Source organism: Streptomyces sp. NPDC056883, from assembly GCF_042788835.1.
Classification (GTDB): Bacteria; Actinomycetota; Actinomycetes; order Streptomycetales; family Streptomycetaceae; genus Streptomyces; species Streptomyces stoeckheimensis.
Genome location: NZ_JBHUBS010000017.1, coordinates 56,741 through 114,411 on the forward strand (window position 1 = coordinate 56,741; position 57,671 = coordinate 114,411).

Consider the following 57,671-nt stretch of genomic DNA (forward strand, 5'->3'; position numbering starts at 1 on the left):
CCTCGCGTATGCGGCTGTTCGGCTTGTGGCCGGTGCGGCTTTCCGGGCGCCATAGTGGCGCAGCCGGTGAGCCGTACACGCGGGTTTCGGGGCAAGTGGACGCCAACGGGGGGCGGAGCCCGCCGGATAGGGTGTTGCGGATCGAACTCCAGCTCGTACGGGCTGAGTTGAGTTCGATTTTCGTCAGTCGGACGGGTGGGTTGACGCGGCGGAGGCGGCGGCGCGGAAACCCGGTGGCGGTCGTACGGCCGGGCGGGTGACACCGGCCGGCCGTCGGCGCCGCGGGGCCGGTTCCTTCAGCTGTCGGTCGTCAGGCGGGCGATCCGGTCCGCGTCGCAGGTGCGGGGGCAGGTGACGCAGGTGTCGTCGGGGCGGATCGTGTAGAAGAAGCAGCAGCTCGCCCGGTCGCGGGTGGGCAGTTCCCGGCCGTCCGGGGCCTCGAGCGTGCGGAAGCCCGCGCTGCCGGTGTATGGGGCGGTCGAGCCGGGGAAGAGCCGGTCGAGCTCGCGCACGGCCCGCTGCTCCTGGGCTTCGCCTAGCAGGTCGGCCACGTACCAGAGGCTCTCGACCACGTCGTCCGTGACCATGCCCCACAGGGCTCGCCGTCCGCGCCGGGTCCGCGGGCCGAAGCCCTCCATGACCGGTTCGAGGTGCTGGGCCACCGCAGCCCGTACCTCTGCGCGCAGCGCGTCCTCGTCGGGCACGACCCGGGCCCCGGGGAGCGCTGCCGCCGGGTCGTCCGGCAGACAGGCGAAGGAGCGGACGCGGACGGCCATCCGGCCCTGCGTCCGGTGGAAGGACACGGCTTCCGGGGGCAGGAGGGGTACGCGCCGGTCCAGGAACCACGGGATCGTGATCAGCAGGCAGGCCGTCCACGCGTACCGGTGCAGTCCGAACCCCGCCACCACGTCGGGCCGACCCGGGCGCCCGTAGTCGCGGAGGATCTGTGCTTCGTCCCATGCGAGGAACGTCTCCAGGGCGTCGCCGCCCGCCGCGAGCTCGTCCGCACCGACCCACCCCACACCGCGAGGGGAGGGTTCGTGCGGGGCGAGCTCGGTGACGCGCAGTCCGGCGTAGGCCTCGGTCAGCCGGGCGTAGGCATCCGCCACCGGGGAGCCGGCCGGGGCGGGGATGCGTACGGGGCGGACGAAGCTGACGCGGCCCTGGGCGGGCGCTACGGCCGTGACGGTCATGGCGTACCACCGAATCGCGTGATCGTTGACAGGTAAGCCTTACCTTACCTGATCTCTGGTGGGTGTGGGAAGGCGGGCTATTCTTCGGGCAGGTCGAAACCCGTGGGAGGACCGAGTGCGCGATACGGACCGAGCCCGGGTACCGGCACAGCAGGACCGCAAGGTGGTGCGCCACTCCGTGCGCGGGCAGGTCCTCGACGCCCTGCGCGCGGCGCTGCTCGCGGGCGAGCTGGCACCGGGGGAGATCTACTCGGGCCCGGCCCTGGGGGAGCGGTTCGGGGTCTCCGCGACGCCCGTGCGCGAGGCGATGCAGCAGCTGGCGCTGGAGGGGGTCGTCGAATGCCTCCCGAACCGGGGCTTCCGGGTCCTGACCCGGACCCCGGGGGAGCTGGCGGAGCTGGCCGAGGTCAGGGCGCTGCTCGAAGTCCCGGTGATGCTGCGGCTGGCCCGTACGGTGCCGGCCGGGGCGTGGGCCGCGGTGGTGCCTGCGGCGGCGGAGGGGGAGGCGGCGGCGGCCGCGGGTGATCCGGCGCGGTATGCCGACGCGGACCGGGCGTTTCACCGGGCGGTGCTCGCGATGGCGGGCAACGCGCAGCTCCTCCTGGTGGCGGAGGACCTCCACCGCCGCTCCCAGTGGCCCCTGCCGGGCCCCCGGCGCATCCGCCGGGCGGACCTCGTCGCGGACGCGGCGGAGCACATGGCCGTCCTGGCGGCCCTCTCCACGGGCAACCTCCCGGAGGCGGAATCCCTGATCCGCACCCACTTCACGTCCCCGTGACGGATGCCTGGGGGGTTTGCGTGCTGCGGGTGGTGGGTCGGGGCCGGGGCCGGGGTGGGGTGTTGGCCTGGACTGCATGATTTAGGCGCCCTGCCCCGAGCTTCGACAGGGCGCGGCGTGGTCTCGCGCCACAAATCACGCTCTACGTCCAGGCCAACACCCCACCCCGTCCCCGTCCCCGACCCTGGCGCACCCCTCCGACCTCGGCCGGGTGATGTTCCGCCCCTGGCCGGGTGACGTTCCGACCCTGGCCGGGTGATGTTCCGCCCCTGGCCGGGTGACGTTCCGACCCTGGCCGGGTGACGTTCCGACCCTGGCCCGTGGACGTTCCGGCGCCGCCTAGCGGTGAGCCTTTCAGCCGCCCGGGGGCATCGCCGCCGGCAGGGGGATCTCAGCCGTCCGGCGTCGAGGCGGCCCGGGTCCATTCAGCCGTCCGGCGTTTGAGGACCGGGGTCTGGGGCGGAGCCCCAGGGGGTCCGGGCGCAGCCCGGGACCCCTCCCAGCTCGGTGGCATCCCCAGCCCCGCCGGCGTTTGAGGCGCGGGTCAGGGCTGGCCCTGGGAACGGTGGAAGGGCGGGTAGGGGACCCAGCCCCGCAGGGCCGCCCCACCCGCACCGCCCATCGGGCCCCGCCGGGACGGCGGTGGCGGGGACCCCGGCCGGGCCACCGCCGGTCGGAGGCCGGCGCAGCGGCGCGAAGCCGGGGAGGCCCGCCAGGGCCGCACCGTGCGAGGGGCGCGTCAGGAAGGAGTAGGCGCCGGTACGGGGTGGAGTTGGTCGGCCAGCCAGGTGGGGATGCCGCCCAGGAGGTGGAAGAGGCGGCGGGCCTCCGCGCGGAGGCGGGTGGCCTCCGGTTCCGGTTCGGCTTCGGCCAGGGCCGCGAGCGCGGGCGCCGTGCCGATCAGGAAGCCGAGGTCCTCCCGGATGCGGAGGGATTCCGCGAAGCCCTTGCGGGCCTCGGCGACCTCCCCGTCCCGCAGGGCCAGCGCCGCGAGGTGCCGCCAGGTGAAGGAGAGCAGCAGGACGTCGCCGTGGGCCAGGGCGCCCGCATGGGCCCGCCGGTACGCCGGCAGGGCGGAGGACGGGGCGTCCGCCAGGTGCTCGGCGACCAGGCCCCGGCGGAAGTCCAGGAGCGGCCGGGTGCGCGACCCGGGGGACAGCAGCGCCGCCGCCCGGCCGAGCGCGGAGCGGGCCTCGTCGGCCCGGTCGCGGACGCCCAGTACGGTCGCCGCGTACGCCAGGTGACCGCGCTCGCACGCGGCCGCGCCCCGGTCGTCGTCGTCCTGGGAGACCGCTTCGGCCACCCGCAGCGCATCCTCGGCTTCGGCCCAGCCCTGCCCCGTGAACAGGCAGCGTTCGACCAGCAGCCCGGTCCGCTGCACGGCGGCTCCGGCATCGTGCAGGTGCGGCGTCAGCAGGGCCGCCGCGTCGGTCCAACAGCCGCGCGAGCGCAGCCGCCATATCGCCCGCTGGAGGGGGTCGTCTCCCCCGGTAGTTCCGGCACTGGACATGGCGGTATCCGCCACATTGCCCTCCCCAAAGCAACCAAGCAGCACGTCGTTGAGCCCTGGGGCGAAATGAGAGCACGGATCGGCAGCTTCGGCCAAGGGGTCGGGTGAACTCTTTCACAAAGTCCGGACGGATCATCAGCCGCCCCCGCCCGGCCTCCGCTGGGTCCCGACCGGCCCCCCGGCCGGTCAGGCGGTGGATCTTCTCAGCTCATCCGCAGTGCCAGGAAGAAGTCGAGCTTGTCCTCCAGGCGGGAAAGGTCCCGCGCCGTCAACTGCTCGATTCGCCCGACCCGGTACCTCAGCGTGTTGACGTGGAGGTGCAGCCGCGTCGCGCAGCGGGTCCACGAGCCGTCGCAGTCCAGGAAGGCTTCGAGCGTGGGGATGAGCTCCGCGCGGTGGCGGCGGTCGTAGTCCCGCAGCGGGTCGAGCAGCCGGGCCGTGAAGGCGCGGCGGACGTCGTCCGGGACGAACGGGAGCAGCAGGACGTGCGAGGCGAGCTCGTGGTGGCCGGCCGCGCAGACCCGGCCCGGGCGGGCCGCCGCGACCCGGCGGGCGTGCCGGGCCTCTTCCAGGGCTCCGCGGAGCCCCTCGGCGGAGGACACGGCCGCGCTGACGCCCAGGGTGAGCCGGCCGTCGTCGGCGAGACCGGCCGCCAGGGGGTCCCGTACGGCCGCCAGCAGCGTTTCCGCGTGCAGGGCGGTGTCGGGGCCCTTCTCCTCGCCGGGCTCCCCGGCGGGCGCGGGCAGGGGTACGAGGGCGATCGCCTCGTCCCCGGCGTGCGCGACGGCGATCCGGTCGGACGGTTCCGGTCCGGAGACCGAGGGGTCGACCAGGATTTCTTCCAGGAGCGACTGGGCCACGGGGCCGCCGGTGATGTCGCCGCCGTCCCAGTCGACCCGGGCCACGACGACCTGCCAGTGCGGGGCGGCGCCCAGGCCGGGCAGGAGCACCGGCGCGGCCACCCGCAGGCGGGCGGCGATCTCGGCGGGCGGAGCGCCCGTCTGGACCAGCTCCAGGACCTCCTGGGCCAGCCGGCGGCGCACCGTACGGGCCGCGTCGCGGCGGTCCCGCTCGACCGCGATGAGCTGGGTGACGCCCTGGAGCAGGTCGAGCCGCTCGGCCGGCCAGTCGCCGGCGTCCGCCTCGACGGCCAGCAGCCAGTCGGAGAGCACGCTCTCGCGGACGTCCCGGGCCGCCGGACCTGCGGCGCCACGGCCGTGTCCCCTGATCGGGAAGAGGGAGTAGGTAATACCCTGGAGGGAGATCCGGTGCGGTCCCCTGCGGCCCGTCCGGACCGCCGCGAGGTGCTCGCTCGCCAGTGCCGCGCAGATGCCCGGCGCCAGCGGCTCGCCCGCCCCGGCGATCTGCCGGCCGGTGGGCGAGAGCACCCAGGCCCGGAGATCGAGGTCCGTGGTGAGCAGATCCAGCACCACGTCCGGCCCACCACCGGCCGGACCGGAGGTCATGAGCCGTCGGTGGCGGTCCACAACAGCCGCTAGGTCCCCGGCACGCTCTCCCGACACCTGTCGCACCACGTACTCGGTGATCGTGGCGAATGCAACGTCTTCGTTTACAGCGAACAACGGCAGACGGTTGCGCAGACACGCCGAGACGAGGTCGTCGGGAATGTCACCCAGCTCCGCCTCGCCGGCCGCGAGCCCGGCCACGCCGGCGCTCGCGAGGATTCGTACGAACGGCTCGGAGTCGGCTGAATTTCGTCTCCATGCCAGGCCAGTGAGGACCAGTTCCCCTCCGGATAGGTATCGGCTGGGATCCCTCAGGTCGGTCGTCATGACCCCGCGGACCGTCCGGTCGAGTTCTTCCTCGCCGCCCAGCAGCCGCAGCCCCAGCGCCTCGGTTTCCAGCAGTGCGCGCAGCCGCATGATGTCGCCGCCGATCTGTCTCGAATGTTGCCGTTGGAAATCGGGCAGGTCGTCGCATCCTGCCTTTCATACGAATCTACAAGACGAGGGAGGTCCCCAGCCAACTCCTTCATGGTTTCGGTGACTGCACCCGAGGGACGGAGGGCCGGTGTACTGAGTCCACACCGCGTTAACAGCACGTGAACGACCAGTCGAGGGCCCAACGGCCTCCTGGCTTGAAGTGAACGACCCGATTAAGAAGAAGAGAGCCGCACATGGACTTCCTTCGCCCCGCCAGCTGGGAGGAGGCGCTCGCCGCTAAGGCCGAGTTCCCCACAGCTGTGCCGATTGCGGGTGGCACCGATGTGATGGTCGAGATCAACTTCGACCACCGTCGGCCGGAGTACCTCCTGGACCTGAACCGCATCGGTCTCCTGCGGGAGTGGGAGGTCGGCGAGGACGTGGTACGTCTGGGCGCCTCCGTCCCGTACACGCAGATCATGGAGAACCTCCGCACGGAGCTTCCGGGACTCGCGCTCGCCTCGCACACGGTCGCGTCCCCGCAGATCCGTAACCGCGGCGGTGTCGGCGGCAACCTCGGTTGCGCCTCGCCGGCCGGCGACTCCCACCCCGCGCTGCTCGCGGCGGGTGCCGAGGTCGAGGTGGAGTCCGTACGCGGATCCCGCCTGATCCCGATCGACGAGTTCTACACCGGCGTCAAGCGCAACGCGCTGGCCGCCGACGAGCTCATCAAGACCGTCCACGTCAAGAAGGCGGACGGCCCCCAGCAGTACTCCAAGGTCGGCTCCCGCAACGCGATGGTCATCGCCGTCTGCGCGTTCGGCCTGGCGCTGCACCCCGAGACCCGCACGGTCCGTACCGGTATCGGTTCGGCCGCGCCGACCCCGATCCGGGCGAAGGCCGCCGAGGAGTTCCTCAACGCCGCGCTCGAAGAGGGTGGCTTCTGGGAGTCCGGCAAGGTCATCACCCCGTCGATCGCCAAGCAGTTCGGTGACCTCGCCTCCGGCGCGGCCAACCCGATCGACGACGTCCGCGGCACGGCGAAGTACCGCCGCCACGCGGTCGGCATCATGGCTCGCCGCCAGCTCGTCTGGACGTGGGAGCAGTACCGCGGTTCGAACAACGGCCGCTCGCTTGAAGGGGCTGCGTAATCATGCGCGTCAATTTCACTGTCAACGGCCGTCAGCAGGAAGCCGACGACGTCTGGGAGGGCGAGTCCCTTCTCTACGTCCTGCGCGAGCGCCTGGGCCTCCCCGGTTCGAAGAACGCCTGTGAGCAGGGCGAGTGCGGTTCCTGCACCGTCCGTCTCGACGGCGTGCCGGTCTGTTCCTGTCTGGTCGCGGCCGGTCAGGTCGAGGGCCGCGACGTCGTGACCGTCGAGGGCCTGGCGGAGTTCGCCAAGCAGCGCGACGAGCACGGCCACGGCGGTGCCTGCGGCACCGGCGGCGGCTGCGGCAGCAAGGGCGGCGTCACCCTGGACGCCGCCAAGCAGTGGCAGGCCAAGCCGGGCGACTCGCAGACCGGCGAGGGCGTCGAGCTCTCCAACATCCAGCAGGCGTTCATCGACGCCGGCGCCGTCCAGTGCGGTTTCTGCACCCCGGGCCTCCTGGTCCAGGCCGACGCGCTGCTGGAGGAGAACCCCTCCCCGTCCGACCAGGACATTCGTGAGTCCCTGTCCGGCAACCTCTGCCGCTGCACGGGCTACGAGAAGATCCTCGACGCGGTCCGCCTGGCGGCCGCCCGTCAGTCTGAGGCGGTCTGACCATGGCCCAGAACACGCGTACGGTCCCGGCGGGCACGCCGACCAACGTCACGCAGAACCACACCAAGGGCGGAATCGGCGAATCGATTCTGCGCCCGGACGGCACCCTCAAGGTGACCGGTGAGTTCGCGTACTCCTCGGACATGTGGCACGAGGACATGCTGTGGGGCCAGACGCTCCGCAGCACCGTCGCCCACGCCGAGATCGTCTCGATCGACATCTCCGAGGCCCTGGCGATGCCGGGTGTCTACTCGGTGCTGACGTACGACGACCTGCCGGCCGAGATGAAGAACTACGGCCTCGAGATCCAGGACACCCCGGTTCTCGCCAACGGCCGGGTCCGTCACCACGGTGAGCCGGTCGCCCTCGTGGCCGCCGACCACCCGGAGACCGCCCGCCGCGCGGCTGCCAAGATCAAGATCGACTACCGTGAGCTGCCGCTCGTCACGGACGAGGCTTCCGCCCTCGCCGCCGACGCGCCGCTGATCCACGAGGGCCGCGACGACCACCACATCGGTCACGTCCCGCACCCGAACATCGTGCACCGCCAGCCGATCATCCGCGGCAACGTGGAAGAGGCCCGCAAGCGCGCCGACGTCATCGTCGAGGGCGAGTACACCTTCGGCATGCAGGACCAGGCCTTCCTCGGCCCGGAGTCCGGTCTGGCCGTACCGTCCGAGGACGGCGGTGTCGAGCTGTACGTCGCCACCCAGTGGCTGCACTCGGACCTCCAGCAGATCGCCCCGGTCCTGGGCCTGCCCCCGGAGAAGGTCCGCATGACGCTCTCGGGCGTCGGCGGTGCCTTCGGTGGCCGCGAAGACATCTCGATGCAGATCCACGCCTGCCTCCTGGCCCTGGCCACGAACAAGCCGGTCAAGATCGTCTACAACCGCTTCGAGTCCTTCTTCGGCCACGTGCACCGTCACCCGGCGAAGCTGTACTACGAGCACGGCGCCACCAAGGACGGCAAGCTCACGCACATGAAGTGCAAGATCGTCCTGGACGGCGGCGCGTACGCGTCCGCTTCCCCGGCGGTCGTGGGCAACGCCTCCTCCCTCTCGGTCGGTCCGTACGTCCTGGAGGACGTGGACATCGAGGCGATCGCGCTCTACACGAACAACCCGCCGTGTGGCGCGATGCGCGGCTTCGGCGCCGTCCAGGCCTGCTTCGCCTACGAGGCCCAGATGGACAAGCTCGCGGCGAAGCTGGGCATGGACCCGGTCGAGTTCCGCCAGCTCAACGCCATGGAGCAGGGCACGATCATGCCCACCGGTCAGGTCGTGGACGCTCCGGCGCCCGTCGCCGAGCTGCTGCGCCGGGTCAAGGCCCGCCCGCTGCCGCCGGAGCGCCAGTGGGAGTCGGCCGGCGAGGGCGCGGATGTCCGCGCGCTGCCCGGTGGCCTCTCCAACACCACCCACGGTGAAGGCGTCGTCCGCGGCGTCGGCTACGCGGTCGGCATCAAGAACGTCGGCTTCTCCGAGGGCTTCGACGACTACTCCACCGCCCGCGTGACCCTCGAGGTCATCAACGGCGAGGCCGTCGCGATGGTCCACACGGCCATGGCGGAGGTCGGTCAGGGCGGTATCACCGTCCACACCCAGATCGCCCGTACGGAGCTGGGTGTCTCGCAGGTCACCATCCACCCGGCCGACACCCAGGTCGGCTCCGCCGGTTCCACGTCCGCCTCGCGGCAGACGTACATGACCGGTGGCGCGGTGAAGAACACCTGTGAGGCCGTCCGCGAGGCGGTCCTGGAGATCGGCCGGCGCAAGAACGGCTCGTACCACCCCGCGTGGGCGACCGCCGAGCTGCTCCTCGAAGGCGGCAAGGTCGTCACCGATGGCGGAGAGGTCCTCGCGGACATCGCCGACATCCTCGAGGGTGAGGACGCGATCGACATCGAGCTCGAGTTCCGTCACGCCCCGACCGAGCCCTTCGACCTGGTCACCGGCCAGGGCAACGGCCACGTCCAGTACACCTTCGCCGCGCACCGCGCGGTCGTCGAGGTGGACACCGAGCTCGGCCTCGTCAAGGTCGTCGAGCTGGCGACCGCCCAGGACGTCGGCAAGGCGCTGAACATGCTCTCCGTGGTCGGCCAGATCCAGGGTGGTACCACCCAGGGCCTGGGCGTCGCGATCATGGAAGAGATCATCGTGGACCCGAAGACCGCGAAGGTGCGCAACCCCTCCTTCACGGACTACCTGATCCCCACCATCCTCGACACCCCGACCATCCCGGTCGACGTCCTGGAGCTCGCCGACCCGAAGGCCCCGTACGGCCTGCGCGGTATGGGCGAGGCCCCGACCCTCTCGTCCACCCCGGCCGTCATCGCGGCGATCCGGGCGGCGACCGGTCTCGAGATCAACAAGACGCCGATCCGTCCGGAACTGCTCACCGGCACCCTCTAGGACGGCGTGGTCCGGGGGCCGCGAGGCCCCGGACCCCCCCAGATTTCCGGGCGGTGTGACACGGGAACGTCACACTTCCAGTCGCACCGCCCGGAGCACAGAAGTCCGGAGTCATCAGCACCGCACCGCTCGCGGTCAAGTTTCACCGGCAGTACCCCCCCCGTAGTACCCCCCGGTGCACCGCCTACCCCAGGTGACACCAGGAGTACCAGCCGTACCGCAGAACCCTCGCAGTACCCGCAGTACACGCAGTGCACAATTTGCGTCGCCTCGGGCCGTCACCCCGGGTCGTGCAGCCAAACGCGTTTTCCCAAATCCCGTGTCTCCAATCTTTATGCGGGTGCCCCTTTGAACCTTGGGAGTTAGGCACCATGACCCAGTCCTCTGTGGAGTCCAAGCCCAGTGCGGAGGGAGCCGGAGACGGCTCTCAGACCCCTGCTGGCCAGTCTTGGCTCGACCGGTACTTTCACATCAGCAAGCGCGGATCGAACGTCGGCAACGAAGTGCGTGGCGGTATCACGACCTTCATGGCGATGGCCTACATCCTCCTGCTGAACCCCCTGCTCCTTTCGGGCAAGGACGTCGCGGGCAGCACGATGGCCGCCTCGGCGATCATCACCGCCACGGCGTTCGCTGCAGCCGTCACGACGCTCCTCATGGGCTTCGTCGGCAAGGTCCCGCTCGCGCTCGCCGCCGGTCTCTCCGTGTCCGGCGTGCTGGCCTCGCAGGTGGCCCCCCAAATGACCTGGCCGCAGGCCATGGGCATGTGTGTGGTCTACGGCGTCGTGATCTGTCTCCTGGTCGTCACCGGCCTCCGAGAGATGATCATGAACGCGATCCCGCTCGCGCTCAAGCACGCCATCACCATGGGCATCGGCCTCTTCGTCGCCCTGATCGGCTTCGTAAAGGCGGGCTTCGTCGGCAACGGCGGGGAGTTCATGCCCCCCGTCCAGCTCGGCGCGACCGGTGAGCTCTCCGGCTGGCCCGTGCTGCTCTTCGCCGTCACCCTGATCGCCATCTTCATGCTCCAGGCCCGCAAGGTGCCCGGCGCGATCCTGATCGGCATCGTCGGCGGCACCATCCTCGCCGCGATCCTCAACGCCATCGTGGACATCGACCCGAAGGCCTGGAAGAACGGCCCGCCGGAGCTCACCGGCTCCGCGGTCTCGGCGCCTGACTTCTCGCTCTTCGGTGACGTCTCCTTCGGCGGCTGGGGCGACGTCGGCTACATGACGGTCGGCATGATCGTCTTCACCCTGGTGCTCGCCGGCTTCTTCGACGCGATGGCCACCATCATCGGCGTCGGCACCGAGGCCAAACTGGCCGACGAGCAGGGCCGCATGCCGGGCCTGTCCAAGGCGCTGTTCATCGACGGTGCCGGTGGCGCCATCGGTGGCATCGCGGGTGGCTCCGGCCAGACCGTGTTCGTCGAGTCCGCCACCGGCGTCGGTGAGGGAGCCCGCACAGGCCTCGCCTCCGTCGTCACCGGCCTCTTCTTCGCCGCTTGCCTCTTCTTCACCCCGATCACGCAGATCGTCCCGGGTGAGGTCGCCTCCGCGGCCCTGGTGGTCATCGGCGCGATGATGATGCAGAACGCCCGCCACGTGGACTGGGCCGACAGCTCGACCTCGATTCCGGTCTTCCTGACCGTCGTGGTCATGCCCTTCACGTACTCGATCACCGCCGGTGTCGCCGCGGGTGTCATCTCCTACGTCGCCATCAAGGTCGCTCAGGGCAAGGCCCGTGAGATCGGCGGCTTCATGTGGGCGCTGACCGGAATCTTCCTGGTCTTCTTCGCGCTCCACCCGATCGAGAGCTGGCTCGGCGTCGGCTGAGCCGACCTGACCAGGTCCGACCGACCTGATCCGTAGCGCAAGACCGCACCCTCCACGTATCCGATACTGGAAACTGAACCCCTCCGAGGAGGCCCCCATGCTGGACATCGCCGAAGAACTGAACCGGTGGGTCGAGCAGGGACGTGACTTCGCCGTCGCCACGGTCGTGGCGGTCGGCGGGAGCGCGCCCAGGCAGCCCGGAGCGGCCCTCGCCGTCGACAGTGACGGCACGGCCATCGGTTCGGTCTCCGGTGGATGCGTGGAGGGTGCGGTGTACGAGCTGTGCCAGCAGGCGCTGGAGGACGGCGAGACCGTCCAGGAGCGCTTCGGGTACAGCGATGACGATGCCTTCGCCGTCGGTCTGACCTGCGGCGGAATCATCGACATCCTGGTGACCCCGGTCCCCGTGGGCTCTCCCGCACGGGAGGTGTTCGCGGCCTCGCTGGCCGCCGCCGCCCGCGGGGAGGCGGCGGCGGTCGCCCGGATCGCCGAAGGGCCGGCCGAGCTCATGGGCCGCGCCGTACTCGTCCGGGGCGAAGGCTCCCACGAGGGCGGTTTCGGCGGTCACCCCGAGCTGGACCGCGCCATCGCCGACGAGGCCCGGGCCATGCTCGAGGCCGGCAAGACCGGTGTGCTGGAGATCGGCGCCGACGGCCGCCTCTGCGGAGAGCCGCTCAAGGTGCTGGTCGAGTCCAGCGTCCCGCCGCCCCGGATGGTCGTCTTCGGGGCCATCGACTTCGCCTCCGCCCTGGTGCGGATCGGCAAGTTCCTCGGCTACCGGGTGACGCTGTGCGACGCCCGGCCCGTGTTCGCCACGAAGAAGCGTTTCCCCGAAGCGGACGAGATCGTGGTCGACTGGCCGCACCGCTACCTGGAGGAGCAGTCCTCCGCAGGCGAGCTCGACGGCCGGACGGTCCTGTGCGTCCTCACGCACGACGCCAAGTTCGATGTCCCGCTCCTCGAACTGGCCCTCAAACTTCCCGTCGCCTACGTCGGCGCCATGGGCTCCCGCCGCACCCACGAGGACCGCAACAAGCGGCTCCGCGAGGTCGGCGTGACCGAGCTCGAACTGGCCCGGCTGCGCTCCCCGATCGGCCTGGACCTCGGGGCCCGATCCCCGGAGGAGACCGCGCTGTCCATCGCCGCCGAAATCGTCGCCAACCGGCGCGGCGGCACCGGCGCGGCCCTGACCGGCGCCCACATCCCGATCCACCCGGACGTGGCGAACACGGTGATCAGCAGGATCGGGTCCGTCGCTTGAAGAGGTGACGGGCTGTAGCACGGTGTGGAAAGGGCGCAACCCCGTGGGGGTTGCGCCCTTTCGCCGTTCCGCTTATCTTACCGGCCGGTAACAGCGTCTCCCCGTAACGGAGTTGACCGGATGTCTGCCAGCCGATCGAGCAACCGTCGCACCCTGCCGACCCTGGCGGCCGTGGCCGCGCTGGCGCTGGCCGCCCTCGCGGCGGGCCCCGTGTCCGCCGCCGGTGCCGTGTCCGCGGGCGCCGGGCTGTCCACGGCCGCGGGGGCAGCCGGTCCGGGCCCGCGCGAGGTCCTGTTCGTGGGCAACAACTGGGAGGGCACCGCCGACGTCCTCGCCTCCACCGGGAACCTGGCCAAGGTGGGCCGGATCAACATGGTTCCGGACAAGGAGGAGCGGCTCCGGGAGATCTACCTCAACCCGGTGAAACTCGCCTACTTCCTGGGCGTCCGGGCCACCGCGGGCGAGGGGCACGACCAGTTCGTCGACGACATGTACACCACCCCGGACGGGTCCGCCGTGGTCGCCTCCCGCCCCAGCTTCGCCGACGTCGTCTCCATCGACGTCCGCACCGGCCGGATCAACTGGCGCTTTCCCGTCGCCGGTTACCGGGCCGACCACATGGCCGTCTCCCCGGACGGCACCCGCGTGGCGGTCTCGGCCTCCACCGCCAACACCGTGCACGTCCTCGACATCGCGAGCGGCCGGCAGGCCGGCTCCTTCGCCACCGGAGACAAGCCGCACGAGAACACCTTCACCCGGGACGGCCGCTTCCTGTGGAACAGCTCCATCGGTGACGTGACCTCCGCCCTCGACGCGCCCTGGCTGGACTGGACGAAGGGCGACCGCAGGATCACGGTCGCCGACGCCCAGACCCTCCGCCCGGTCCGGGTGATCGACATGCGGGCCCGCCTCGACGCCTTCGGGCGCTCCGACCTGTCCGATGCCGTGCGGCCCATGTCCTTCACCCCGGACGAGTCGAAGCTGTACTTCCAGGTGTCCTTCTTCAACGGCTTCGTCGAGTACGACGTGGCCGCCGACCGGATCACCCGGATCAAGACCCTCCCCGTGAACCCCGCCACCAGCACCGACCGCACGACCTGGGTCAACGACTCCCGGCACCACGGCATGTCCATGAGCCCGGACGGATCCAAGCTGTGCATCGCGGGGACCATGGACGACTACGCGACCGTCGTGGACCGGGCCACCCTGGAGCAAGGGCCCCTCGTCCCCGCCGCCAAGCCCTACTGGGCCACGGTCGACGGCGACGGCTCCGGCTGCGTCATCTCCGAGAGCGGCGCCGACCAGGTCACCGCCATCGACTTCGCCACCGGCGCCAAGCGGGTGTCCGTACCCGTCGGGGACCACCCCCAGCGGGTCCGCCTCGGGCACGTTCCGGCGGACTGGACGGGGCCCGCGGCGCGCTGACCCGCCACCGGGCGTGGCAAGAATCCGCCCTTATCGAGTGACTGGTCCGCCATGACCGATTAGTCTCCGGATCATGGTGGAGATCCGCGAAGTGCCCGAGGCCGACATCGACCGCGCTCTGGAGCTCGCGTACCTGGTCTTCCACGACCGCCCGGAGGAGGAGGGGCGCGAGCGGCACCACGAGCTGCTCCGCTCCTGCCTGCGGATCGGGGCCTACGAAGGCGACGCGATCGTCGGTTTCATGGCCGCGCACGCGTTCCGGCTCTCGGTGCCCGGCGCGGACCTGCCCTGCCCCGGGCTCACCTTCGTCTCCGTCGCCCCCACCCACCGCCGGCGCGGCGTACTGACCGCCCTGATGGGGGAGATGCTGCGGCGGGCGGGGGCGCAGGGAAGTCCCGTCGCCGCCCTGTGGGCCTCCGAGGCCGCCATCTACGGGCGCTTCGGCTACGGCAGCGCCACCCAGGGCGCCACCATCGAGATCGACTCCACCCGGCCGCTGGCCCTGCGCATCGAGGCGGACCGGCGGCCGCTGCGGCTGGTCGCCACCACGGATCCCAAGGACGCCGTCGCCGTCGTGGGCCCGTACCACGAGGCGGCCCGCGCGGTCCGGGCCGGACGGCCCACGCGCAGCGAGCGGCGCTGGACCGAGGAGTGGCTCATCGAGCAGGACGAGGAGGACGAGGAGCTCAGCCCGCCCCGGATCATCGTCCTGGGGGAGCCCGGCGCACCGATCGCGGGCTACGTCCTCTACCGCACGAAGCCCGAGGGGAGCGCCGGGGGCGTGCGGACCCCGGGGCTGGTCCGGGTCGACGAGCTGGAGGCCGACACCCCGCAGGCCGCCGCCGCGCTGTGGGAGTGCGTGGCCTCCCTCGACCTCACGGGCCGGGTCACCGCGTGGGGCCGCCCGGCCGACGACCCGCTGCTGCACTTCGCCGCCGACCGGGACCAGGTCCGGGTCACCGCCGCGTTCCCGGCGCTCTGGCTGCGGCTGGTCGACGTGGCGGCGGCACTGACCCGCCGCTCGTGGGCCGCGCCCGTGGAACTCGTCCTGGAACTGACCGACGTACGGCTGCCCGCGAACGCGGGACGGTTCCTCCTGAAGGCCGGGCCGGACGGGGCGACGTACGAGCCCGCCGCCGCGGGCCGGGCCCCGGACCTGACCCTGGACGTACGGGAGCTCGCGGCCTGCTACCTCGGCGGGACCCGGGCCGTCGAACTGGCCGCGGCCGCCCTGGTGGTGGAGCACACCCCCGGCGCGGCGGCGGCCCTGGACGCGGGACTGCGCACCGCGCTGCTGCCGCACACCGCGGACGAGTTCTAGGGGGTGTCCGCCTAGGGATCCGCTAGAGGGCTCCGCCGTACTGGGATTCCGCGAGTGCGGCGGCGCGCTGCTCGCGGAAGTTCGCCGCGTAGGCGTCGTGCACCGTCGGGCTGTTGTACTTCAGCAGTGCCTCGTCGTTGGCGGTCAGTGCCATGCCGGTGTAGGTGTGGCTGCCGGTGAAGACGAGCTTCTGGTCCTTGGCGCCCTTGTACGAGCCCTCGATGAGCAGGTACTTGGTGTGGCTGAAGGTTCCGGAGACCGCGGGGTCGGCCGGGTTCTTCAGGTCGTCGTTGGCCAGACGGTGGAGGGAGATCTTGCCCTTCGCGGTCGACCTCGTGAGCCAGTAGGCCGTCTCGCGGTGCACGCCCTCGGCTTCGTAGTCGGAGAGCTTGCCGTGGACGACGTCGACGAAGCAGCCGGCGTCGGCCAGCTTCCAGAGCTTCTCCGCCACGACCGGCCGGGAGATGTGGCCGTTGGCGATGCGGATCACGGTGCGGCCGTCGGCCGTGCCGTGGCCGGGGGTGTTCCCGTGGCAGAGCGGGGCGGTGGTCCCGTCGGGGTTCGTGACGGGGGTCTCGACCATGCTCAGGATGTTCTCGACGACGTCCGTCGCGTTGCGCGGGAAGAAGTAGCCCTTGGCCGGGCCCGCCTCCACGTCGATCGCCAGGTTGTCGACCCGCCCCGAACCGTCCGGCAGCGCCTGCGAAGCGGCCATCAGGTCGAAGTAGCGGGTGTAGCCGGCGTGCAGGTCCGCGTTGTCGGCGACGGTCATGGCGTCGTTCCAGGCGGACTCGCGGTCCCAGGTGGTGAGGTTGCCCGAGGACTGCACCACGACGTTGTCGACGGGCTTGCCCTTGTCGGGAAGGCCGCTGCCGGTGGTCCGGGAGAAGAGGAAGAACTTGTTGTGGTTGACGCCGCCCGTGCCCTTGGCCAGGCAGGGCCGGTTCGCGGCGCACACCCTGAACCAGGAGGTGCCGTACGTCGTGCCCGCGGGCGGGGTCGCCGTGAAGGCCGTGGTCAGCTTGTCCCTCACCGTGGCACCGGAGCCGGACATCCAGCCGTCGGTGATGCTGTCGTCGTCGACGAGGACCTGCACGTTGACGTTCCTGCGGTGCGCCGCCGCGAGCTGGTCCGCGAGCCAGCTCGATCCGAACAGGTACAGCGATATCCGGATGGTCGATCCGCTCTGGGCGCCGTTGACGAGACGGCCGAGCTGGCTCAGGATCGCGCCCTGCTCGGCCGTCGTGCCCCTGGGCTTGTTGAAGACCGGGCCGGTGGTCACGTACGTCGTCGTGTCCTCGGCAGAGGCGGACGGAGCGCCCACCATCAGGAGGGACCCGATGAGCAGGGCCGTGAGGATTCTCTTCTTGATCACGCCGGTACTTTACGGCGGTCCTACACAGGGTGATCCCCAGGGCTTGGCCGGGCTCAGCCCCGGCTCGGCGGGGCTCGGCCGGGATCAGCCGGGCAGGCTGATCCGGGCCGCCGCCATGCCGAAGGAGGTGCCCAGGACACCGGTGGAGATTCCGTCACCCAGCCGGTGCAGATCCTCCTCGCGGTAACGCTTCGCCTTCTGGTGCCAGTTGAGGATTCCGGCGAGCCAGTCCTGCAACTCGCCCACGTAGCCGTCAAGTCCGGCCCGGGCCTCCGCGTCCAGCTTCCAGTCCTCGTAGAGCAGCGGCAGCTGGGTGGCGACGATGTGCTCGAACTCCTCGGTGCGCTGCGTCATCAGGGAGTGGCAGATGTGCAGGGCCTCCGGGTAGCCGATGTCGAAGAAGTTGCGGGTGACGAGCACGTAGTTGTGCACCTCGCCCTCGACCTCCACTTCCTTCTGGTACGAGAAGATGTCGTTGATCAGGCAGGCGGCGTCGGCGGCGGCGTTCTCCAGGGAGCGGAGGGTGCCGCAGGAGTAGATCTCCTCGGGGATGCCCCGGCCCTCCAGGCCGAGCCGGCACAGGTACATGGTGAGGTAGGTGCCGAAGGTGCGGCGGCGCATCTCGGCGTAGTCCACCGGATCCGGGATGCGGTTCAGGATCTGGTTGTCCACCTCCCACAGCCAGCTCTCCAGCATGTCCACGAGGGTGGCCCGGAACTCCGTGCGCACCGACGGGCCCATGTCCCGGCTGGTGCGCACCCACAGGTCGCCGAGGGCGCGCTCCATCGCGGTGGCCGGTACGGCCTGTTCGGCGTGGTCCACCGGGATCATGGCGAGGAGCCGGGCGTGCGTGGCTTTGGCGGCCGCCGCGTTCTTGGGCTGGGCGAAGACCACCGGGTAGTAGTCGTCCCCGTACGTGCCCCAGGTCAGCCAGCAGGCGTTGAGGGTCAGGGCCTCGGGGGTGGCGTCCGGGTCGAGGCCCGCGGAGCAGAGCGCGAAGTCGTAGCCGCGCACCTTCTCCTCGTTCCAGATCGCGGAGCCGGGGTCGCCGATCTGCGGGTCGAGCAGGCCCATCTCCCGCGCCCAGGCCACGGATTCCTCGCGCGCGCGGGCGTGGTGCGGGCTGATCGTGAGCGGGAACGGCATGTAGACGTCCGGGATGACGGACGGGCCGGTGTGCTCGAAGGGGACGTGGGTGAAGGAGCGCCGGCGCAGCTCCAGGGCGCGGGGGGCGAGGAGGGAGCGGAGGTCGAGGGCGGTGGTGCCGAGGCCCGTCGGCATGAACGGCAGGGTGAGCGGGGCGGTGGCCCTGGCTTCCTCGTTCATGTAGCGGCTGGAGACCATGTGCCATTCGTGGCCGCCGGACTGCCAGTCCTGGAGGCCCTTGGCGTAGGCGAGGACGGCGGCGATCTCGGCCGGGTCCATGGCGTGGTCGGCGAAGAGCTGGGGGAGTTCGGCGAGGGCGGTCTGCTCGAACTGCTGGAGCCGGGAGGTGAGGAGGTCGTTGGAGGCGTCGGCGGCCTCCTGGGTGGTGCAGCCGAGGAAGGTCTCCAGCACCAGGATGGCGTTGGAGAGTTCGCCCTCCTCGGAGACCTCGCGCTGGTAGGAGAAGATGTCGTTCCTGATGTGCACGGCGTCCGAGAAGGAATCGCGCAGCACGCCGAGCGGGCGGGAGTGCGCGACGCGGGCCGGAACCTCCGCGGAGACGTACTCGATGAGGCCGGCCGACCAGGGGGCGCCGCCGACCTTGCGGCGCATCTCGATGTATTCGAGGGGGTTGGAGACCCGGCCGATGTTGATGTTGGCGAGTTCCCACATCGACTCGTCGAGCAGGTTCTTGGTGGACAGGGAGAACCGTTCCCGCCAGTCCATCGACATCGCCGGGACCGTACGGGCCCACAGGTCGGCGAGTCCGGCCTCGACGGGGTTGGTGGCCTCGGGGAACCCGTCCGCCAGGTCCATCGGCATGAAGGCGCCGAGCCGGTCGAGATAGGCCTTGGCGCCCTCGCGGTCCTGGGAGCGTTTGAACATCTCCAGGAAGTGGTCGTCGAAGAAGAACACCCACACGTACCAGTCGGTGACCAGGGACAGCGCCTCGCCGTCGCAGTCGGGGTGGGTGTACGAGCAGAGCAGGGCGTAGTCGTGCGAGTCGAGGTCGCGCTCCTCCCAGACGCCGGAACCTTCCAGCATCCCGAAGTCGCGGGCCCACTGCTTGGTGTGGACCCTGGCGTCCTCCAGGTGGGGGTTCAGTCGCGCCGGATAAGGCACATAGAAATCCGGCAGTTGAAACGGCTGCGTCACGGCAGGGTGGGCCTTTCGTCTGACTGACTCGTGTCTCGTGTCTCGTTGGGGGTACCTCACGAGATCAGCAGGGCCCTACCCCGGGTGCCGGTGGGATAAGGGGGAGTTCACTTCATCAGGTGACGTGGGCGGCGTTCCGTGACGGATGGGGCCGGTGACCGCTAGAGGGACGGGGGAGGTGCGGCCGGGGGAGGGGGCGGGGCGCGGCCGGGGAGGTGGCCGGGGAGGTGGTGACCCTCCCCGGCGCGGGGGCTCAGGCCCCGGGGGCCTTCCGCTCGTCGAACGCCGGGTAGAACTTGCGCAGCAGACCGAAGGTCTCGGGGAAGTCGAGCTGGCCCGGGGCGGAGCTGGCACCGAAGAAGGAGTACGTGATCCGGGACCCGAGGGCGGGGAAGAAGACGCGGGACACCGCCCCGGTCTCGCCCATGGCGATGACGATCAGCCGGGTGTCCTCGGCTCCGGCGCGCAGCAGGAGCGAGGCCAGCCGCCGTACGTCGTCCTCGGAGCGCACCATCGTGGACACCTTGACCACATCGGCGCCGGCGCTCTTCGCGTCGTCGATGACGGCCTGGAGTTCCTCGGTGGCCGGGGTGAATTCGAAATTGTGATAGGAGACGAGCGCCACCGTGTCGTGCCGGTGGGCGGCCTCGATCACCTCGGACAGGATTTCCCCGGAGGAAAGCTCGATGTCCACGGCGTCGACCTGAGGGGCGAGCGCGCGGAACAGTTCGAGCCGCTGTGCCTCGGTGCCCTTCCACTCGCCGCCTTCGCGGGCGGACCGGATCGTGGCCAGGACCGGCAGCGTCTTGAACTCGTCTACCTGGGCCAGGACATGGTCCACTCCGGTCGCCGCGTACCGGTCCACGCGCAGTTCGGCCACGTCGACGCCGGCGCTCTTCGCGGCGTGGGCGCGCGGTTCGGTGTCGCTGTCGTCGAAGCTGACGGCCACCAGCGGAATCCCGCCGTCGAGAAGCGCCCGCAGTGAATTCATTTCTTGGTCACAGCCTTTTCGATTCCGATATCCGACGCGAAGCACAGGGGGAACGGGGCGGATTATACGTGGAATCCACCGGGGTGAGGGGGGTGCGCCCGCCCCTTGGTCGGGCGGGCACGCGGCGCGCCGGAAGGTGCTGGTGTCGCACCCCCGGATGCTTGTCCGATTGTTCTAGGTTTGTGCCATCAGTTCATACTTTGTGATTCTGGAGGGACACTCATGGCGATCGACCTCGACAAGGTGCTGGACAAGGCGTGGGCCGACAAGCCGCTCGCGGAGGTGCTCGCGGCGCCGGTGGCCGCGCTCAAGGGCGTCACCGACAAGGACGGCGAGCTGCTGCTGGAGGCCTTCGGCGTCAAGACCGTCGCCGACTTCGGCCAGCTGAAGTACGCCCGCTGGGCGCAGGCGCTGGTCGCGCTGAACCAGACCACGAAGTAGCGGGGCCACCCGGGCGCACCGGCTACCCGGCGGGCCTCAGGTCCCCGTCGGGATGGGCCGCGCGCCAGGCCTCGATGGACAGGTCCCAGTCGTCGCCCGTCAGGGCGGTGAGGGAAGCGGGGAAGAGGCCGTCCTCCTCCTTCGCGATGTGGTGGTGGAGCTCCTCCACCGCCCGGCGCAGGGCCTCGGCGTCCGCCGGGTCCGCCACGTCGGCGCCGGCGAGGAACGCCGCCAGCTCGCGGTGTTCCCCGACCAGCGCCGCGATGTACGGGGCGTACTCGGGGTCCTGCTCCATGACCGCGAAAAGGCCGTCCTCCTCGCCCTTCCAGTGGGCGAGGAGGACGGCCGTCATCTCCGCGACGAGGGCGCGCGCCCTCGGGAGGTCCCCCGTGTCCAGGGCGCGCAGCGCGTCGCCCCCGGCGTTCGTCACCGCCTCGTGCTCGGCGATGAACTCCTTGATCAGGGGGATCTCGCGGCAGCCGCAGTAATGGCACATGCGGCTCAGTCTGATCCAGCCGGTGCCCGGTTAGTCGCTTTCGCCTTCGAGGTTGCCCTCCGTGTCCAGGTACACCTGGCGCAGCGCCTCCAGGACCTGCGGGTCCGGCTTCTCCCACATGCCGCGGGACTCGGCCTCCAGCAGCCGCTCCGCGATCCCGTGCAGGGCCCAGGGGTTGGCCTCCTCCAGGAAGGCGCGGTTCTCCGGGTCCAGGACGTACGTCTCGGTCAGCTTGTCGTACATCCAGTCGGCGACCACGCCGGTCGTGGCGTCGTAGCCGAAGAGGTAGTCGACCGTGGCCGCCAGCTCGAACGCACCCTTGTAACCGTGGCGGCGCATCGCCTCGATCCACTTCGGGTTCACGACGCGGGCGCGGAAGACGCGGGAGGTCTCCTCGACCAGCGTGCGCGTCTTGACCGTCTCGGGCCGGGTCGAGTCACCGATGTACGCCTCGGGGGCCGTGCCGCGCAGGGCGCGGACGGTGGCCACCATGCCGCCGTGGTACTGGAAGTAGTCGTCGGAGTCGGCGATGTCGTGCTCACGGGTGTCGGTGTTCTTCGCCGCGACCGTGATCCGCTTGTAGGCGGTCTCCATCTCCTCGCGCGCCGCGCGCCCTTCCAGGCCCCGGCCGTACGCGTACCCGCCCCACACCGTGTAGACCTCCGCGAGGTCGGCGTCGGTGCGCCAGTCGCGGGAGTCGATCAGCTGCAGGATGCCCGCGCCGTACGTGCCCGGGCGCGAGCCGAAGATGCGGGTGGTGGCCCGCCGCTCGTCCCCGTGCACGGCCAGGTCGGCCTGCGCGTGGGCCCGTACGAAGTTGTCCTCGGCCGGCTCGTCCAGCGAGGCCGCCAGCCGTACCGCATCGTCCAGCAGGCCGATGACGTGCGGGAACGCGTCGCGGAAGAAGCCCGAGATGCGCAGGGTCACATCGATGCGCGGACGGCCGAGCTCGGCGAGCGGGATCGGCTCCAGGCCGGTGACGCGGCGCGAGGCCTCGTCCCAGACCGGGCGGACGCCGAGCAGCGCCATGGCCTCGGCCACGTCGTCGCCCGAGGTGCGCATCGCGCTCGTGCCCCACAGGGACAGGCCGACGGACGCGGGCCATTCGCCGTTGTCCGTGCGGTAGCGGGTCAGCAGGGAATCGGCCAGGGCCTGGCCGGTCTCCCACGCGAGGCGCGAGGGGACGGCCTTCGGGTCCACCGAGTAGAAGTTGCGGCCGGTCGGCAGCACGTTCACCAGACCGCGCAGCGGCGAGCCGGACGGGCCCGCCGGGACGAAGGAACCGTCCAGCGCGCTGACCACGTGGGCGATCTCGTCGGTGGTGCCGGCCAGGCGCGGGACGACCTCGCGGGCCGCGAAGTCCAGTACGGCCGCCACGTCCGCGTTGTGGCCCGCGGCGACGGAAGCCACCGCCTCCGGGGCCCAGTTCGCGTCCTCCATCGCCTGGACCAGCGCGCGGGCCGTCTCCTCCGCCTCGTCGGCGGTGGTGCGGGTGGCCGCGGACTCGTCGAGCCCGAGCGCCTCGCGCAGACCGGGCAGGGCCGTCGTACCGCCCCAGATCTGGCGGGCGCGCAGGATGGCGAGGACCAGGTTGACCCGGGCGTCGCCGGTCGGGGCGCCGCCCAGGACGTGCAGACCGTCGCGGATCTGGGCGTCCTTGATCTCGCACAGCCAGCCGTCGACGTGCAGGAGGAAGTCGTCGAAGCCGTCGTCGTCCGGGCGCTGCTCCAGACCCAGGTCGTGGTCCAGCTTCGCGGCCTGGATCAGGGTCCAGATCTGCGCGCGGATGGCCGGCAGCTTCGCCGGGTCCATCGCCGAGATCTGGGCGTACTCGTCGAGGTGCTGCTCCAGGCGCGCGATGTCGCCGTACGACTCCGCGCGCGCCATCGGCGGCACCAGGTGGTCGACCAGGGTGGCGTGCACCCGGCGCTTGGCCTGGGTGCCCTCGCCCGGGTCGTTGACCAGGAACGGGTAGATGAGGGGCAGGTCGCCGAGCGCGGCGTCGGGGGCGCAGGACGCCGACAGGCCGGCGTTCTTGCCCGGCAGCCACTCCAGGTTGCCGTGCTTGCCCAGGTGGATCATCGCGTCGGCGCCGAAACCGCCGTCCTCGGCGCGGGCCTGGATCCAGCGGTACGCGGCCAGGTAGTGGTGCGAGGGCGGCAGGTCCGGGTCGTGGTAGATCGCGATCGGGTTCTCACCGAAGCCGCGCGGCGGCTGGATGAGGATGAGGAGGTTGCCGCGGCGCAGGGCGGCCAGCACGATGTCGCCCTCGGGGTTCGCGGAGCGGTCCACGAACATGTTGCCGGGCGCCTCGCCCCAGTGCTCGTTGACGCTGTCGCGCAGATCGGCCGGGAGCTCGGCGAACCAGCGCTTGTAGTCCGCCGCCGGGATCCGGACCGGGTTGCGGGCGAGCTGCTCCTCGGTGAGCCAGTCCTGGTCGTGGCCGCCGGCCTCGATCAGGGCGCGGATCAGCTCGTCGCCGTCGCCGGAGACCAGGCCCGGGACGTCCTCGACGGGACCGAAGTCGTACCCGCCCGCGATGAGCGTGCGCAGCAGCTCCACGGCGCTGGCCGGGGTGTCCAGGCCGACCGCGTTGCCGATGCGGGAGTGCTTGGTGGGGTACGCGGAGAGGACCAGGGCGATCTTCTTGTCGCGGCGCTCGATGTGGCGCAGGCGCGCGTGGCGCACGGCGATGCCGGCCACGCGGGCGGCCCGCTCGGCGTCGGCGACGTAGGCGGGCAGCCCGTCCTCGTCCAGCTCCTTGAAGGAGAACGGGACGGTGATCAGGCGGCCGTCGAACTCCGGCACGGCGACCTGGGTGGCGGCGTCGAGCGGGGACAGGCCCTCGTCGTTGTCCTCCCAGGCGGACCGGGAGCCGGTCAGGCACAGGGCCTGCAGGATCGGCACGCCGAGGGCGGCCAGGGCGCCGGCGTCCCAGGACTCGTCGTCACCGCCGGCGGAGGCGGTGGCGGGCTTGGTGCCGCCGGCGGCGAGGACCGTGGTGACGATCGCGTCGGCGGACGCGAGCTGCTCGATCAGCTCCGGCTCCGGGGAGCGGAGGGAGGAGACGTAGAGGGGGAGCGCCTGGGCGCCGTGGGCCTCGATCGCCTCGGAGAGGGTGTGCACGAAGGCGGTGTTGCCGCTCATCTGGTGCGCGCGGTAGTAGAGCACCGCGATCCGGGGGCCCGTGGTGGTTGCGGCCGTGCGCTCCAGCGGGCCCCACGTGGGGGAGGCCGCCGGGGGCTCGAAACCGTGGCCGGTGAGCAGCACGGTGTCGGAGAGGAAGCGGGCGAGCTGGTCCAGGTTGGCCGGGCCGCCGTGGGCGAGGTAGCCGTGCGCCTCGGCGGCGATGCCGATCGGGACGGTGGAGGCTTCCATCAGCTGGGCGTCGGGGGCCTGTTCACCGGTCAGCACGACCACCGGGCGGGTCTGGCCGGGGGCCAGGAGCACGTCGAGGCCGTCCTGCCAGGCGCGGAGGCCGCCGAGGAGGCGTACGACGACCAGGGTGACGCCGTCGAGGAGACCGGGCAGGTCGTCCAGGGGAAGGCGGGAGGGGTTCGCGAACCGGTACGGGACGGGAGCGTCCCCGGCGTTCGCTGCGCGGGCGCTGAGCAGATCGGTGTCGGACGTCGACAGCAGCAGGATCATGCGGCGGCAGGCCTTCCTCGGGGTTTCCGCGCCCCGGGCAGTGAGGACGACGGGAGTTCCTGACTCATCCGGGGCCGGGGCCGCGGATTCACAGTGGCGGGACCGCGCCGGATTCGCACCGGGCTTCCTCCCATGTCGCCGTCCTCGGCGATGGCGGGCCTGTTGGCCGCCTTGGACTCATCCTAGGGGGCAGGGTCCCTGGCCGGGAGCGGGGGCCCTCCGGGGGCCACGGGAGCCCCGGGTGCGGCCCCGTTGCCGGGGGCGCCGCCCCCGGACCCCCGCTCCTCAAACGCCGGAGGGGCTGGATTTTCCCCACAGGTTGACGGTCACGTGCGGACTGAGGTCGGCTGCATCCAGCCTCGCCGGCGTTTGAGGCGCGGGGTCTGGGGCGGAGCCCCAGGGGGTCCGGGCGCAGCCCGGGACTTCTCCAGCCCGTCCGGCGTTTGAGGACCGGGGTCCGGGCAGCGCCCGGGGACACACCCAGCCCCGCCGGCGTTTGAGGCGCGGGTCCGGGCGGCGCCCGGGGAACGGTGGAAGGGCGGGTAGGGGACTTTGCCCCGCGCAGCGGCACGCGGGGGTCCGGGCGGGGCCGGGCAGTCCGGAGGTTCGGGCGGGGCCCGGAGGGTTCGGGCGGGCCCGGACGGTTGCCGTGGAGGCGGGCCTTGGGCTGGATTCGGGCAGCCGTCAGGCTGGAACGGGGTGGTGTGGGCCACAGGGGGCGGGCGCAGAATCGTGGGTATGCTCGCCGCCATGCCCACGCCCCCCTCCGCCGCAGCGCGGGACGAACCCGTCATACGGGATCGCGGCGACGCCTGCCCCGGCGCGCTGCGCCTGCATGCCGCCGACGACGGGTACCTGGCGCGGGTCCGGATCCCGGGGGGTCTGCTCACCGCCCGGCAGGCCTCGGTGCTGGCCCTGGCCGCCGACCGGTTCGGGGACGGGCACCTGGAGCTCACCTCGCGCGGGAACGTGCAGCTGCGCGGGCTCGCCGAAGGGTGCGGCGCGGGGCTGGCGGAGCTGCTGGACGGGGCCGGACTGCTGCCCGCCCCCGGCCACGAGCGGGTACGGAACATCGTGGCGACCCCGCTGTCCGGGATCCTGGGCTCCGAGCGGCCCCATGTGACCCCCTGGGTCGGGGAATTGGACCGGCTGCTGTGCGCGAGCACCCGCGCGACGGCCCTGTCCGGACGGTTCCTGTTCGCCGTCGACGACGGGCGCGGGGACGTCGCCGCGCTCGACCCCGATGTCACCCTGCTCGGCGCACCGCGGGGCCGGGCACTGGTCCGGCTCGGCGCGGCCCCGGGCGCCGTGGCGGTGGACGCCGCCGACGCACCCCGGGCGGCGCTGCTCGCGGCCGAGTACTTCCTCGACTCCGCGGACGCCGCCGGCACCCGCGCCTGGCGGGTGTCCGAACTGCCCGCCGGACACGCCCTGGAGGACGCGGAGCTCGCATCTCGCCTCGGGGCGGCCGGCATCGCCGCGGACCTCGTTCCCGAGGTGGCCTGGCCGTACGCCCCGCCGCCCAAGCCGTGGGGCCCCGGCACCAGTGACCGCACGCCGCTGTGCGTCCTGCCGCCGCTCGGCCGGCTCACCGCGGACCAGTGGAGGCTCCTGGTGCGCGTCGCAGGCGACGGCGAGCTGCGGATCACCCCCTGGCGGAGCATCGTGCTGCCCCGCGCGAGCACCCGGCGGCCGGTCGACGGCTACGCCCAGCTCGTGGCCGCCGGGCTGTCCGTCGCGCCCGACGGCCCCTGGGAGTCCGTCACCGCCTGTACCGGGCAGCCGGGTTGCGCCAAGGCGCTGTCCGACGTACGCGCCGACGCGCGGGCCGTCGTGGCCGCGGGCGGCGGGGCCGCGGACGGCGGGGCCGCGGGCGGCGGGGCGTCGGCCGGGCCCGCCGGAGCGGCCGTGCACTGGTCCGGATGCGAGCGCCGGTGCGGACATCCGCGCGGCACCGCCTGGGTCGACCTCGTCGCCACCCCCGACGGGTACCGCCTCGACGGTCGCCCGGTGCCCTCCCACGAACTTGCCCAGGCCGTCGCCGACGCGCGCAGCCAACCCCGAGTGTCCGAAGACGCAGTGAAGAAATGAGCGAGTACACCGTGTTCGAGTACGAGAAGGACGGCGCCGAGATCTACCGCCAGTCCTTTGCCACGATCCGCGCCGAGGCGGACCTTTCCGGGCTGCCCGCCTCGGTCGCCCAGGTCGCGGTGCGCATGATTCACGCCTGCGGCATGACCGACCTGACCCGGGACCTGGGCTACTCGCCCGAGGTCGTCCTGCGGGCGCGCGCCGCCCTGGAGGCGGGTGCGCCGATCCTGTGCGACGTGCAGATGGTCGCCAGCGGGGTCACCCGCAAGCGGCTGCCCGCCGACAACCAGGTGATCTGCACCCTCTCCGACCCGGCCGTGCCGGAGCTCGCCGCGAAGATGGGCACGACGCGCAGCGCCGCCGCCCTCGAAGTCTGGCGGGACCGGGGCCTGCTGGAGGGTTCGGTGATCGCCGTCGGGAACGCGCCGACCGCGCTCTTCCGGCTGCTGGAGATGATCGAGGAGGGCGCCCCGCGCCCCGCCGCGGTCATCGGGGTCCCCGTCGGGTTCATCGGCGCCGCGGAGTCCAAGGACGCCCTCGCCGAACACCCCTCCGCACTCGACCACTTGATCGTCCGTGGCCGGCGCGGCGGCAGTGCCATGGCCGCGGCCGCCGTCAACGCCATCGCGAGCGTGGCCGAATGAGCACCGACCGCACTGTTCCAGGACGCCTGTACGGGGTCGGGCTCGGGCCCGGCGACCCCTCGCTGATGACGCTGCGCGCCGTCGAGGTGATCGCGGAGGCCGACGTGGTCGCGTACCACTCCGCCCGCCACGGCCGCTCGATCGCCCGCTCCATCGCCGCGAAGCACCTGCGCTCCGACCACATCGAGGAGCCGCTGGTCTACCCGGTCACCACCGAGACCACCGACCACCCCGGCGGCTACCAGGGCGCGATGGAGGAGTTCTACGAGGTCTCCGCCGCCCGGCTCGCCGTCCACCTGGACGCCGGCCGGACCGTCGCCGTGCTCGCGGAGGGCGACCCGCTCTTCTACAGCTCGTACATGCACATGCACAAGCGGCTCTCCGGCCGGTACGAGACCGAGGTGATCCCCGGGGTGACCTCGGTGAGCGCCGCCGCCGCCCGGCTCGGCACCCCGCTCGTCGAGGGTGAGGAGGTGCTGACGATCCTGCCCGGCACCCTCTCCGAGGAGGAGCTCACGGCCCGCCTCGCCGCCACCGACTCGGCGGTCGTGATGAAGCTCGGCCGCACCTTCCCCGCCATACGGCGGGCCATGGAGAACAGCGGCCGGCTCGCCGAGGCGCGCTACGTGGAGCGCGCCACGATGGAGGGGGAGCGGACCGGCGTCCTGGCGGACACCGACCCCGACTCCGTCCCCTACTTCGCCGTCGCCGTGCTGCCCAGCCGGATCGGGAACCCGGGCAGCGTGCCGTCCGGACCCGGAGAGGTCGCCGTGGTCGGCACCGGCCCGGCCGGGCCGCTGTGGCTGACCGCCGAGACGCGGCGGGTGCTGGCCGACGCCGAGGTGCTGGTCGGGTACACGACCTACCTGGACCGGGTCCCGGTCAAGCCGGGCCAGATCCGGCACGGCTCGGACAACAAGGTCGAGTCGGAGCGCGCCGAGTTCGCGCTCGACCTCGCCCGGCGCGGCAAGCGGGTGGCCGTGGTCTCCGGCGGCGACCCCGGGGTCTTCGCCATGGCCACCGCGGTCCTGGAGGTCGCGGGGCAGCCCGAGTACGAGGACGTGCCCGTACGGGTACTGCCCGGGGTGACGGCCGCCAACGCGGCGGCCGCCGCGGCCGGAGCCCCGCTCGGCCACGACTACGCCACCATCTCCCTCTCCGACCGGCTCAAGCCCTGGGAGGTCATCGCGGAGCGGCTGCGCGCGGCCGCCGCGGCCGATCTCGTCCTGGCCCTGTACAACCCGGGCTCCCGCAGTCGGACCTGGCAGGTGGCGCAGGCCCGCGAACTGCTCCTGGAGCTGCGCGCACCGCAGACCCCGGTGGTCGTGGCGCGCGACGTGGGCGGCCCGGAGCAGTCGGTCCGGATCGTCACGCTGGCCGAACTGGAGCCGTCCGAGGTGGACATGCGGACGATCCTGCTGATCGGCTCCTCCCAGACCCAGGTGACCGAGCGGCCCGACGGGTCCCGCGTGACGTGGACGCCGCGGCGCTACGGCTGACGAGGTGAGGGGGTCCGGGCGGTTTGCCGCGCCGGGCTCCCTCCTGTGTCGGAGGGTGGGCGGGTGCGGGTGGTTCGGCCCTGCGGGGCTGGGTCCCCTACCCGCCCTTCGCCCGTTCCCCGGGGCTCCGCCCCGGACCCGTTGCCGGGTGCGGCGCCGTTTGCGGGGGCCAGCCCCCGCACCCCCGCTCCTCAAACGCCGGAGGGGCTGGATTTCCGCCTGGCGGGGCTGGATTGCCCGGAGGGGCACGGTGCGTTGCGCGTACGTGATGGGCTGCGTCGGCCAATTCCAGCCTCGCCGGCGTTTGAGGAGCGGGGGTGCGGGGCGGAGCCCCAGGGGCTTTTCAGCCGTCCGGCGTTTGAGGACCGGGGTCTGGGGCGGAGCCCCAGGGGGTCCGGGCGCAGCCCGGTACCCCTCCCAGCCCGTCCGGCGCTTGAGGACCGGGGCAGGGCCGGCCCTGGGAACGGTGGAAGGGCGGGTAGGGGACTCCGCCCCGCGCAGCGGAATGCCCGCAGCCGGGGCCGGGCCGCGTGCCGCCGGCCTCAGTCGGACAGCCAGTCCATGACTTCGCCGACCGACGGAGTCTCCCGTACGCCCTCCGGGACCCCCGGGCGGCGGACGACGAGGACCGGGATGCCCGCCTCGCGCGCGGCCGTGAGCTTGGGGGCGGTGGCCGAGCCGCCGCTGTCCTTGGTGACCAGGAGGTCGATGCGGTGGCGGGCCAGCAGGTCCCGTTCGTCGGCCAGGGTGAACGGGCCCCGGGCGAGCAGGACTTCGAGGCGCGGCGGGGCGGGCGAGGAGGGGGGATCCACCGAACGCACCAGGAACCAGGGCTCCGTGAGGTGCGCGAAGCTGTGCAGGCCCATCCGGCCGGTGGTCAGGAAGGCCCGGGTGCCGAGGCCCGGCAGCAGGGCGGCCGCCTCGCCGAGGGAGTCCGCGAAATGCCAGTCGTCCCCCGGGCCCGGGGTCCAGCCGGGGCGGCGCAGCGCGAGCAGCGGCACGCCCGAAAGGGCGGCCGCCGCAGCCGCGTTGAAGCTCATCCGCTCCGCGAAGGGATGCGTGGCGTCGACCAGGTGCGTGACCCCGTGGGCGCCGATCCAGACCGCCAGCCCGTCCGGACCGCCGAAGCCGCCGATCCGGGTCTCGCCGGGCGGGAGCACCGGAGCGGCGACCCGGCCGGCCAGAGAGGTGGTCACCCGGGGGAAGTCCGGGGCGGCGGCCAGCGCCTCCGCGAGGCGGCGGGCCTCGGTGGTGCCGCCGAGGATCAGGACGTGCGGACCCGGGCCGGCCGGATCAGCAGGCATGCCGGTCGCGCTCGGCGGAGTACAGGTGGCTGTCGCGGAACTGCTCGGCGCCCAGGGTGCGGCCCACCAGGATGACGGCCGTGCGGACCAGCCCCGCCTCCTTCACCTGGGCGGCGATGTCGGCCAGCGTCCCGCGCAGGATCAGCTCGTCGGGGCGGCTGGCCATCGCGACCACCGCCGCCGGGCACTCGGCCCCGTAGTGCGGCAGGAGTTCGTCCACGACCCGGTCCACGTAGCGGGTGGCCAGGTGGAGGACGAGGAGCGCGCCGCTGCGCCCCAGCGTGGCGAGGTCCTCGCCGGGCGGCATCGGCGTGGCCTGCTGGGAGATCCGGGTCAGGATCACGGTCTGGCCGACGGTGGGGACGGTCAGCTCCCGCTTCAGCGCGGCGGCCGCCGCGGCGAAGGCGGGGACGCCGGGGACGACCTCGTACGGGATGCCGGCCGCGTCGAGCCGCCGCATCTGCTCCGCGACGGCGCTGAAGACGGACGGGTCGCCGGAGTGGAGCCGGGCCACGTCCTGGCCGGCCGCGTGCGCGCGTACGCACTCGGCGATGATCTCGTCCAGGTTCAGCTGCGCGGTGTCGACGAGACGGGCGTCCGGCGGGCATTCGGCGAGCAGCTCGCGCGGGACCAGGCTGCCCGCGTACAGGCAGACGGGGGCGGCGGCCAGCGTCCGGGCGCCGCGCACCGTGATCAGGTCGGCGGCCCCGGGGCCCGCACCGATGAAGTACACGGTCATATCGTCTGATCCACCATTTCGGGGTCGGGCTGGTCGGACTGGTCGGACTGGGAGTGCGGGTGGGACGGGTACGGCTTGGTGACCGTCCACTGGGTGACGGGCATCGCCTGGCGCCAGCCCGTGAAACCGCCGACCGGTACGGCGTGCGCGACGGCCAGTTTGACCAGTTCGCCGCCGTGGCGGCGGTAGCGGTCGGCGAGGACCGCCTCCGACTCCAGGGTGACGGTGTTGACCACGAGCCGGCCGCCGGGAGCCAGTGCTTCCCAGGCCGCGTCGAGCAGGCCCGGCGCGGTCAGGCCGCCGCCGATGAACACCGCGTCGGGGGCGGGCAGTCCGGCGAGCGCATCGGGGGCGGAGCCGGTGACCACGCGCAGGCCGGGGACGCCGAGCGCGGCCGCGTTACGGGTGATCCGCGCGGCCCGCTCCGTCACCCGCTCCACGGTCACCGCCCGGCAGGACGGGTGCGTGCGCATCCACTCGATCCCGATGGAGCCGGAGCCGCCGCCGATGTCCCACAGGAGTTCACCGGGGGCGGGGGCGAGGGCGCACAGGGTGGCGGCGCGGACGTGCCGCTTGGTGAGCTGGCCGTCGTGCTCGTAGGCGGTGTCGGGCAGGCCGGGGGTCGCGCCGAGCCGGGGGGCCTCGGTGCGGGGGTCGCGGCGGCAGTCGACGGCGACGACGTTGAGGGGGTCGCCGGGCGGGTGTTCCCAGCTCTGGGCGAGGCCCTCGTACGTGTCCTCGTGCTCGGAGCCGAGCTGTTCCAGGACGCGCATCCGGCTGGGGCCGAAGCCCCGCTCTCGAAGCAGAGCAGCGATCTTGTTCGGGGTCACTGCTCCGGCGCTCAGCACCAGCACCCGGCGGCCCTCGTACAGCGCGGCCGCGAGCCGGGCCACCGGACGGCCGACCACCGTGACCACCTCGGTGTCCTCCACCGGCCAGCCGAGGCGGGCGCAGGCGTAGGACACGGAGGAGGGGTGCGGGACGACGTGCAGGGTGTCGGGTCCGAGCTCCTCGGACAGGGCGCGGCCGATCCCGTAGAACATCGGGTCGCCGCTGGCCAGCACCGCGATGCGGCGGCCCGCGTGCTCGGCCATCAACTTCGGCACGGCCGGGCGCAGCGGGCTGGGCCACGCCACGCGGGTGCCGCCGCATTCCCCGGGCGGGAGCAGGTCCAGCTGCCGGGGCCCGCCGATCAGCACCTCGGCCCCGGCCAGCGCGGCCCGCGCGGGGGCGGTGAGCCCGTCCCAGCCGTCGGCGCCGAGGCCGACGACCGACACGGGGGTGGGGGGCGGTGCGGAGCTCACTGGGTGGACCTCGGGGTACGGAAGCGGGTGGACCCGCAGCCTACTGCTCCCGCCCCCCACACCCGGCGGGCGGGCCCCGCGCCCCCGACGGGCGGGGCCCGGGGCCGGCCTGGGGCGGGGCCCGGCCCTGGGTAGGCCCTGGCCCGGTCGGGCCCGCCTTGGGCCGCGGGCCCGGCCCTGGCCCAGCCCGGCCCCGGGACCTGGGACCTCACGGGCCAGCGGCGGCTGGTGTTCGCCCGGTGCTGGCCCTGTCCGCGCGGGTCTGCCCGGCGGGGCGGAGTTCCCCTACCCACCCTTCGCCCGTTCCCCGGGGCTCCGCCCCGGACCCGTTGCCGCGTGCGACGCCGTTGCCGGGGGCCAGCCCCCGGAACCCCCGCTCCTCAAACGCCGGAGGGGCTGGAATTGCCCTGCGGGCAATCGGGGGTCGGCCAAATCCAGCCTCGCCGGCGTTTGAGGCGCGGGGTCTGGGGCGGAGCCCCAGGGGGTCCGGGCGCAGCCCGGGGCCCTTCCAGCCCGTCCGGCGTTTGAGGACCGGGGCAGGGCTGGCCCTGGGAACGGTGGAAGGGCGGGTAGGGGAACTCCGGCCCGCGCAGCGGTGGGCACAGGGTGCCCGGGGCCGGGTTCCGGGGAGCTCCGCCCCCGCGCAGCGGTGGGCACAGGGCCTTCGGGGGAGCTTCGGCTCGAGGGGCTCCGGAGGCGTGTTGTGGGTGGGGCTCCCGCAGTAGGGTGCGGGGGCCGGTGGGCCGTGGGGTTCCCGGGAGGGGAGGAGCTGCCATGGCGGGCTGGAAGGCCGACCGGATACCGGATCAGAGCGGTCGGACGGCCGTCGTCACCGGAGGCAACAGTGGGATCGGCTACGCGGCCGCCAGGGAACTCGCCCGCCGCGGCGCCTCGGTCGTGCTCGCGTGTAGGAGCGGCTCCCGCGGCCGTGCCGCCGAGGTCGCGCTGCGCGGCGAAGTGCCCGGTGCCGAGGTGGAGTTCATGGAACTCGACCTCGCCGATCTCGCCTCCGTAAGGGAGTTCGCGGACGCGTACGGGCGCCGCCACGGCACCACCCTCGACCTCCTCGTCAACAACGCCGGCGTGATGGCCCTGCCGTACGGCCGCACCGCCGACGGGTTCGAGACGCAGTTCGGGGTCAACCACCTCGGGCACTTCGCCCTCACCGGACTGCTCCTGCCCCACCTCCTCGCCGCCCCGCCCGGAGCCCGGATCGTCAGTCTCTCCAGCGGCTTCCACGTCTTCGGGGACGTGGACCATGAGGATCTCAACAGCGAGCGGGGGTATAGGCGTTGGATCGCCTACGGCCGTTCCAAGACCGCGAACCTGCTCTTCACCCACGAGCTCGCCCGGCGCCTCGCGACCGCCGGGTCCGGGATCGTCGCGGCCGCCGCCCACCCCGGCTACTCCTCCACCAACCTGCACGTCGCGGCGGCCCCGCAGGCTGGCACCGGCCTCGGATCGCGGCTCGCCGTCGCCGCCAACGGCCTCGGCGTCGCCATCGGCAACGGGATCATCGCCCAGTCCGCGGCCTCCGGCGCGCTGCCCACCCTGTACGCGGCCACCGCGCCCGGGGTCCGGCCGGACGAGTTCATCGGGCCGCGGTTCAGCGTTCGCGGCGCGCCGCACCGTTCCTGGCGGGCGAAATGGACCCTGGACGACAAGTCCGGCGAACGGCTCTGGGCCGCCTCCGAAAAGCTCACCGGAGTCTCGTACGCGTCTCTATCGCGCTGAATCCCCGGGGGTTAGCTTGCTACTCGCCAGTCACTTCAGGCTGTCGGGCCGCATTCCGCCGCATCCCGCCGCATCCCCTGGGAGAGCCATGCGCAGATCCGTCCTGCCCGTTCCCCTGCTGTTCTCGGTGCTCGTCGCCACCGTCGCGGCGCTCGTCGCGGCCCTGCTCACCGCCCCGACGGCGCGGGCCGCGGATTCCGCGGAGGCCGCCGCCCGCGCGCAGCAGCGTACGCCGGTCGTTCTCGTCCACGGCTTCGGGGACACCGCGGCCTCCCTCGACGGGCTGGAGGACCATCTGCTCACCCAGGGGTGGCTCGCCAGTGACCTCGCCGAATTCGGCTACGACTGGGCCGCCACCAACGACTCCAACGCCGCCCGCTTCGGCGCCTTCCTCGCCGAACGGTTCGGCAGCCGCCCCGTCGACGTGGTCGCCCACAGCATGGGATCGCTACTGACGCGCAAGTACCTCAAGGACGGCGGGAGTTCCCGGGTCCGCGCCTGGGTCTCGCTCGGCGGGCCCAATCACGGGGCGGGGGACGCCGCCCCGTGCGGGCCCTTCGCGACCTTCTGCGACATCCACGCGGCCTCGCTCGCGGACATGACCCCCGGCAGTCCCTTCCTGACCTCCCTCAACGCGGGCGACGAAACCCCGGGCGCCACCCGCTACACCACCATCAGCTCCACCTGCGACCAGCAGATCCCGCCCGGCGACAGCCGCGCCCCGCGTTCCACCGAGCTGGCGGGAGCCGTCAACCACGTCCTGCCGGTGGGCGACAGCGGCTGCCCCTCGCACTACGGACTGCTCGGCAACGACTGGGTGCGGCGCCAGATCGTCGCCGAGCTCTCCAAGGATCCGGTGAGCGAAGTGGAGCTGAAGGGCGGGCCGTTCCGGATCACCGTCGACTCGGCCCGGTTTACCTCCAGCGGCGAGAGCGGGCCCGAGCTGTACGACGGGCTCACGCTGACCACCGACGGGACCGCCCGCTCCCTCTGGCACCGCGACCGGTCCGGCGCCACCGCCTTTCCCGACCACGACCCCTGGTTCGGGCTCGATGACGCAGCCCGGAGCCAGGTCTTCAACGGCCGGGCGACCGTCACCGCCTACCTCACCGACGCCGACTACAGCGCCGGGAACAACGACGACGTGATGGCCGCCGGCCGGGTCCACTGGGACCCGGCGCTCGGCTTCGGCCGGTTCGCCGCCAGGATGTCCGGCGTGGACGGCGGCGAGGTCTCCGTCACCTACACCGTCACCCCGGTGCAGGGCGTCCCCGCCTGCCGGGTCCGCGTGGACCAGGCGGAACTGACCTACTTCGACGACGGCACGACCCGTCCCGCGCTCTACGGGGACATCGCGGTCCGGACCGGCGACGGTGTGCGCACCCCCGTCTGGTCGCGCTCCGGCTCCGACCCGTCGACCTTCCCCAACCAGGGCAACCGCACCGACCCGGACCCGTACTTCTACCAGCGCGTCGGCTCGGGGACCACGTACGGTCCCGGCCCGTTCGAGATCGGCGTCTTCCTCTGGGACTACGACGCCTCCTCGGCCGACGACCTGGTCGCCCGGGGCACGGTGGCCTGGGATCCGTACACCGACCGGCCGGGCACCCGTACGAGCGAGTTCCGAGGCGACGACGGAGGGTATGTGAAGGTCACCTGGACCGCCCTCTGTCCCTGACCCCGATGAAGGTCCGCACGGAGGTCCCGGCGGGGGCGCGCCCCGGTATGAGCCCGTCCGCCCCCGTCGAGCCTCCGGGCGCCCCGTCCGGGCCCTGACCAGGGCTCCCCGGCCTCCGTCACACTCGGCGGCATGGACGACGACGCAACGGACAACCACCTACGTACCACCGGACCGCACGCCGGGGATCAAGCCGAGGACCGCGCCGGGGACCATGCCGTGGTCCTCGGCGCGGGCATGGCCGGACTGCTGGCCGCGCGGGTGCTCGCGATGCGGTTCTCCCGGGTCACCGTGATCGAGCGGGACGAACTGCCGCAGGGAGAGCCGGTGTTCAGGCACGGAATACCCCAGTCGCGGCATACGCACGTGCTGTGGGCGCGGGGCGTGGAGCTGATCGAGCGGATGCTGCCGGGCACCACCGGCAAGCTGCTGGCCGCGGGGGCGGTCCTGGCCGAATCGCCGCGCGACTTCCTCTGGCTGAGCCCGGCCGACTGGTTCGGACCGGTGCCGGGGGCCAAGGTCCTCCTCGCGAGCCGGGAGCTGCTCGACCGGACGGTGCGCGGGGAGGTCCTGCGCAACCCCCGTGTGCGGATCCGGGGCGGTGCGACGGTCGCCGGACTCGTGGCCGGGGCGGACGGCCGCACGGTGAGCGGCGTGCGACTGCGCGACGGTGAGGAGCTGGCCGCACGGCTCGTCGTCGATGCGACCGGCCGCACCTCGAAGGCCCCCGCCTGGCTCACGGACATCGGCCACCCGGCGCCGGCGGTCACCCGCTACGACTCCCATCTCGGGTATTCCAGCCGCTACTTCGAGATGCCGGACGATCCGGACCGGAGCTGGCAGGGCTTGTACGTTCAGGGCCGGCCGGACCTTCCGCGCGGCGGCGTGCTGATGCCGCTGGACGGGAACCGCTGGCTGGTGACCCTCGTCGGCAACGGCGAACACGCCCCGCCCGTGCGGGAGGAGGAGTTCCTCCCGTTCGCGCAGAGCCTGCGCAGTCCGGCCCTGTACGACGCCATCCGGGACGCGGTCCCGCTGTCCGCGCCCACCGCCTTCCGGAACACGGCGAACGAATGGCGCCACTACGAACGCCTGGAGCGCTGGCCGGCCGGCTTCGTGGTCCTCGGCGACGCCGCCTGCCGGTTCAACCCCGTGTACGGGCACGGGATGACGGTCGCCGCGCTCGCCGCGGAGGCGCTGGCCAAGGAGATCCGCACGCTGGGTCCGGAGCAGATCGCCGCGGCCTCCCGCAGGATCCAGCGCCGGACCACCGCCGTGGTGGCCGTGCCCTGGCAGATCGCCACCAGCGAGGACATGCGGTACGCGGTCACGGAAGGCCCCCCGCCGGACCGGGCCACGCGGATCCTGCAGCGCTACATGGCCCGGGTGATGGCGGGCGCCAACACCGACCCGGCGATCGCCGCCCGCTTCTTCGGGGTGCTCTCGCTGACCCGCCCGCCGGGCATCCTCATGGACCCGGTCACGATGGTCCGCGTCCTGTCCAAGCCGCGCCTCCCGGACACCCCGGAAGCCACCGCCTACCCGCCGCACCACCGCCCGCCCGCAGAGCGGGGGGCGCGCCGCAGCGCCTAGGGCCCTCGCGTGATCGCCGTGCACTTCCCGGCCGGGCCGGCGGGTTTCCGCCGGTCCGGCCGGGCGCGCGTTCAGCTTCGGCAGGTCACTTCGATGGGGTGAGCTGTACCGTCGTCAGGGCGCCGCCCGCGGCCTCCTTCACCACCGTGAGCCGGGTCCCGGTGTCCGGCACCTTGACCCCGAGCTGCGGCAGCTCCGCGTTCCAGTACGTCCCGTGGCGGTCGTCGAAGACCGGTACGCCGCTCCGGGCCGGGATCACGGTCGGGACGCCCGCCTTGTGCAGGACGATCCGGTCGCTCCTCCCGAGGGAGAAGGGCGCGTCGAAGGTCTGCGCACGCGCGTTGAGCAGCGTGCCGTCCGCATGGGTCAGCGGCGCCGGACGGGAGTCGACGGGCAGCAGCATGCCGCCGCCGGGGTGCGCCTTGGTGGTGTTGTCGCTGTACGCCGTGTCCCAGAGCCAGATCAGCACGCCCTGCTGGTACGGGTAGAACTCCACCTTGTCGCCCGTGAAGCCGAAGTTGTACGGCCCCGTCCGCAGCAGGCTGCCGTAGCCGGTGTAGCGGCGGTTCTCCACGAAGTACGCCCGCGGGTGCTGCTCGCTGCCCGTACGGCCCTGCGTACGGGACCACTTGACCGCCGTCCAGCCGTTCGCGCCCTGCTCCGCCCCGTCGCGCAGCAGCACCCGGCCGTCGTCGCCCGCCGTGACGCGGAGGTCGTCGAAGGTGACGCCCTTGCCGTGGGTGTTGCTGTCGGAGGTGACGCGCAGCCGCAACTGGACCGACTTGCCCGCGAATTGGCCGAGCGGGACCGAGAGCTGCGTCCAGCCCGCCGAGGTGCCGGAAATCCCCTTCGCCCCGATCGGCGTGGCGTCCACCGTGCCCGGCAGCGCCGTCCAGCCGGCCCCGCCGTCCGTGGAGGCCTCCACCGTCAGGTAGTCGAAGTCCTGCTCGATGTCGTACCAGAGGCGGGCGTCCAGGCGGGCCGGTGTCCCGGCCGCGACCCCCGTGAGGTCGACGGGGCGCGTCAGGGTGTTGTCCATGAAGTCGCCCGTACCGCTCCACCACTGGCTGGCGCCCTCGTACGGGTCGACCAGCTCGGTGGTGGTCGCGGACGGCGGCAGGTGCACCAGCAGGGCCTGCGGCTCCTCGGTGTTGTAGCCGGACACCCCCAGCGTCGCCCGCGTCGTGCGGCCCGCGTCGGCCTCCGTGTACCGGAGCCAGCCCAACTGCAGCTTGCTCCACGGGTCGAGGTCGCCCGGGAACTCGCCCGTGGAGTTGCGGCCCCTGCCCAGGTAGGACGCCGAGGACATCAGCGACCAGAAGTTGACGCTGTTGTCCCCGTCCGAGCTGTACAGGTCCGGCAGGCCCAGATCGTGCCCGAACTCGTGCGCGAAGAGGCCCGCGCCGCTGTTCTCCCCGCCGGTCAGGTAGTCACCGGCCCAGATGCCGGTGTCGCCGACCGGGGTGCCGCCCGCCTTGTTGCCCTCCGGGCCCGCGCTGCCGGCCTGGTTCCAGTAGGCGAACCAGCGGTGCGCCCACACGGCGTCCTTGCCCTGCGCGCCGCCGCCCCAGGTGCCGTCCTTGCCCGCGTGGACGACGACGAGGTGGTCGAGGTAGCCGTCCGGCTCGTCGAAGTTCCCGTCGTGGTCGGCGTCGTAGCGGTCCCACACGTCGTACTCGGCGAGCTGCGCCTTGATCTGTTCGGCCGTACGGCCCTTCGCGCGCTCGGACTTGTACCAGGAGTCCGTGGCGTCCCGGATCATGTCCCAGTTGGTCCGGCACTGGCCGGACTCGGAGCAGTTGTCGGTGCCGTAACGGGCTTCGTTCCAGGGGAGTTTGACCCAGTCGGTCACCGTGCCGTCCATGTCGTACCGGCCGGAGGACTGGAGCCGGTAGTAGGCGCGCAGGGATGCCGACTGCGGGTCGGTGGAGAAGAACTGCTTCTCGTAGAAGGACCGGTCGAAGTCCTTGCGCCACAGGGTGTGGTTGTCGTCCGCGGCGGGCTTGCCGATCGTGTTGTGCGCAGGGCCCGGGGTGCCGCCGAAGCGCGGCTTGCCCTCGAACTCCGTGGTGTTGTCCACCTGGTCGCCGAACTCGGCGAGGATCACGAAGACCTTGTCCTTGCGCTCCTGGGCCAGTTCGACGTACCGCTTGCCGATCTTGGCCTGGCGCGGCAGCCTGCCGTCGGTCCCGGCGCGCAGGCCGCCGGGACGGCCTGCGGCCACCTCTTCGAGGGCCTGGCGGCGCAGGGCCTGCCGCTGGAGCTCCAGGGGTGCGGGCGGCGGGGCGGCCCGATCGGTCTGCTGCTGCCCGGCGGGCGTCGGCGTCGGCGCCGGGGCCGGGGGTGCGGTGGCGGCGAGCGCGGGGGCGGCGAGGAGGGCGAGGGATATCGCCGCTCCCACCGCAGCGAGTCTGCGCAACGTAGCGGGCCTTTCTGGAGGTTCCGGCCGGTTGGGTTGATCAGAGCGGGAGTAATATTTCACATGTGACAGGTGATTGATAGATGTCGGGGAGGGGGATGGGGGAGCGGGACGGGGAGCGTGCCCGAGTGCCGCGCAGCGTGTGCCCGAGCGGGGCAGGACGTGTGCCCGCGCGGGGCGGGACGTGTGCCCCGGCCCCTTCGAACTCGACGTTCCGAGGGCCCCGTTCGCCGCGCGGCGCTATCGTGCCGAGTGGGGGCGACGGTGCGAGGGGGCGGAACCGCGATGCGTTTTCTGTTTGTGCACGGCACGGGGGTGCGGCGCGAGCGGCACGACACGCTCTTCGCCCTGGTCCGGGACCGGCTGACCGCCCGGTTCCCCGGGGCGACCGTCGACTCCTGCTTCTGGGGGGAGCGGTACGGGGCCACCCTCAGCGCCGACGGGCGTTCGGTGCCCGGACTGGGCGCCCCCGGTACGGTCCCCGGGCCCGATCAGGAGGAGATCGCCGAGTGGGGGCTGCTGATCGCCGACCCGCTCTGCGAGCTGCGGGTCCTGGCGGAAGCCGGCTGGGACACCGCGTCCGGCGGCCACCCCGATGACGACCCCGACGGGGACGCGTTCGCCATGCCCGGCGTGCAGTCCGCGGGCGGCCGCGTCCTGGAGCTGCTCGACGCACTCTCCGGGGTACCCGGGGTCCCCGACGGCGGCGAACAGGCCGCCCTGCTGCTCGGCACCGGCCTCGCCGCCGGATTCCCCGCCGCCCTGGAGAGCGTCTCCCGCTCCGCGGAGGCCGCCCGCGCCGGGGACCGGGCCACCGGCGAGACACAGGCCCGGGAGCTGGCCAAGGCCCTGGCCCGCGCGGTGACCGCCGCCGCACTCGCCTCGGCCGGAGCCGAGGCCGACTGCACCGGAGCCGAACGCGACCGCCTGGTCGAGCTGATCACCGCCCGACTCGGTGGCGATGCCCGGTTCCCCGGCGCCCGCGCCGCAGCCGTCCTCGGCCGGCTCGCGCTCCGCGTCACCACCCAGCCACTGCTCAACGCCTGGCGCGGCTCCCTCACCGTCGGGGCCACCCCCGCCCTCGGCGACATCCTGCGCTACCAGGCCCGGGGCGCCGACCTCCGTGCGTTCCTGCACGAGCGGATCACCGCCGAGCCCGGGCCGACCGTCCTCATCGGCCACAGCCTCGGCGGCATCGCGCTGGTGGACCTCCTCGCCCTCGCGGCCGCCCGCGGCGAACCGGTGCCCGGGGTCGAACTGCTCGTCACCGTCGGCTCGCAGGCCCCCTTCCTCTACGAACTCGGCGCCCTGGCCGGGGTCGTTCCGGGCACCAAGCTCCCGTACGCCTTCCCGCGCTGGCTCAACGTCTACGACCGCCAGGACGTGCTCTCGTACCTCGCCGAGCCCGTCTTCCCCGGCGACCCGCGCGTCAGCGACCAGGAGATCGGCAGCCGCCAGCCCTTCCCGGCCTGCCACAGCGCCTACTGGAAACAGGACTCCCTCTACGCACGCATCGAACGGGCGGTGGCCGAAGCGGAGATCGGGTGAACCCCCTCGACCTGCTGCCCTCCGAGCTGGGGCCGCGCACCTTCGCGCTCGTCGCCGGGGTCGAGACGTACGAGATCAGCCGCCACTGGAACCTGCGCGGCCCGGCCCGCGACGCCCTGCGGTTCGCCCGCTGGCTCACCGGGCCGGGAGGGGTGCCGCCGGGCCACGTACGGCTGTTGCTGTCCCCGCTCGACGATCCGGACTCCCTCGACTGGTCGGCCTCCGCAGGTCTGGAAGCCCTGCGCGACACGCACCGCCCGGCGACCGAGGCGAACACGAAAACGGTGCTGTTCGACGAACTCCCGGCGTGCGACGGCGATGTGCTCGTCATCTTCTGGGCCGGCCACGGCTACACCGAACCGCACCGCGGTGACCTGATGCTGCCCTCCGCGGACGCCGGGACCGGCCAGATCCTCCACCTCAACCTCGACTCCGCACTGCGCTGGTGGCGCACCAGCCTCGTCAAGCGCGAGGTCTTCCGGTACCAGGCCGCCCTGGTGGACGCCTGCCGGGTCGACGCACCCCGCGAGGCCCGGTGGAACTTCGGGGCCAACGACTACGGCGGCGGCGCCACCGTGCCGGGGCCCCCCCAGTTCCGGCTGTACGCCTCCCGCGAGGGCGAGGCCGCGCAGAACGACGCCGAACGCGGCGCCGGCCGCTTCACCGAGGAGCTCCTCGCCGAACTCGGCGAACGGCCGGTGCGCGAGGCCGTCTCCGGTCTCGTCGACACCGCACGCTCCATCCACCGGACCTTCCTGGGCCTGCGCGCACGCGGCGAGGGCTGGCAGCTTCCGCAGTTCGTCGTGGACCGCAACTGGGACGCCTCCTCCTTCCTCGACGACGACGTCCCCGGGCTGGCGCCGCCGCGCGCCGGGCGCCTCGACCAGAGCGCCTGGGACGGGCTCGGCGAGCTCTTCGAGGGCCGCGACCTGCCGCGCTGCGCCTACGAGGCGTACCTGTGGGCCTTCAAGGCCGCCGGCTGCGCCGCCCCCGCCCGGGGCGGGCTGCCCGGTGACAGCCTGCTGGAGGTGGCCCAGGACCTGGACGAACGCCACGGCGGGCCGGGCGGGATGCCGCTCGCGGTGCCCTTCGTACGGTTCCTCGCGGAGCAGGGCGCGGCGGGCGACGAGCGGTGGGCGGCCCGGGTGCGCGACTGGGTGCGCGCCACCCGAGAACGCCTCGGCCTGCCCGCACTGCCGCCCCCGCCCCCTCCTGCGCGGAAGACGGCCCTGCACGTACGGCTGGAGACGCCGCCGGGCGGGGAGGACGGCTTCCTCGTCCGGATGTGGCTGCGGCGGGTGGCGACCGAGCACATCTGGGAATCGGAGGGGGAGCCGGTCCGGCTGGACGCGGTACGGGACGCACTCGTACGGCAACTCGGGTCGGTGGCCAAGGCGTGGGGCGCCGATGCGGAGGCCGGGCGGCTGTCCGGTGCGGTGGAGCGGATCGAGTTCCACGTGCCGTACGAGCTCCTGGACCTCGACTTCGACCAGTGGCAGGTCCCGCGCGGCCCGGGCGGGCGGACCCGGCCCCTGGGCGTGGTCTACCAGGTGGTGGTGCGCTGCCCGCAGGAACGCGAGGACACCGGCGCCGAATGGCGCGGCAAATGGCGCTGGCTGTGGGCCCAGGGCGGCCGGCACCCGGACGCGGTCCGGGTGGTGGCCGACGCGGACGCGGACGACGGGCTCGGCATGGAACTGGGCGCGGGACCGGCACCCGCGTGCGTACTGGCCCACACCCGGCCCGGGGCACGGACCTCGGCGGTGGTGGACGCCGTCCTCGAGGGCGGCGTCCCGGTGGCCCTCTGGCACCGGCCCCCGGCCCCGCGGCGCCCGGTCCGGTCCGGGGGTGCGGGGAGTGCGGGCGCGGGGCCCACTGGCGGTATCGGGAGTGCCGGAGGTGCGGGGAGTGCCGGGGGCGCCGGGGGTGCCGGGGGTGCTGGAAGTGTGGGCGGTGCCGGGGGTGTCGGTCCGGACGGGTTCGCGGGTGATCTGCTCGCCCTGTTGGCGCCGGCCGGTGAGGACGGGCGGCCGCCCGACCCCGGCGCGCTCGACGTGCTCGCGCTGCCCGCCCGCGTACGCGCGGTGCGCCTGGCGGCGGCCGTCGCGGGCGCGGGCGCCCCTGCCGCCGATCGCCGACAGCCGCCGGGGGGAGACCGGTTGGTCCTCCTGTGGGACGATCCCGACGACACCCTCATCCTCCGGTCCCTGGCTTGAACCCGATGCCGACACCGACGCCGATGCCCACACCGCCGACTCCGATCCCGCACCCGGCCCGGGGGCGGGTTCCGTACCCGATCGGGGACTCCGGTCCCGTGCCTGGCTGGGGGTGGGTCCCGTGCCCGACCGGGGGTCGGATCCCGCGCCTGGCCGGCGGTGGGTCCCGCATCCGACCCGGGGGCGGGCCCAGCACCCGGCCCGGGGCGGATTCAGCGCCCGGTCCTGGCTTCCGTACCGATCCCGATGACCGCTCGTAGCGACGGACCGTGATACCGACGATGGAGGCAGAGGCTGTGGTGAAGGACTGGTGGCTGTACCAAGGGACCGGCGAGGCCGCCGAGCGCCGGGCCAGGCTGGAGGCCGGACCGCCACCGCCCTGGCGGGATTTCGAAGGCGTCCCCGACCCGGGGTACACGCCCCCCGGCTGCGAGGGGCCGGCCTGGGAGCGGACCTGGCGGCGCGGTGAGGGCTACGTGCCCGACGAGTTGGAGAAGGACGTGGTCAACACGGCCCTGCACCTGCGGCGGCCGCTCCTGATCACGGGCAAGCCGGGAGTCGGCAAGTCCACGCTCGCCTCCAGCATCGCCGCCGACCTGGGCCTCGGCCCCGTCCTGCACTGGCCGGTCACCAGCCGGACCGTCCTGCGCGACGGCCTCTACCTGTACGACGCCATCGGCCGGCTCCAGGAGGCGGGGCTGGAGCAGCTGCGCACGCCCGGCGCCGAGCCGCCCGCGGCCCGCGCCCTGGCGGCCTCCGCCTCCGCCTCCACCGCGGAGGGTGGTCCCTCCATCGCCCGCTACCTGCGCCTCGGCCCCCTCGGCACCGCCCTGCTGCCCCAGGACCGACCCCGCGTCCTGCTCGTGGACGAGATCGACAAGAGCGACATCGACCTCCCCGGGGACCTCCTCACCGTCTTCGAGGACGGCGGCTTCGTCATCCCCGAGCTCGCCCGGCTCGCCAAGGAGGCCCCCACCGTCGCCATCGGCACCGACGACGACACGGAGGAGGCCGTACGGATCTCCCAAGGCCGCGTCCAGTGCCGGTACTTCCCCATCGTCGTCCTCACCAGCAACGGCGAACGCGATTTCCCGCCCGCCTTCCTGCGCCGCTGCGTCCGACTCCACCTGGACCCGCCGGACCCCGACAAGCTCGCCCGCATCGTGCGCGGCCGGCTCGGCGTCGACATCGAGAACAGCGACGAGTACCGCGATCTGGTCCAGAGTTTCCTGGAGCGCGCCGAGGACGGCGACCTCGCCACCGACCAGCTCCTCAACGCCATCCAACTGCGCCTGGCCGGTGCCTGGTCCGCCCCCGGAGACCGCGAGCGTTTCCTCGACACCGTCATGCACCACCTCACCGGGCCCTCCGCGTGATCGAGAAGCTCCTCGCCGCCCTGGCCGAAGGCGCCGAGGACAACGGCCCGCGGCCCGGGGTCGGGGCGGAGGAGATCGCCGACATCCTGTGGCTCGCGACCCGGGTGGACGCGGCCGCGCGAGGTGAGCCTCCGGCACCGCCCCCGGCGGCCGGGCCTGAACCGGCCCCGGGCGAGACGGAGTTACCCGTCATGGCGGGCGGCGGCGTCGGCGCCGCCGAACCGGGCGTCCAGTACTTCCCCGCGGCCGGTGCCACCCCTGTTCCCGCCGCCGGCCGGGCCGCGGGAGGCGGCGCACCCACCGGCACCCCCGGCGGCGGGGTCGGAGCCGGCGCCGCCCCCGCGCCGGCCGTGCGCCGGGGCACCGCGGTACGGCTGCCGCGCGCCGCCACCCTCGACGACCCGCTCGCCCTGATGCGCGCCCTGCGCCCGATCGGCCGCCGCAGCATCGGCGGTCCGGGGGAGGAGCTGGACGAACAGCTCACCGTCGAGCGCAGCATCGAGCGGATGGTGCTCACCCCGGTCCTGCGCCCCGCCGAGAGCCGCTGGCTGGACGTGGCCCTGGTCGTCGACTCCCACCCCTCGATGCTGCTCTGGTCCGACCTGGTGGAGGAGGTCCGCGGGCTCCTCACCCGCAGCGGGGTCTTCCGCGACGTACGGACCTGGCGGCTCACGGGCACCGGCCCCGGCGGCGTGCCCATGGTCGCGCACCATCGCGACAGCCCGCCCCGCAACCCCTTGGAGCTGGTCGACCCGGCGGGCCGGCGCCTGATCCTGGTGCTCTCCGACACGGTCGCCGGCGGCTGGCGCGAGGCCCCGCTGCGCGGTGTCCTGCGGCAGTGGTCGGCGCACAACGCCGTGGCCGTGCTCAACGTCCTGCCCGAGCGGCTCTGGACGCGCGGGGCGGTCCGGCCGGTCCCCTTCGCCGTCCGCGCCGACCGGCCCGCGGCGGCCACCCGCTCCTGGCAGCGGGTCCCGATGACCCGGCGGGCCCGCGGCGGCGGTGCGGTGATCCCGGTCGTCGGCATCGCCTCCGGGAGCCTGGCCCGGCTGGTGCGGGTGGTGTCCGGCGACGGCCGCTGGCGGCGCCTCGCCTGCCTGCGCCTCGACGCGGAACCCGCGCGCGAAGCCCCGTACGGGACGGGGGCGGGGACGGGGACGGCGCCAGAGGTCCCGAAGTTCCTCCAGGACCCGCTGGAAGCGGTGGAGCGCTTCCGCGCGAGCGCCTCCCCGACCGCCCAGCGCCTCGCCGACCACCTGGCCGCCGTACCGCTCACCCTGCCCGTGATGACCCTCGTACGCCGCTCCCTGCTCCGGGACTCCGAGCACGGGCACCTCGCGGAGGTGGCCCTGGGCGGACTGCTCGCCCCCTGGGACGGCGAACAGCCCGCCGATACGGTCGAGTTCGAATTCCTGCCGGGCGTACGGGAAGCCCTGCTCGGGTCGCAGCTGCGCGGTGACGTGGCCGCGGTGCGTGAGCTGGTCCGGCGGCGCGTCGGGGAGTACATGTCCCGCAACCGCGGCACCGGCCGCGACTTCACGGCGATCCGCCGCGGGCCCGGGGGCGGGGGGCGCCGCGAACTGGCGCCGGGCGCGATGCCGTTCGCCCAGGCCGCGGGACCGGTGTCGGGGCTGGCCGACCGGGTGGTGCGGGTCCGCTTCGATCAGCAGGCGGAGCCACAGGGCGTGGGCGTACTGCTGTCGCCCCGACTGGTCCTGACGGTCGACGGGGCGTCCCCCGCCCCGCGGACGGACGCCTTCGCCTGGGTCAGGGCCGGGGGCCGGGAGGTCCTGTGCCGCCAGGCCTGGGGAGACGGGGCGGCCCCCCAAGTGCTCCTGCTCGTCTCCGACGTGGACCTCGTGGACCCGGCGGACTGGACGGAGCCGGCCTGGGCGAGCCCGAGGAGGCACCTCGTCGTGGACGGCGCGACCGACCAGGGCGAGGCGGTGGCGCTGACCGGCGAGGTCCTCTCGTACCAGGGGGAGCGCAACGGGGAACTCGTCCGGCTGTCCGCCGAGCCGGAGGCCTGGACCCTCTACGTCGGCTCCCCGGTCTCCCAGGACGGCCTGCTGGCGGGCATCGTGCACACGGTGCTGCCGGACCGGATGGTGTTCCTGACCGGCCGGGCACTGCTCGATCAGCCCGGATTCGGCGAGGCCGTGGCGGCGTACGCGCGCGCCGGGAACGAGATCTCCGGCCTCTGCATGGCGGTCCGGCCCGCCGGGGCCGTGGGGCCGGAGATCTTGGAGCTCCTCGAACTGGCGAGAAGGGACGGCGAGGTGCTCGGGCACCTGTCCGCGCTGGAGGACGGGGTCGTGCTCCTCCCGATGGCCGATCCCGGATCCCTCGGAAAGGCGGGGACGGTGCTGTCCGAACTGCCCGTGGTCATGTCCCGGCTGCGCGCGGCCTCGGGTGTCTCGCTGGGAGTGGCGCTGGCCAGAGGGGAGTTCACGTTCGACGAGGAAGGAGTGCACGGACCGGCGGTGGAGGAGGCCCTGCGACTGGTCCGCACCGCCGCGCTCGGCGAGCGGCTGAACGCGGCCGGTGCGCGGGGGGCGATCATCCCCGTTGCGGGCCCGTCGCTGCTCGATGTCACCGGGCTGGGGGCCCTCACGGTCGAGCAGGCGGAGCCGGGACCGGTGGCCGGCCCCCAGCGGCCCGGGTGGATCCTGCTCGACGACGCAGTCGAGGCGGGGCGGTTGCTGCGCGATGTCGAACTGATCATCGGCGACCCGGCCATCGGCTGGTCTCGGTGCCGGTACGGGAGCCCGGGAGATCCGGCCGGGTGCACCGGCATCCGCCTGCCGGGCCACCCGCTCTGCCTGGCCCACGTGACGGAGCCGGACCGGATGAGGTACCTCGCGCTGATGGCTCCCGGCTCGCCGGTGGACATGCGGGGCACCACCTTCGCCGACGGCCTGCTCGAACGGCTGATCTCTGTGCTGCGCGACCGGGAGACGGGGCACGTGAGGATGGGGGCCGCACGGTTCGACCGGGCGCGCTTCGTCGACGACTGGGACCTGCCGGGAGGCGAGTTCGAGGAACGCGCTTGCTTCGACCGGGCCGTCTTCGAAGGCCGGGCGGCGTTCGACACGGTGCACTTCAAGGGGAGCGCTTCCTTCGGCCGGACCGACTTCCGGCGCGGAGCGACCTTCGACGCGGCCCTGTTCGACCGCGAAGCGCGGTTCGTCAGGGCGGACTTCGGGGGCAATGCCGGATTCGAGGAGGCCGTGTTCGCCCAAGGTCTCGACATGACCCGGGCCGAGGTGTGGGACAGGGTGCGGATGGGCCGGATGCGGGTGCGGGGGGCCGCCGAGCTCGGACGCGCGGTCTTCCACGGCCCCAGCGACTGGAGGGGGAGTGCCTTCCAGGGGCCCGCCACCTTCTTGTCCACCGTGTGGGGCTCCGGTGCGGTGTTCGATCAGGTCCGCTTCGAGGGCCTGGTCTCCTTCGACCACGCGACCTTCACCGGACCGACCTTCTTCAAGGGCACGTTCTTCGCGGACCGGGTGACCTTCGCCGAGACCGACTTCGCGGACCAGGGGGAGTTCATGAACGCGACCTTCATCGATCCCTCGGGGCTCCCTGACACGTGGCGGCCGCTCCTGCCCCCGTCGGGCGCCGCCACGTTCACCCTGGGCGGCGCCGACGGAGGGCCAGAGCTGACTGGGCCCTGAGCTACCCGCTCCGCCGGAGCAGGAAGAACAGGCTGGGGCCGAAGTTGAGGGCGGCCAGCGGGCTCTGGATGCGCTGCTCGACCGCCAGCAGGCGGTCCTCGCCGACGCTGCGCTTCAGCCGGCCGCTGCGCATGTTGGACACCGACAGCTTGTCCTCGACGCGCAGCCCGGCCTCGGCGAACTGCCGTACGACGGTGTCCGGATGGTGGTTGACGAAGGGGATGCCGCCCTCGGCGGCCTTCTCGGCGGAGCGGATGTCCACGGGGTCGCGCGGGATGCCGCGCAGCCGCTTCGCGTAGCGCAGCTTGTTCAGCATGTGCGCGGAGTTGGCCACCTCGATCAGGGCGCGGCCGCCGGGCTTCAGGACGCGCGCTATCTCGCGCAGCGTGGGGCCGGGGTCGGGGAGGTGGTGCATGACGCGGATCATGGAGACGAGGTCGGCCGATCCGTCGTCCAGTTCAAGGTGTCCGGGGCGCATGTGGTGCGCCGTGATCCCCGGATGGCCGGCCAGCAGCCGCCCTGCGATGGCCACGTGCTTGGCGCTCGGGTCGAACATCATGACCCGGTCCGCGTACTCCTTGAGGACCGGGCTCAACCGCCCGAACCCGCCGCCCACTTCGCAGACGAGTCCGTAACGGCTGTCGCCGATCAGGCGTGTGACCGCGGCCAGCTCCGCCGCGTGCTCGTAGTCGCGCCCCTGCCAGTAGGCGACGTAGTCCTCCGACTCGTCGTCGTACTGGTCGCCCCGTGCTCCGCCGTCGTCCATGTGCCGCCCCCCGATGTGCATGTGTGCTGCATCATCTCGGCGGATCCAGGGGGAGGCAACGGCTCCGGCGTGTGGATGCTGCGCGGATTCCCGGGTGCGGGGCCTGTCGGTCCCGCACCCGGGTCGCCACGGGCCGGGGTCAGGCGGTGGGCGGCACCCGTGCCGGGCGGCCGGCGCCGCGGGTCAGGCGGTAGCCGCCGATGCCCGCGAGGGCGGCGAGCAGGCCGCCGGCCGCCGTCCAGAGCCAGCGGTCCGACCACCAGGTGCCCGACCAGCCGTCGGCCGGTGCGATGCCGGACGCCGTACCGGCGCCCGGGACGAGCGGCGCGGCCAGGGCGTTGTCGGCCGCGTAGGCGCCGCCGACGTCCTGGGCCTCGGCCCGCACGCGGGCCCGTACCGGCTGTCCGAGGTCCTCCGGCGCGAGGTCGGTGACCGTGAGCCGGAGGTAGTAGGCGCCCGGCAGCGGGTCGTTGGCCCACTGATCGGCGCCCGAGCGGACCGGGCGCAGCGTGCAGGACAGGTCGACGGTCGCCGCGTCCTTGGCGGCCGTGCCGGTCTGCGTGCCGTACATGCAGGGCTGGCGGCGGCGCAGACCGTCGTACACGTCGAGCTGCCACGTGGAGGCGGAGTGCCGGCCGGCCGCGGCGGGCAGGGTGACCGAGGCCTTCACGGTGGCGCGCTGTCCCGAGTCCAGGGGGAGCACCCAGTAGAGGTAGTCGCCGGTGGAGGCGTCGGCCGTGGCCCCCTCGCCCAACTGGAGCGGGGTGGCGGTACGGAAGGCCGTGCCGGCCTCGGTCGGACCCTCCGCGCCGCCGCTCGGGCTCGGCGACGGCGAGGCCGCCACCCCGAACAGGCCGCCGCCCACGAGCAGGGCGGCGGTCAGCACGCGGCGCACGCGTCGTCCGCGAAGGCCGGCCGGGCCGGTCGAGGGCGCATCGGTTCGTTCACGTCTCAGGGCACTCATCAGTTGGTCCTCCAGACCGCGATACGCCAGCGGGAGACCCAGCCCCACACCAGTCCGGCGAGGAGGCCGGTGAGCGCCAGAACGGCGAGCAGCCACCAGCCGCGTCCGAGGCCGAAGGAGGCCACGTCGGAGGCCGCGTCCGGGCCGTCCACCACGTCGATGGTCAGCTCGACCGGCATGCCCGGGGTGGTCTTGACCGCGGCGGGCGCCGAGAAGGAGTTGCTGACCTGGAGGCACACCGTCTCGGACGGCTCCTCGTCGTCGGAGCTTCCCGCCTTGGGATAGCGCAGCCCGGACGAGATCAGGTCGGTCCGTCCGTCGCCGGCTTCCTGGCCGCGTACGATCTCCCGGCCGCTCAGCGTCGTGGCGCGCAGCAGCACGCCGTAGTCGTTGTTCACCGCGCGGTCGGCGCCGATGCTGACCGAGGCCCGCAGTTCCTTGCCCGGCGCCACGGAGACCCGGTACCAGCGGTGCTCCGCGAAGCTTTCGCGGTCACTGTAGAGACCGGGCTTCAACTCCGGTGCTCCCGTGCACTGCTTGGCGCCCTCGGTGGCCACCGGATTGACCACCGGAGTGGCCGCACGTCCAACCAACTGCCGTACTCTGCCCGAGAGTTCGGCCGTGTGCTGTACGGAGGTGTACGTACCGCCGGTGGCCTCGGCGATGCAGATCAGCTGGTCGCGGGTCTTCGCGTCGGGGACGAGCCCCAGCGTGTCGATGACCAGGTGGATCCCCTGGGCCGCGATGTCCCGGGCCACTTCGCAGGGGTCGAGCGGGGCGCAGGTGTCCTCGCCGTCGGTGATGAGCACGATCCGCCGGGTGGCGTCGCCGCCCTTCAGGTCCTCGGCGGCTCCGAGCAGCGCCGGCCCGATGGGCGTCCACCCGGTGGGGGCCAGCGTGGCGACCGCCGTCTTGGCCTCGGTCCGGTCCAACGGGCCGACCGGGTAGAGCTGCTTGGTGTCCTTGCAGCCGAGCGCCTTGTCGGGGCCGGGGTAGTTGGCGCCCAGGGTCCGTATGCCGAGCTGCACTTCGTCGGGTACGGCGTCCAGTACCTCGTTGAACGCCTGTTTCGCGGCGGACATCCGGGTCTGCCCATCGATGTCCTGTGCGCGCATCGAGCCGCTGACGTCGAGCACCAACTCGACCTTGGGCGCTTCCTTGGCCACCGGTTCCCCGGCGGCGGCACCTGCCGGGAACAACCCGGCAGCGAGGGTGACGAACAGGCCGCACGCACTGGCCCTCACCCATCTTCTAGTGATCATCGCCGGATCGTATTGAGATTCCCCGCACCCACCAAACCGAGCACCCGTTCCGGAGCCGGCACGCCGCGGTGGCGGCACCGGACCGATGCATCCGCGTCCATAGAATGAATCTATGCCCATCTCCCCGCGCGTCCCCGACCTTCCCGCCCTCGACCTGCTGCTCAGCGTCATCGAGCTCGGCAGTCTGGGGCGGGCCGCCGAGGCGCACGGCATCAGCCAGCCCTCGGCCAGCTCCCGCATCCGCTACCTGGAGAAGCTCGTCGGCCTTCCCGTACTGGAACGCTCCTCGCTCGGTTCGAAGCCCACCCCGGCCGGGGCGCTGATCGCGGAGTGGGCCCGGACCGTGATCGACGCGGCGCACGAGCTGGACGCCGGCATCGCCGCCCTGCGCGAACGGCGCGGCTCCCACCTGAAGGTCGCGGCCAGCCAGACGGTCGCCGAGTACCTGGTCCCCAAGTGGCTCATCGGGCTGCGGGCGCAGCATCCCGCCACCAGCGTCGCCCTCGAATCGGGCAACTCCGCCGAGGTGGCCCGGGCGGTCCTGGACGGCCGCGCCGAACTGGGCTTCATCGAGAGCCCCCGCGCGCCGAAGGGGCTCGAAAGCCATGCAGTGGCCAGGGACCGGCTCCTCGTCGTGGTGGCACCCACCCACCCCTGGGCGCGGCGCACCGACATCACCGTCGAGGAACTCGCCGCCGCCTCGCTGATCCAGCGGGAGGCGGGATCGGGGACGCGCACCGCCTTCGAGCGTGCGATCACGGCCCACCTGCCCGACTGGAAGCCCTCCGCCCTGCTGGAACTGGCCTCCACCACCGCCATCAAGACCGCCGTGGCCGGCGGCGGCGGCCCCGCCGTCCTCAGCTCGCTCGCCGTCGCCGACGAACTCGCCGCCGGCACCCTGCGGTCCCCGACGGTCACCGGCCTCGAGCTCGGCCGCTCGCTGCGCGCCGTCTGGCCCACCGGCCGGCGTCCGGCCGGCCCGGCCCGGGACCTGTACGCCCTGGCCCGCAGGCAGCTCGCCACGGGCTCGTAGGTTCCGGGTTCCGGGAGGTCATAGGTTCGCTCTATGGATCCATCGATCCGTTGCCGCTACCGGGCCCGAACTCCCCGCCGGAGGATGAACGCGTAAGCCTCCGATGAAGCAGGGACACCATGTACACCATCTTCTTCCTCCTGATCTCCCTATGCGTCCTGGCGGTCCTCCGCGACCGGCCGGGCGGGACACGGCTCCTGCTGTGGGCGGGAACCCTGAGCGTGACGCTCCTCGCGTTCCTCCCCCACCTCGACCGCACCTTCGATCTGAGCTTCTGAGGAGGAGCAGGAATGTCCACCGACACCACCCTCACGTCCGTCACCACCGGCGCATCCGTCACCACCGGCGCATCCGCCGCCACCTCCGTCGCCCGCCCCGCAGGGGCCCGCACCGCCGGGCTCTCGCACCGGCTCGGCCTCTGGTTCGCCCATGCCTACGTCCTCGGCATGTGCGCCACCATCGGCGGCGCCTACGTCTTCCAGTTCGGGCTGTGGGAGTACCCCTGCCCCATGTGCCTCCTGCAGCGGATGTTCATGCTGCTCAGCGCCCTCGGGCCCGCCATGATCATCGCCCGTTCCCGCAAGGGAGCGGTGACCACCGCGGAGTTCGCCTCCGGCTGGGGCATCGCCATCGTCTCGGCCCTCATCGGCGGGACCGTCTCCGGTGCTCAGGTGCTGATGCACATCGCCCCCGGGGACCCCGGCTACGCCGGCGCCCTCTTCGGCCTGCACCTGTACACCTGGGCGGCCATCACCTTCTTCCTGGCCGCCCTCGCCGCCGGAGTCAACCTCGTCCTGGCCGATCGGGCCGCACCCCTGGACGCCGCGGCCGGCTCGCCCGCCCTCCGCCGCGCGGCCACCCTCACCCTGGCCGTCCTGGCCCTCTTCGCCGTCAGCAACTTCGTGGCCTGCTTCTTCCTGCAGGGCTTCCACTGGCAGATGCCCGGAGACCCCACCGGCTACCGGTTCTTCACCGATCTCTTCTGATCCCCGGAGCCCTCAGGCCCCTGTCCGCTACGAGGCCGGGGCGAGGGTTCCCGCGAAGAGTCCGCGCAGCGTCTGGATCCCGGCCGTGAGCCAGGCCAGCACGAGGAACACGTACAGCCCGCCCGCGAGCCAGGCGCACGCGGTCAGGCCGGTGTGCCGGGCGAGCCCCTCCGCGCCGGTGACGCAGGTGCCGACGGGGAAGGTGAGGGCCCACCAGGTCATCGAGAACCCCATGCCCTGCCTCCGGGCCCGCAGGACCACCGCGCCCGCCAGCGCGAACCACAGCAGGGCGAACCCCATCGTCGGCACCCCGTACAGCACCGCGAGCATCCGGAAGCCCTCGGAGTAGGGGGCCCGGAGCACCGGCGGCGCGGCATCGGCGAAGTTGTTCGCCGCCGTCGTGGACTGCCCCAGCGGGCCGAGGACCAGGAACAGCGTGGGCGTCAGGGCGAGCGGCAGCCGAGGGCCCGCCAGCAGGCGCGCGAAGATGATGGGCAGCAGGCACAGCGTCGCCAGCAGGCTCATGCCGAACATCGCGTAGCAGCCGAGCAGGAGGGCCTGCTGCCACTGGCCGGCCGGCAGGTGCGGGACCAGCAGGGGACCGAGCGCGGCGGCGACCATGGGCGCGACCACGGGCAGGATCCAGACGGGTGAGGCGCTGCCCGGCTTCAGCTCGTGCCGCAGCGCCATCAGATAGGGGATGGCGGCGGCCACCAGCAGCCCGACGGCCGTGCCGGCGGTGTACAGCACCGCGTCCACGGCGACGGCCGCGCCCGGGCCGATCCAGTCCTTCCCGACCAGCATCGTGCCCGCTCCCACGGCCAGGAGGGCCATGGAGAGGCAGCCGTAGAACGGCGCCACCGTCGGATCGAGCAGATGGGCGCGCGCCTGGTCGCCGTGGCGGGCCCAATGGACCGTCCGGGTGATGAGCAGCACCGCCAGCATCACCGCGGACAGGGCCCAGACCACCGTGCAGGCCGTCCGCAGGCCCGGGATCCGCCAGGGGAGGGCCACGCCGGCGTTGGCCACGATGGCCGTGCCCATCACGCTCGCGTACCAGTTCGGGCCGAGCTGCCGCACGCGCGAGCCCGCGGGACCGGTCACGGTGGGGAGCGCGGAACGGGTCCGGGAGGGTGCGGTCATGTGTCAACGGTGACCCGCGCCGCTCACCCCGACCAGTCGGCGCCCTGGCGGCCGGGGCCGCGGATCGGTTGCTTCGCTCCGGGGCTGGTCAAACGCGGGGACGTTGAGCAAGGATCGCGTCCGCACCTCGCCACGCACGATCTTCCGGCACCACACGTCCACCACAGGAGGATGTCCATGCCCCGCCGTACCTCCCGCGGCCGCACCGCTGCAGTGATCGCGTCCCTGACCCTGCTCGGCCTCGCCGTGCCGGCCTCGGCCGACGCCTCGCAGCCCGCGTCCGGGCTGCCCCAGGGCCGCGTCTTCATGGTCAATCCCGTCCAGTCCACCGGTGATCAGACGCTCGTCGACGCCAAGGACTCGGCCGCCGCCGTGCCCGACTCCGCCTACGCCTCGGTCGCGCTGCGCAACCTCGACGGCAGCGGGGGCCTTTCCGGCCGCTGGGCGTACATCCGGTCGGAGACCGGCGCGCCCGCGGCCGCCGTGGACGCCGGCCGGTACAACCGCGCCGACGAGCAGTTCGAGCAGGTCATGGCCTACTTCTGGGTCAACGAGGCGCAGGAGTACCTGCAAGGACTCGGCTTCGGCAGCGAACTTCCCGGAGCCAACGACCGCGCCCAGCCGGTCCGCATCAACCAGTGGGGCGCCGACAACTCCTTCTTCACCGACAAGAAGGCCGAGATCCGCTTCGGCAAGGGCGGCGTCGACGACGCCGAGGACGCGGAGGTCATCGTCCACGAGTACGGGCACGCGGTGCACCACGCGCAGGTCCCCGGCTTCGGCAGCTCCCCGGAATCCGGGGCGATAGGCGAGGCCTTCGGCGACTACCTGGCCGTCTCGGTCGGCGAGCACGCCGCCGCCGTCCGCGGCTGGCCGCGCGGGACGGACCCGGCGTGCGTGGCCGACTGGGACTCGGTCGGCTACAGCGCGGCCCCGCACTGCCTGCGCCGCATCGACGGCAACAAGGTCTACGCGGACCGCACCGGCGAGGTGCACGCGGACGGCGAGATCTGGTCCCGTGCCCTCCTCGACATCCGCCGGGCCCTGGGCGCGCGGACGGCCGACCGCATCATCGTCAACGCGCAGTTCGGCTTCGCCCCCGACACCAGCTTCCGCGACGCGGCGCTCACCACGATCGCCACCGCTCGGAGCATGTACGGGACGGGCGCCGCGGACGCCGTCAGGACGGCGTTCAGGGACCGGCAGATCCCCGGTATCGCCTAGCCGGCAGCCCCCGGCCACGGCCGACCGGGGCCGACCGGGGCCGGGGCCGGGGTGGGCTATCCCTCCCCGGTGAGTCCGGCGCGTTCGGCGAGGGCGCCGCCCTGGAAGCGGCTCTCGGCGCCGAGTTCCTCCAGTAGCTCGGCGATGTGGCGGCGGCAGGTGCGCAGGGACATGCCCATCCGCCGGGCGATCACCTCGTCCTTGGCTCCCTCGGCCAACAGCCCGACCAGTGCCCGGCGCAGGCTCGGTCCGACCTCCTTGTACGCGGCCCCGCTGCCCCCGCGGAACGGGGTCGCACCGGACCAGTGCTGGTCGAAGACCCGGCACAGGTACGCCACCACGTCCGGGTTGCGCACCAGTACGGCGCCTTCGCCCGGACCGCCGTCGGTCCGCCGGGGCAGGAAGGCCACGGAGCGGTCGAACACCACGGCCCGGTCCGGAAGTTCGGCGGCGGTGCGGTACTCGGCGCCGGCCTCCGTGAGGGTCTCCACGTACCCCTGGGTGGAGAGGCTGGCCCGCGCCGAATGCTGGTAGAGGGTGCGCATCCGCACCCCGCGGCCCAGCATCGCGAGGTCCCGCTCGATGGCGTCCCCGAGCCGGTGCGCGGCCCGTCCGCCGCCCGGCTGGATGCTGAACACCTCCTCGCGGCAGCGCGCCGACTCCTCGGTGAGCAGCGCCGATGCCGCCGCGAGGTCCGGCAGTACGTCCACGCCCTGCCGGTGGTCGCGTTCGCGCCGGGCGGCGCGGTAGTGCGGCATGAGGGAGCGCAGGTCCTCGCGCACGGAATGGGCGTGTGCCGCGGCCTGAGCGACCTGGGCCTCCAGCGGGCCGACCGCCTCCGCCGCGGCAGCGTCCGGGCTGACCGGGATCAGCTCCCCGGGGCTGCCGGGCGCGGGGCGCAGCAGCCGGAGCAGCAGCAGGGTGCGGCAGGCCTCTTCGGCCTCCTCGGGGGTCAGGCCGAGGGTCGCGGGCACTTCGGGCGCCTCGGGCGTCCGTCTCTTGAGGCTCCCCTGCGACAACGCGTGCTCGAACACGGCGACGGCCCGGGCGTCCAGCCTCGGCAGCTCGATGGATTTGGTCTGCATGGTCATGATTTCCCCCGCAATGCGGCCCTGCTACTTCCGTGCCATGCAGGCTATTGCCAGCTCTCGGGCCTGGACCAACCGGGCATGCCGGTATGAACTTCTGTCATCGGCCGGGCCGCATCCCGGCGGGCCGACCTGCCGGCATACGGCGCGAACCGCCCGACGCGGGCGCTCGCCGCCCGGTCCACGACCTCCCCATCCAGGAGCCACGCCATGTCCCGAACGCTGCCCCGTCTCCTCCTCCTCGCGGCCCTGCTGGCCGGCGGTCCGCTCGCCGTGCAGCAGGAGGCGGGCCCGGGAGCGGCCGACGGGCACCACCGGGGAACGGGGGGCGCGGGGAGCGCGGTCCTCGCCGCGGAACCCCTCGACACGAGCTGGGGCGACGACTACGTCCGGCCCGTCCTCTAGCGGGCCCGGCCGCCACCTTCCCGTCTGCCCCGTGAAGGGCGAACAGCGAACAGCGAACAGCGAAGTGCGAGGTCGTTGAGCGTGTCACCACTGCCCCAGAGTCCGGCCCCGACCCTCACCGGGCCGCGGCGAACCCGCGCGGAGGGCCCCGCGGACCTGGCGCTGCTGCCCGACCTGGTGCGTGCCGTCCTCATGAGGCGTGCGGCCGGAGCGGTGGGGGACGGGTCCGTGGGGGACGGATCCGTCGGGGACTGGGCCGTGGAACCGGGTGAGTTCTGGTGCCACGTACGGCCCTCGGGCGTCGCCCGCCGCACCCAGGGGTGGAAGCTCCACGTCTCGGCCACCCCGCT

Annotated in this window: 42 protein-coding genes and 1 riboswitch (1 of these 43 cut by a window edge); of the genes, 25 read left to right on the plus strand and 17 right to left on the minus strand. The window is 73.0% G+C overall.

The annotated features are described in order from the left end of the window. Window positions 1-296: 296 nt before the first annotated feature. The gene (locus ACFRU2_RS32355; protein ID WP_382978950.1) at window positions 297-1,193 is read right to left on the minus strand and encodes a (2Fe-2S)-binding protein; all 897 of its coding nucleotides are present in this window, start codon (window positions 1,191-1,193) and stop codon (window positions 297-299) included. A gap of 115 nt (window positions 1,194-1,308) precedes the next feature. On the opposite strand from ACFRU2_RS32355, the gene ACFRU2_RS32360 reads away from it, so the two are divergent. Beyond that, complete coding sequence (locus ACFRU2_RS32360; protein ID WP_382978953.1) at window positions 1,309-1,971, plus strand: GntR family transcriptional regulator; 663 nt, start codon at window positions 1,309-1,311, stop codon at window positions 1,969-1,971. A gap of 739 nt (window positions 1,972-2,710) precedes the next feature. On the opposite strand, the gene ACFRU2_RS32365 is transcribed toward ACFRU2_RS32360, so the two are convergent. Both ACFRU2_RS32365 and ACFRU2_RS32370 read right to left on the minus strand, forming a co-directional pair. Next, window positions 2,711-3,496, minus strand: a complete 786-nt coding sequence (locus tag ACFRU2_RS32365; RefSeq protein ID WP_250744164.1) for a hypothetical protein — start codon at window positions 3,494-3,496, stop codon at window positions 2,711-2,713. A 188-nt stretch (window positions 3,497-3,684) separates the two neighbouring features. Next, window positions 3,685-5,364, minus strand: a complete 1,680-nt coding sequence (locus tag ACFRU2_RS32370) for a PucR family transcriptional regulator (RefSeq protein ID WP_382978956.1) — start codon at window positions 5,362-5,364, stop codon at window positions 3,685-3,687. Between the two features lie 254 nt (window positions 5,365-5,618). On the opposite strand from ACFRU2_RS32370, the gene ACFRU2_RS32375 reads away from it, so the two are divergent. The 7 genes from ACFRU2_RS32375 to ACFRU2_RS32405 all read left to right on the plus strand — a co-directional run bounded on the left by ACFRU2_RS32375 (window position 5,619) and on the right by ACFRU2_RS32405 (window position 15,376). After that, window positions 5,619-6,515 (plus strand): xanthine dehydrogenase family protein subunit M, encoded by an 897-nt coding sequence (locus tag ACFRU2_RS32375; protein WP_250744166.1) that lies wholly within the window; start codon window positions 5,619-5,621, stop codon window positions 6,513-6,515. 2 nt (window positions 6,516-6,517) lie between these two features. After that, the gene (locus tag ACFRU2_RS32380; RefSeq protein WP_250744167.1) at window positions 6,518-7,126 is read left to right on the plus strand and encodes a (2Fe-2S)-binding protein; all 609 of its coding nucleotides are present in this window, start codon (window positions 6,518-6,520) and stop codon (window positions 7,124-7,126) included. Window positions 7,127-7,128: 2 nt separating this feature from the next. Beyond that, a complete protein-coding gene (locus tag ACFRU2_RS32385) occupies window positions 7,129-9,534 on the plus strand; it encodes a xanthine dehydrogenase family protein molybdopterin-binding subunit (RefSeq protein ID WP_382978961.1) in 2,406 nt (801 codons plus the stop codon). Window positions 9,535-9,905: 371 nt separating this feature from the next. Then, entirely contained in the window at window positions 9,906-11,369 is a 1,464-nt protein-coding gene (locus ACFRU2_RS32390; protein ID WP_382978964.1) for an NCS2 family permease, read from the plus strand. A 97-nt stretch (window positions 11,370-11,466) separates the two neighbouring features. Further along, on the plus strand, window positions 11,467-12,630 hold the full coding sequence (locus tag ACFRU2_RS32395) for an XdhC family protein (RefSeq protein ID WP_382978967.1): 1,164 nt from the start codon (window positions 11,467-11,469) through the stop codon (window positions 12,628-12,630). A gap of 120 nt (window positions 12,631-12,750) precedes the next feature. Then, window positions 12,751-14,055: a YncE family protein gene (locus ACFRU2_RS32400; protein ID WP_382978970.1), complete on the plus strand. Its 1,305-nt coding sequence runs from the start codon at window positions 12,751-12,753 to the stop codon at window positions 14,053-14,055. Window positions 14,056-14,128: 73 nt separating this feature from the next. Beyond that, entirely contained in the window at window positions 14,129-15,376 is a 1,248-nt protein-coding gene (locus ACFRU2_RS32405) for a GNAT family N-acetyltransferase (protein WP_382978973.1), read from the plus strand. A 22-nt stretch (window positions 15,377-15,398) separates the two neighbouring features. On the opposite strand, the gene ACFRU2_RS32410 is transcribed toward ACFRU2_RS32405, so the two are convergent. From ACFRU2_RS32410 to aroD, 3 genes are all read right to left on the minus strand, one after another. Further along, window positions 15,399-16,751 (minus strand): phospholipase D-like domain-containing protein, encoded by a 1,353-nt coding sequence (locus ACFRU2_RS32410; protein WP_382978976.1) that lies wholly within the window; start codon window positions 16,749-16,751, stop codon window positions 15,399-15,401. A gap of 84 nt (window positions 16,752-16,835) precedes the next feature. Continuing rightward, the gene (locus ACFRU2_RS32415; RefSeq protein WP_382978979.1) at window positions 16,836-19,052 is read right to left on the minus strand and encodes a germacradienol/geosmin synthase; all 2,217 of its coding nucleotides are present in this window, start codon (window positions 19,050-19,052) and stop codon (window positions 16,836-16,838) included. A gap of 253 nt (window positions 19,053-19,305) precedes the next feature. Continuing rightward, window positions 19,306-20,043 carry a type I 3-dehydroquinate dehydratase gene (gene aroD / locus ACFRU2_RS32420; protein WP_382978982.1) on the minus strand — a complete coding sequence of 246 codons (738 nt, stop codon included), beginning with the start codon at window positions 20,041-20,043 and terminating at the stop codon, window positions 19,306-19,308. Window positions 20,044-20,265: 222 nt separating this feature from the next. Between aroD and ACFRU2_RS32425 the strand changes: the two genes are divergently transcribed. Next, the gene (locus tag ACFRU2_RS32425) at window positions 20,266-20,484 is read left to right on the plus strand and encodes a hypothetical protein (protein ID WP_243338778.1); all 219 of its coding nucleotides are present in this window, start codon (window positions 20,266-20,268) and stop codon (window positions 20,482-20,484) included. Window positions 20,485-20,506: 22 nt separating this feature from the next. Here the strand turns inward: ACFRU2_RS32425 and ACFRU2_RS32430 are convergent, their stop codons facing one another. Both ACFRU2_RS32430 and cobN read right to left on the minus strand, forming a co-directional pair. After that, window positions 20,507-20,980 carry a hemerythrin domain-containing protein gene (locus ACFRU2_RS32430; RefSeq protein ID WP_382978984.1) on the minus strand — a complete coding sequence of 158 codons (474 nt, stop codon included), beginning with the start codon at window positions 20,978-20,980 and terminating at the stop codon, window positions 20,507-20,509. Window positions 20,981-21,010: 30 nt separating this feature from the next. Next, complete coding sequence (cobN, locus tag ACFRU2_RS32435; RefSeq protein ID WP_382978987.1) at window positions 21,011-24,628, minus strand: cobaltochelatase subunit CobN; 3,618 nt, start codon at window positions 24,626-24,628, stop codon at window positions 21,011-21,013. A gap of 53 nt (window positions 24,629-24,681) precedes the next feature. Continuing rightward, window positions 24,682-24,758: riboswitch (cobalamin riboswitch) on the minus strand. A gap of 620 nt (window positions 24,759-25,378) precedes the next feature. Between cobN and cobG the strand changes: the two genes are divergently transcribed. The 3 genes from cobG to ACFRU2_RS32450 are packed head-to-tail and all read left to right on the plus strand — an operon-like array spanning window position 25,379 to window position 28,862. Further along, a complete protein-coding gene (gene cobG, locus ACFRU2_RS32440) occupies window positions 25,379-26,719 on the plus strand; it encodes a precorrin-3B synthase (protein ID WP_382978990.1) in 1,341 nt (446 codons plus the stop codon). Next, window positions 26,716-27,363 carry a precorrin-8X methylmutase gene (locus tag ACFRU2_RS32445; RefSeq protein WP_243338785.1) on the plus strand — a complete coding sequence of 216 codons (648 nt, stop codon included), beginning with the start codon at window positions 26,716-26,718 and terminating at the stop codon, window positions 27,361-27,363. The genes cobG and ACFRU2_RS32445 overlap by 4 nt, the downstream gene beginning before the upstream one ends. After that, complete coding sequence (locus ACFRU2_RS32450; RefSeq protein ID WP_382978994.1) at window positions 27,360-28,862, plus strand: precorrin-2 C(20)-methyltransferase; 1,503 nt, start codon at window positions 27,360-27,362, stop codon at window positions 28,860-28,862. The genes ACFRU2_RS32445 and ACFRU2_RS32450 overlap by 4 nt, the downstream gene beginning before the upstream one ends. A 542-nt stretch (window positions 28,863-29,404) precedes the next feature. On the opposite strand, the gene ACFRU2_RS32455 is transcribed toward ACFRU2_RS32450, so the two are convergent. Genes ACFRU2_RS32455 through cbiE form a run of 3 tightly spaced genes read right to left on the minus strand, consistent with a single transcriptional unit; the run spans window position 29,405 to window position 32,209 of the window. After that, the gene (locus ACFRU2_RS32455) at window positions 29,405-30,166 is read right to left on the minus strand and encodes a cobalt-precorrin-6A reductase (protein ID WP_382978997.1); all 762 of its coding nucleotides are present in this window, start codon (window positions 30,164-30,166) and stop codon (window positions 29,405-29,407) included. Then, the gene (cobM, locus tag ACFRU2_RS32460) at window positions 30,156-30,905 is read right to left on the minus strand and encodes a precorrin-4 C(11)-methyltransferase (RefSeq protein WP_382979000.1); all 750 of its coding nucleotides are present in this window, start codon (window positions 30,903-30,905) and stop codon (window positions 30,156-30,158) included. The genes ACFRU2_RS32455 and cobM overlap by 11 nt, the downstream gene beginning before the upstream one ends. Beyond that, window positions 30,902-32,209 (minus strand): precorrin-6y C5,15-methyltransferase (decarboxylating) subunit CbiE, encoded by a 1,308-nt coding sequence (cbiE, locus tag ACFRU2_RS32465; RefSeq protein WP_382979001.1) that lies wholly within the window; start codon window positions 32,207-32,209, stop codon window positions 30,902-30,904. Before cbiE ends, cobM begins: the two co-directional genes overlap by 4 nt. 774 nt (window positions 32,210-32,983) lie before the next feature. On the opposite strand from cbiE, the gene ACFRU2_RS32470 reads away from it, so the two are divergent. The 3 genes from ACFRU2_RS32470 (at window position 32,984) to ACFRU2_RS32480 (ending at window position 37,214) form a co-directional block, all read left to right on the plus strand. Beyond that, window positions 32,984-33,943 carry an oxidoreductase gene (locus ACFRU2_RS32470; protein WP_382979004.1) on the plus strand — a complete coding sequence of 320 codons (960 nt, stop codon included), beginning with the start codon at window positions 32,984-32,986 and terminating at the stop codon, window positions 33,941-33,943. Window positions 33,944-34,031: 88 nt separating this feature from the next. Then, window positions 34,032-35,621: an esterase/lipase family protein gene (locus ACFRU2_RS32475; RefSeq protein WP_382979007.1), complete on the plus strand. Its 1,590-nt coding sequence runs from the start codon at window positions 34,032-34,034 to the stop codon at window positions 35,619-35,621. Between the two features lie 132 nt (window positions 35,622-35,753). Then, window positions 35,754-37,214 (plus strand): FAD-dependent oxidoreductase, encoded by a 1,461-nt coding sequence (locus tag ACFRU2_RS32480; RefSeq protein WP_382979010.1) that lies wholly within the window; start codon window positions 35,754-35,756, stop codon window positions 37,212-37,214. Between the two features lie 85 nt (window positions 37,215-37,299). Here ACFRU2_RS32480 and ACFRU2_RS32485 read toward each other — a convergent pair whose 3' ends face one another. After that, window positions 37,300-39,615 carry an immune inhibitor A domain-containing protein gene (locus ACFRU2_RS32485; protein ID WP_382979013.1) on the minus strand — a complete coding sequence of 772 codons (2,316 nt, stop codon included), beginning with the start codon at window positions 39,613-39,615 and terminating at the stop codon, window positions 37,300-37,302. A gap of 303 nt (window positions 39,616-39,918) precedes the next feature. Between ACFRU2_RS32485 and ACFRU2_RS32490 the strand changes: the two genes are divergently transcribed. The 4 genes from ACFRU2_RS32490 (at window position 39,919) to ACFRU2_RS32505 (ending at window position 48,450) form a co-directional block, all read left to right on the plus strand. Then, complete coding sequence (locus ACFRU2_RS32490) at window positions 39,919-41,181, plus strand: hypothetical protein (RefSeq protein WP_382979016.1); 1,263 nt, start codon at window positions 39,919-39,921, stop codon at window positions 41,179-41,181. After that, a complete protein-coding gene (locus ACFRU2_RS32495; protein ID WP_382979018.1) occupies window positions 41,178-43,397 on the plus strand; it encodes a hypothetical protein in 2,220 nt (739 codons plus the stop codon). The genes ACFRU2_RS32490 and ACFRU2_RS32495 overlap by 4 nt, the downstream gene beginning before the upstream one ends. A 281-nt stretch (window positions 43,398-43,678) precedes the next feature. Then, window positions 43,679-44,773 (plus strand): AAA family ATPase, encoded by a 1,095-nt coding sequence (locus tag ACFRU2_RS32500; protein ID WP_382979021.1) that lies wholly within the window; start codon window positions 43,679-43,681, stop codon window positions 44,771-44,773. Continuing rightward, window positions 44,770-48,450 (plus strand): SAV_2336 N-terminal domain-related protein, encoded by a 3,681-nt coding sequence (locus tag ACFRU2_RS32505; protein ID WP_382979024.1) that lies wholly within the window; start codon window positions 44,770-44,772, stop codon window positions 48,448-48,450. Before ACFRU2_RS32500 ends, ACFRU2_RS32505 begins: the two co-directional genes overlap by 4 nt. 1 nt (window position 48,451) lies before the next feature. Here the strand turns inward: ACFRU2_RS32505 and ACFRU2_RS32510 are convergent, their stop codons facing one another. From ACFRU2_RS32510 to ACFRU2_RS32520, 3 genes are all read right to left on the minus strand, one after another. Further along, window positions 48,452-49,216, minus strand: a complete 765-nt coding sequence (locus ACFRU2_RS32510) for a class I SAM-dependent methyltransferase (RefSeq protein WP_382979027.1) — start codon at window positions 49,214-49,216, stop codon at window positions 48,452-48,454. 139 nt (window positions 49,217-49,355) lie between these two features. Further along, complete coding sequence (locus tag ACFRU2_RS32515; protein WP_382979030.1) at window positions 49,356-50,180, minus strand: hypothetical protein; 825 nt, start codon at window positions 50,178-50,180, stop codon at window positions 49,356-49,358. Next, window positions 50,180-51,442, minus strand: a complete 1,263-nt coding sequence (locus ACFRU2_RS32520; RefSeq protein ID WP_382979033.1) for a VWA domain-containing protein — start codon at window positions 51,440-51,442, stop codon at window positions 50,180-50,182. Before ACFRU2_RS32520 ends, ACFRU2_RS32515 begins: the two co-directional genes overlap by 1 nt. A 112-nt stretch (window positions 51,443-51,554) precedes the next feature. Here ACFRU2_RS32520 and ACFRU2_RS32525 point away from each other — a divergent pair, with 112 nt between their 5' ends. From ACFRU2_RS32525 to ACFRU2_RS32535, 3 genes are all read left to right on the plus strand, one after another. After that, window positions 51,555-52,475 carry a LysR family transcriptional regulator gene (locus tag ACFRU2_RS32525; RefSeq protein WP_382979036.1) on the plus strand — a complete coding sequence of 307 codons (921 nt, stop codon included), beginning with the start codon at window positions 51,555-51,557 and terminating at the stop codon, window positions 52,473-52,475. A 119-nt stretch (window positions 52,476-52,594) separates the two neighbouring features. Next, the gene (locus tag ACFRU2_RS32530) at window positions 52,595-52,753 is read left to right on the plus strand and encodes a hypothetical protein (RefSeq protein ID WP_382979039.1); all 159 of its coding nucleotides are present in this window, start codon (window positions 52,595-52,597) and stop codon (window positions 52,751-52,753) included. A gap of 12 nt (window positions 52,754-52,765) precedes the next feature. Continuing rightward, a complete protein-coding gene (locus ACFRU2_RS32535) occupies window positions 52,766-53,461 on the plus strand; it encodes a disulfide bond formation protein B (protein ID WP_382979042.1) in 696 nt (231 codons plus the stop codon). Window positions 53,462-53,488: 27 nt separating this feature from the next. Here the strand turns inward: ACFRU2_RS32535 and ACFRU2_RS32540 are convergent, their stop codons facing one another. Continuing rightward, the gene (locus ACFRU2_RS32540; RefSeq protein ID WP_382979045.1) at window positions 53,489-54,604 is read right to left on the minus strand and encodes a TDT family transporter; all 1,116 of its coding nucleotides are present in this window, start codon (window positions 54,602-54,604) and stop codon (window positions 53,489-53,491) included. 177 nt (window positions 54,605-54,781) lie between these two features. On the opposite strand from ACFRU2_RS32540, the gene ACFRU2_RS32545 reads away from it, so the two are divergent. Next, complete coding sequence (locus ACFRU2_RS32545; RefSeq protein WP_382979048.1) at window positions 54,782-55,828, plus strand: M4 family metallopeptidase; 1,047 nt, start codon at window positions 54,782-54,784, stop codon at window positions 55,826-55,828. Window positions 55,829-55,884: 56 nt separating this feature from the next. Here ACFRU2_RS32545 and ACFRU2_RS32550 read toward each other — a convergent pair whose 3' ends face one another. Then, window positions 55,885-56,919: a hypothetical protein gene (locus ACFRU2_RS32550; RefSeq protein ID WP_382979051.1), complete on the minus strand. Its 1,035-nt coding sequence runs from the start codon at window positions 56,917-56,919 to the stop codon at window positions 55,885-55,887. Between the two features lie 207 nt (window positions 56,920-57,126). On the opposite strand from ACFRU2_RS32550, the gene ACFRU2_RS32555 reads away from it, so the two are divergent. Then, entirely contained in the window at window positions 57,127-57,321 is a 195-nt protein-coding gene (locus ACFRU2_RS32555; protein ID WP_382979054.1) for a hypothetical protein, read from the plus strand. An 81-nt stretch (window positions 57,322-57,402) separates the two neighbouring features. Then, a protein-coding gene (lanL, locus tag ACFRU2_RS32560) for a class IV lanthionine synthetase LanL (RefSeq protein WP_382979057.1) crosses the window boundary here: on the plus strand, window positions 57,403-57,671 show its beginning. The gene runs 2,737 nt beyond the window's last position; the window shows 269 of its 3,006 coding nt (coding positions 1-269); the start codon lies at window positions 57,403-57,405; its stop codon lies off the right edge, out of view.

Bases quoted from the DNA above. Each gene is read 5' to 3' on its own strand.
- ACFRU2_RS32355 (WP_382978950.1), bottom strand. From the start codon at position 1,193: ATGACCGTCACGGCCGTAGCGCCCGCCCAGGGCCGCGTCAGCTTCGTC.
- ACFRU2_RS32370 (WP_382978956.1), bottom strand. From the start codon at position 5,364: ATGCGGCTGCGCGCACTGCTGGAAACCGAGGCGCTGGGGCTGCGGCTG.
- ACFRU2_RS32375 (WP_250744166.1), top strand. From the start codon at position 5,619: ATGGACTTCCTTCGCCCCGCCAGCTGGGAGGAGGCGCTCGCCGCTAAG.
- ACFRU2_RS32380 (WP_250744167.1), top strand. From the start codon at position 6,518: ATGCGCGTCAATTTCACTGTCAACGGCCGTCAGCAGGAAGCCGACGAC.
- ACFRU2_RS32385 (WP_382978961.1), top strand. From the start codon at position 7,129: ATGGCCCAGAACACGCGTACGGTCCCGGCGGGCACGCCGACCAACGTC.
- ACFRU2_RS32390 (WP_382978964.1), top strand. From the start codon at position 9,906: ATGACCCAGTCCTCTGTGGAGTCCAAGCCCAGTGCGGAGGGAGCCGGA.
- ACFRU2_RS32395 (WP_382978967.1), top strand. From the start codon at position 11,467: ATGCTGGACATCGCCGAAGAACTGAACCGGTGGGTCGAGCAGGGACGT.
- ACFRU2_RS32400 (WP_382978970.1), top strand. From the start codon at position 12,751: ATGTCTGCCAGCCGATCGAGCAACCGTCGCACCCTGCCGACCCTGGCG.
- ACFRU2_RS32405 (WP_382978973.1), top strand. From the start codon at position 14,129: ATGGTGGAGATCCGCGAAGTGCCCGAGGCCGACATCGACCGCGCTCTG.
- aroD (WP_382978982.1), bottom strand. From the start codon at position 20,043: ATGAATTCACTGCGGGCGCTTCTCGACGGCGGGATTCCGCTGGTGGCC.
- ACFRU2_RS32425 (WP_243338778.1), top strand. From the start codon at position 20,266: ATGGCGATCGACCTCGACAAGGTGCTGGACAAGGCGTGGGCCGACAAG.
- ACFRU2_RS32430 (WP_382978984.1), bottom strand. From the start codon at position 20,980: ATGTGCCATTACTGCGGCTGCCGCGAGATCCCCCTGATCAAGGAGTTC.
- cobN (WP_382978987.1), bottom strand. From the start codon at position 24,628: ATGATCCTGCTGCTGTCGACGTCCGACACCGATCTGCTCAGCGCCCGC.
- cobG (WP_382978990.1), top strand. From the start codon at position 25,379: ATGCCCACGCCCCCCTCCGCCGCAGCGCGGGACGAACCCGTCATACGG.
- ACFRU2_RS32445 (WP_243338785.1), top strand. From the start codon at position 26,716: ATGAGCGAGTACACCGTGTTCGAGTACGAGAAGGACGGCGCCGAGATC.
- ACFRU2_RS32450 (WP_382978994.1), top strand. From the start codon at position 27,360: ATGAGCACCGACCGCACTGTTCCAGGACGCCTGTACGGGGTCGGGCTC.
- ACFRU2_RS32455 (WP_382978997.1), bottom strand. From the start codon at position 30,166: ATGCCTGCTGATCCGGCCGGCCCGGGTCCGCACGTCCTGATCCTCGGC.
- cobM (WP_382979000.1), bottom strand. From the start codon at position 30,905: ATGACCGTGTACTTCATCGGTGCGGGCCCCGGGGCCGCCGACCTGATC.
- ACFRU2_RS32470 (WP_382979004.1), top strand. From the start codon at position 32,984: ATGGCGGGCTGGAAGGCCGACCGGATACCGGATCAGAGCGGTCGGACG.
- ACFRU2_RS32475 (WP_382979007.1), top strand. From the start codon at position 34,032: ATGCGCAGATCCGTCCTGCCCGTTCCCCTGCTGTTCTCGGTGCTCGTC.
- ACFRU2_RS32480 (WP_382979010.1), top strand. From the start codon at position 35,754: ATGGACGACGACGCAACGGACAACCACCTACGTACCACCGGACCGCAC.
- ACFRU2_RS32490 (WP_382979016.1), top strand. From the start codon at position 39,919: ATGCGTTTTCTGTTTGTGCACGGCACGGGGGTGCGGCGCGAGCGGCAC.
- ACFRU2_RS32500 (WP_382979021.1), top strand. From the start codon at position 43,679: ATGGAGGCAGAGGCTGTGGTGAAGGACTGGTGGCTGTACCAAGGGACC.
- ACFRU2_RS32510 (WP_382979027.1), bottom strand. From the start codon at position 49,216: ATGGACGACGGCGGAGCACGGGGCGACCAGTACGACGACGAGTCGGAG.
- ACFRU2_RS32515 (WP_382979030.1), bottom strand. From the start codon at position 50,180: ATGAGTGCCCTGAGACGTGAACGAACCGATGCGCCCTCGACCGGCCCG.
- ACFRU2_RS32520 (WP_382979033.1), bottom strand. From the start codon at position 51,442: ATGATCACTAGAAGATGGGTGAGGGCCAGTGCGTGCGGCCTGTTCGTC.
- ACFRU2_RS32525 (WP_382979036.1), top strand. From the start codon at position 51,555: ATGCCCATCTCCCCGCGCGTCCCCGACCTTCCCGCCCTCGACCTGCTG.
- ACFRU2_RS32530 (WP_382979039.1), top strand. From the start codon at position 52,595: ATGTACACCATCTTCTTCCTCCTGATCTCCCTATGCGTCCTGGCGGTC.
- ACFRU2_RS32535 (WP_382979042.1), top strand. From the start codon at position 52,766: ATGTCCACCGACACCACCCTCACGTCCGTCACCACCGGCGCATCCGTC.
- ACFRU2_RS32540 (WP_382979045.1), bottom strand. From the start codon at position 54,604: ATGACCGCACCCTCCCGGACCCGTTCCGCGCTCCCCACCGTGACCGGT.
- ACFRU2_RS32545 (WP_382979048.1), top strand. From the start codon at position 54,782: ATGCCCCGCCGTACCTCCCGCGGCCGCACCGCTGCAGTGATCGCGTCC.
- ACFRU2_RS32550 (WP_382979051.1), bottom strand. From the start codon at position 56,919: ATGACCATGCAGACCAAATCCATCGAGCTGCCGAGGCTGGACGCCCGG.
- ACFRU2_RS32555 (WP_382979054.1), top strand. From the start codon at position 57,127: ATGTCCCGAACGCTGCCCCGTCTCCTCCTCCTCGCGGCCCTGCTGGCC.